Origin of the sequence: Streptomyces sp. NPDC048111 (assembly GCF_043202815.1) — a bacterium.
GTDB lineage: Bacteria > Actinomycetota > Actinomycetes > Streptomycetales > Streptomycetaceae > Streptomyces.
Window position 1 is genome coordinate 1 of sequence record NZ_JBIDBD010000044.1, and the last position, 40,636, is coordinate 40,636.

General features: G+C 73.5%; 24 protein-coding genes, 5 tRNA genes, 1 pseudogene and 1 riboswitch. Of the genes and pseudogenes, 10 read left to right on the forward strand and 20 right to left on the reverse strand.

The genetic code is table 11. The features are described 5' to 3' along the window. Positions 1-547 precede the first annotated feature (547 nt). On the reverse strand, positions 548-1,114 hold the full coding sequence (locus ACGF3I_RS33470; protein ID WP_393138778.1) for a MarR family winged helix-turn-helix transcriptional regulator: 567 nt from the start codon (positions 1,112-1,114) through the stop codon (positions 548-550). 177 nt (positions 1,115-1,291) lie between these two features. Between ACGF3I_RS33470 and ACGF3I_RS33475 the strand changes: the two genes are divergently transcribed. After that, on the forward strand, positions 1,292-2,572 hold the full coding sequence (locus ACGF3I_RS33475; RefSeq protein WP_393138822.1) for an MFS transporter: 1,281 nt from the start codon (positions 1,292-1,294) through the stop codon (positions 2,570-2,572). Here ACGF3I_RS33475 and ACGF3I_RS33480 read toward each other — a convergent pair. Beyond that, a complete protein-coding gene (locus ACGF3I_RS33480; protein WP_393138780.1) occupies positions 2,569-4,206 on the reverse strand; it encodes a SpoIIE family protein phosphatase in 1,638 nt (545 codons plus the stop codon). The genes ACGF3I_RS33475 and ACGF3I_RS33480 overlap by 4 nt on opposite strands. A 192-nt stretch (positions 4,207-4,398) precedes the next feature. Then, positions 4,399-5,757: an NAD(P)/FAD-dependent oxidoreductase gene (locus ACGF3I_RS33485; protein ID WP_393138782.1), complete on the reverse strand. Its 1,359-nt coding sequence runs from the start codon at positions 5,755-5,757 to the stop codon at positions 4,399-4,401. A 338-nt stretch (positions 5,758-6,095) separates the two neighbouring features. On the opposite strand from ACGF3I_RS33485, the gene ACGF3I_RS33490 reads away from it, so the two are divergent. Both ACGF3I_RS33490 and ACGF3I_RS33495 read left to right on the forward strand, forming a co-directional pair. Then, positions 6,096-6,920, forward strand: a complete 825-nt coding sequence (locus ACGF3I_RS33490; RefSeq protein WP_393138784.1) for a TetR/AcrR family transcriptional regulator — start codon at positions 6,096-6,098, stop codon at positions 6,918-6,920. A 232-nt stretch (positions 6,921-7,152) separates the two neighbouring features. After that, positions 7,153-9,192, forward strand: coding sequence for a sigma-70 family RNA polymerase sigma factor (locus tag ACGF3I_RS33495; protein ID WP_393138786.1), 2,040 nt, complete (start codon positions 7,153-7,155; stop codon positions 9,190-9,192). A gap of 563 nt (positions 9,193-9,755) precedes the next feature. Here ACGF3I_RS33495 and ACGF3I_RS33500 read toward each other — a convergent pair. Together ACGF3I_RS33500 and ACGF3I_RS33505 are read right to left on the reverse strand one after the other, a co-directional pair. Next, on the reverse strand, positions 9,756-12,914 hold the full coding sequence (locus ACGF3I_RS33500) for a BTAD domain-containing putative transcriptional regulator (protein WP_393138788.1): 3,159 nt from the start codon (positions 12,912-12,914) through the stop codon (positions 9,756-9,758). 714 nt (positions 12,915-13,628) lie between these two features. Beyond that, complete coding sequence (locus ACGF3I_RS33505; RefSeq protein WP_393138790.1) at positions 13,629-15,749, reverse strand: asparagine synthase-related protein; 2,121 nt, start codon at positions 15,747-15,749, stop codon at positions 13,629-13,631. Positions 15,750-16,540: 791 nt separating this feature from the next. Between ACGF3I_RS33505 and ACGF3I_RS33510 the strand changes: the two genes are divergently transcribed. From ACGF3I_RS33510 to ACGF3I_RS33525, 4 genes are all read left to right on the forward strand, one after another. Further along, complete coding sequence (locus tag ACGF3I_RS33510) at positions 16,541-17,956, forward strand: MFS transporter (RefSeq protein WP_393138792.1); 1,416 nt, start codon at positions 16,541-16,543, stop codon at positions 17,954-17,956. Between the two features lie 85 nt (positions 17,957-18,041). Next, positions 18,042-19,262, forward strand: a complete 1,221-nt coding sequence (gene lhgO, locus ACGF3I_RS33515; RefSeq protein ID WP_393138794.1) for an L-2-hydroxyglutarate oxidase — start codon at positions 18,042-18,044, stop codon at positions 19,260-19,262. 323 nt (positions 19,263-19,585) lie between these two features. Continuing rightward, entirely contained in the window at positions 19,586-20,335 is a 750-nt protein-coding gene (trmB, locus tag ACGF3I_RS33520; protein ID WP_393138825.1) for a tRNA (guanosine(46)-N7)-methyltransferase TrmB, read from the forward strand. A gap of 173 nt (positions 20,336-20,508) precedes the next feature. Then, positions 20,509-21,855, forward strand: coding sequence for a PrsW family intramembrane metalloprotease (locus ACGF3I_RS33525; RefSeq protein WP_393138827.1), 1,347 nt, complete (start codon positions 20,509-20,511; stop codon positions 21,853-21,855). A gap of 64 nt (positions 21,856-21,919) precedes the next feature. Here the strand turns inward: ACGF3I_RS33525 and ACGF3I_RS33530 are convergent, their stop codons facing one another. The 15 genes and pseudogenes from ACGF3I_RS33530 to ACGF3I_RS33600 all read right to left on the reverse strand — a co-directional run bounded on the left by ACGF3I_RS33530 (position 21,920) and on the right by ACGF3I_RS33600 (position 39,483). Next, complete coding sequence (locus ACGF3I_RS33530; protein WP_393138796.1) at positions 21,920-22,987, reverse strand: M23 family metallopeptidase; 1,068 nt, start codon at positions 22,985-22,987, stop codon at positions 21,920-21,922. A gap of 11 nt (positions 22,988-22,998) precedes the next feature. Then, positions 22,999-23,170, reverse strand: a riboswitch (cyclic di-AMP (ydaO/yuaA leader). A 270-nt stretch (positions 23,171-23,440) separates the two neighbouring features. Further along, complete coding sequence (locus ACGF3I_RS33535) at positions 23,441-24,562, reverse strand: PP2C family protein-serine/threonine phosphatase (RefSeq protein ID WP_393138798.1); 1,122 nt, start codon at positions 24,560-24,562, stop codon at positions 23,441-23,443. Positions 24,563-25,336: 774 nt separating this feature from the next. After that, positions 25,337-26,137 carry a MerR family transcriptional regulator gene (locus ACGF3I_RS33540; RefSeq protein ID WP_393138800.1) on the reverse strand — a complete coding sequence of 267 codons (801 nt, stop codon included), beginning with the start codon at positions 26,135-26,137 and terminating at the stop codon, positions 25,337-25,339. A gap of 110 nt (positions 26,138-26,247) precedes the next feature. After that, positions 26,248-26,321, reverse strand: a tRNA-Met gene (locus ACGF3I_RS33545). Positions 26,322-26,468: 147 nt separating this feature from the next. Further along, a complete protein-coding gene (locus tag ACGF3I_RS33550) occupies positions 26,469-27,743 on the reverse strand; it encodes a hypothetical protein (RefSeq protein ID WP_393138802.1) in 1,275 nt (424 codons plus the stop codon). A gap of 485 nt (positions 27,744-28,228) precedes the next feature. Next, the gene (locus ACGF3I_RS33555) at positions 28,229-28,666 is read right to left on the reverse strand and encodes an NUDIX hydrolase (protein WP_393138804.1); all 438 of its coding nucleotides are present in this window, start codon (positions 28,664-28,666) and stop codon (positions 28,229-28,231) included. Between the two features lie 22 nt (positions 28,667-28,688). After that, a complete protein-coding gene (locus ACGF3I_RS33560; RefSeq protein ID WP_393138806.1) occupies positions 28,689-29,498 on the reverse strand; it encodes a hypothetical protein in 810 nt (269 codons plus the stop codon). A 318-nt stretch (positions 29,499-29,816) separates the two neighbouring features. Next, positions 29,817-30,193, reverse strand: a pseudogene (locus ACGF3I_RS33565) (transcriptional regulator); the annotation flags it as partial. A 33-nt stretch (positions 30,194-30,226) separates the two neighbouring features. Beyond that, a complete protein-coding gene (locus ACGF3I_RS33570) occupies positions 30,227-30,517 on the reverse strand; it encodes a ribosomal protein L7/L12 (protein ID WP_393138809.1) in 291 nt (96 codons plus the stop codon). Between the two features lie 146 nt (positions 30,518-30,663). Then, positions 30,664-30,736 (reverse strand) — tRNA-Lys (locus tag ACGF3I_RS33575). A 189-nt stretch (positions 30,737-30,925) separates the two neighbouring features. Then, the gene (locus ACGF3I_RS33580; RefSeq protein WP_393138812.1) at positions 30,926-32,428 is read right to left on the reverse strand and encodes an amino acid permease; all 1,503 of its coding nucleotides are present in this window, start codon (positions 32,426-32,428) and stop codon (positions 30,926-30,928) included. A gap of 90 nt (positions 32,429-32,518) precedes the next feature. After that, positions 32,519-35,557, reverse strand: coding sequence for an FG-GAP-like repeat-containing protein (locus ACGF3I_RS33585; RefSeq protein ID WP_393138814.1), 3,039 nt, complete (start codon positions 35,555-35,557; stop codon positions 32,519-32,521). A gap of 341 nt (positions 35,558-35,898) precedes the next feature. Beyond that, positions 35,899-38,133 carry a DEAD/DEAH box helicase gene (locus ACGF3I_RS33590; RefSeq protein ID WP_393138816.1) on the reverse strand — a complete coding sequence of 745 codons (2,235 nt, stop codon included), beginning with the start codon at positions 38,131-38,133 and terminating at the stop codon, positions 35,899-35,901. Positions 38,134-38,331: 198 nt separating this feature from the next. Continuing rightward, entirely contained in the window at positions 38,332-38,880 is a 549-nt protein-coding gene (locus ACGF3I_RS33595; RefSeq protein ID WP_393138818.1) for a hypothetical protein, read from the reverse strand. 252 nt (positions 38,881-39,132) lie between these two features. Continuing rightward, complete coding sequence (locus tag ACGF3I_RS33600) at positions 39,133-39,483, reverse strand: metallopeptidase family protein (protein WP_393138820.1); 351 nt, start codon at positions 39,481-39,483, stop codon at positions 39,133-39,135. Between the two features lie 441 nt (positions 39,484-39,924). On the opposite strand from ACGF3I_RS33600, the gene ACGF3I_RS33605 reads away from it, so the two are divergent. The 3 genes from ACGF3I_RS33605 to ACGF3I_RS33615 all read left to right on the forward strand — a co-directional run bounded on the left by ACGF3I_RS33605 (position 39,925) and on the right by ACGF3I_RS33615 (position 40,210). Further along, positions 39,925-39,997, forward strand: a tRNA-Glu gene (locus ACGF3I_RS33605). A gap of 38 nt (positions 39,998-40,035) precedes the next feature. Then, positions 40,036-40,110: transfer RNA gene (locus tag ACGF3I_RS33610), tRNA-Asp, on the forward strand. A gap of 26 nt (positions 40,111-40,136) precedes the next feature. Further along, positions 40,137-40,210, forward strand: a tRNA-Phe gene (locus tag ACGF3I_RS33615). Positions 40,211-40,636 lie beyond the last annotated feature (426 nt).

A 40,636-nucleotide genomic window follows, 5' to 3' on the forward strand; every position in this document is an offset into this window, starting at 1 on the left:
TTTTGGCACGCTGTTGAGTTCTCAAGGAACGGACGCTTCCTTTGTACTCACCCTCTCGGGCTTTCCTCCGGGCGCTTCCCTTCGGTATTTCGTGTCCCGACTCTATCAGACTCTTTCGTGTCCGATTTCCTCGGTGCCTTTCAGGTTCTCCCTCTCGGGTTTCCCTTTCCGGCGGTTCCGACTCTATCAGATCCTTTCGGGCCCGATTCCCGGTCTCCCGGAGCCAAGTCGGCTTGTCTTCCCGGCTGTTGGGCCGTTCCGACTCCCGAACTCTAGCGGATTCTTCCGGTGACTCGTAATCGGGTCGGCCCGGCCCGATTCGAAATGAATTCGGCATGCCGAAAACAATCCCGGTCGGGAGATCGTGCTGAGTTGGGTGGCCGCAGAATCTGCGGCGGATGGGTCGCGCAGAACCGTATCGGCTCCGCACAACTCGAAGAACCTTACGGACCGGGCCGGGCCGTGTCAACCCCGGCCCTGGCTGCTGTCCACTGATTTTTTCGCGGGGGGCGACGGTGTGCCGCGACCCGGCCGTGGGCGGCGCCCGTCAGTCCAGGTCGGTGAGGCGGCCGCCGGCGTCAGGCTGGGCGTGCTCCACCCTGCGGAGCAGGCGGATCAGCATCTCGCCGAGGACACCGCGCTCCTGCGGGGAGAGGTCCTGGAGCAGGTCCTCCTCGAAGTCGCTGGCCATGCGCATGGCCTCGAGCCACTTCGAACGGCCCTCGTCGGTGAGCTCGACGATCACGCGCACCCGGTTGTTCTCGTCCCGGTCGCGGGTCACCAGTCCCTCGCCGGCCATCCGGTCGATGCGGTGCGTCATGGCGGCCGGGGTCAGGCCGAGGCGCTTGGCGAGTTCGCCGGGGCCGAGCCGGTAGGGCTCGCCCGCGAGGAGAAGGGTCTTGAGGACCTCCCACTCGGCGTTGCTGATGCCGAGGGCGGCGACCTGGCGGCCGTACGCCACGTTCATCCGCCGGTTGAGCCGGCCCAGGGCCGAGACGACCTTCTCCACCTGGGGGTCGAGGTCGCGGTACTCCCGCTGGTACGCGGCGATCTGCTCGTCGAGGGTCGGCTCCTGGGGTCCGTCGGGCTCGTCGGGCTCGGTGGTCTCAGCCATGTCGCGAGTATGGCACGGGGGCCGTTGGCGTCTAAGTCCTTGAGTGTGTATTGTTAAGGATCTAATTTTAGCGTTGAAGTCTTCAGACCTGAGGCCTTCGGGTTCGAGCCCTTCGGCTCCCCGGGCGCGGGCTCTTCGAACTTCCAGACCTTCAAGGTGGTGAGTGTGACCAAGGCGATGGGTGCAGCGATGCGCCGGATCCAGGCGGGGAACGCGCTGAGCGCGTTCGGACTCGGGTTCACCGTTCCGTACCTCTATGTCTATGTGGCCCAGGTGCGGGATCTGGGTGCGACCACGGCCGGCGTCGTGCTCGCCGTCTTCGCCATGGCCGCACTCGTGGTGCTGCCCTTCACCGGTCGGGTCATCGACCGGCGCGGGCCCCTGCCGGTCCTCGTCGGCGCCGCGCTGCTGGCGGCCGTCGGCGCGCTGAGCATGGGCTTCGCCTCCAGCGTGCCCGCGGCCGTGGCCTCGGCGGCGCTGCTCGGCGCGGGTACCGCGGTCATGCAGCCGGCGCTCGCGACGATGATCGTCTGGTGCTCCGGTCCCGCGACCCGTACCCGTGCCTTCGCCATGCAGTTCTTCCTGCAGAACCTCGGGCTCGGCATCGGCGGGCTCATCGGCGGCCAGATCGTCGACGAGAGCCACCCCTCCAGCTTCACCCTGCTCTTCTCCATCGAAGCGGCGATGTTCCTGGTGCTCGCCGCCGTCGCCGGCTCCGCGCGGATGCCGCGTTCGGTGACGGTGTCGGACGCGCGTCCCAAGGGTGAGCAGAGCGCCGGCGGCGGGATCCGGGCGATCCTCGGACACCGGGCGATGGTGCAGCTGTGCGTGCTCGGCTTCGTGCTGTTCTTCGCCTGCTACGGCCAGTTCGAGTCCGGCCTCGCCGCGTACGGCACGGAGGCGGCCGGGATCCAGCCGTCGACGCTCGGGATCGCACTCGCCGCCAACACGGCCGTCATCGTGGTCGCGCAGTTCCTGGTGCTGAAGTTCGTCGAGCGCAGGCGCCGCAGCCGGGTCATCGCGTCCGTCGGTCTGATCTGGGCCGTCGCGTGGATCGCGGCCGGTTACGCCGGGCTCGGCCACGGCAGCCAGGCGATGGCGACCGCCGCCTTCGTATCGACGTACGCGCTGTTCGGGCTCGGTGAGGCGATGCTGTCGCCGACCGTGGCGCCGCTGGTCGCCGACCTGGCGCCCGAGTCGATGGTGGGGCAGTACAACTCGGCGTTCGCGCTGGTCAAGCAGCTCGCGCTGGCCGTCGGGCCGGCGGTCGGCGGGCCGATGGGGGCCGCGCTGCACGGCCCGTACATCGTGACGTTCGTGCTGTTCTCGCTCGGCATCACCGTGCTCGCGCTGCGGCTCGGCAAGAGGCTCGGCCTCGCGCAGGACCATCCGGCGCTCGCGGCGAAGTCCCGCGTGGTCGCGGTGCACCTGCCGGAGCAGGCGACCGCGAGCGCCTAGGCGGGCAGCGCGAACTCGCACCACACCGCTTTGCCGCCGCCCGGTGTGCGGCGCGAACCCCAGGACGAGGCGATCGTCGCGACGATCGAGATGCCTCGTCCTGCTTCGTCTCCCGGGTCGGCGCGGCGGCGGCGCGGCAGGTGGTCGTCGCCGTCCGTCACCTCGATGATCAGGCGGCGGTCGGTGCGGCGGAGCCTCAGGCGCATCGGCGGGGTGCCGTGCTGGAGGGAGTTGGCCACCAGCTCGCTCGCCGCGAGGACGCCCAGATCGCGCAGCTCCACCGGGAAGCGCCACGAGGCGAGGACCCCCGAGGCGAACGCCCGGGCGCGCGGCGCCGCCTCGATGCCGCCCAGCAGATCGAGCGCCGCGTTGTGGAAGAGCTCGGCCGCCGGGCCGGTGCGCGCGGGATGCTGGCAGACCAGGACCGCGACGTCGTCGTCGTGCTCGGCCGTGACGCCGAGGGCGCGCAGCAGCCGGTCGCACACCACCTGCGGGGTGCCGACCGCGCCGGACAGCGCGCGCTCCAGGGCGGCCACGCCCTCGTCGATGTCCTCGCGCCGGCGTTCGACCAGGCCGTCCGTATAGAGGACGGCCGTGGCGCCGGGCGGCAGGGCGATCGTGCCGGAGGTGTGCAGCCAGCCGCCGGTGCCGAGCGGCGGGCCCGTCGGGTCCTCGGCGCGGTGGACGGTGCCGTCCTCGTGGCGTACGAGGACGGGCAGGTGGCCCGCCGACGCGTACACCAGACGGCCCTCGTTGGGGTCGTGCACCGCGTAGACGCAGGTGGCGATCTGGCTGGCGTCGATCTCGGCGGCCAGCCCGTCCAGGAGCTGGAGCACCTCGTGCGGCGGGAGGTCCAGGCGCGCGTACGCCCGCACCGCGGTGCGCAGTTGGCCCATGACGGCGGCGGCGCGCACGCCCCGGCCCATCACGTCGCCGATGACGAGCGCGGTGCGGCCGGCGCCGAGGGTGATCACGTCGTACCAGTCGCCGCCGACCGCCGCGTCCGTGCCGCCGGGCTGGTAGGTGGCGGCCACCCGCAGGTCGTCGGGCTGTTCCAGTTCCTGCGGGAGCAGCGAGCGCTGGAGGGTGACGGCCGTTTCGCGGTGGCGGCGCTCGCTGGCGCGCAGCCGCTCGGCGGCCTCGGCGTGGTCGGTGACGTCGGCGGCGAAGACGAGGACGCCGCCCTCGTCATGGCCGGGGACGGCGACCGGGGTGCAGGTCACCGTGTACGACCCGGCGCCCTGGATCCGGCGGGACTTGACCGTACGGGGCGTGCCGCTGCGCAGCACCTGGTCCATCAGCGGGAGCAGGCCGAGCTCGTCCAGCTCGGGCAGGGCCTTGGCGGCCGGGGCGCCGAGCGGGCGCGGGCCGAAGGCCGCCGCGTACGCGTCGTTGACGTACGCGACGCGGTGCTCGGGGCCGTGCAGGAGCGCGACCAGGGCGGGGAGCCGGCCCAGGACCTCGCGCACGGAGAGGTCGTCCAGGGCCGGAAGCCCGGTCGCCTCGTCCGGCCGGGGCTGCGGCCCGGACGCGCCGCGGGCCGCGGGCACGGAGCCCCGGTCGGCGCGGTCGGTCCGTGCGGCGGCGCGGCGTTGCGTGCCGGGGAGCCGGGCGCTCCAACGCGTGAAGTTCACGGTGTTCCAAGCCTCGTGTGTTGCCGCGGGTGCGGTGCTGCCGGTGCGGGGGTGCTGGGTCGCTGGGTCGCTGAATCGATGGGAGCGGTGGGATCGGCGGGGGTGCCGGATCGTGGGTCGCCGGATCACTCTGTGCAGGTGTGAGCCCACCTATGGTCACACGTCCAGTGTGACCGAGCGCACTGACAACCGTCAGTCGTCGTGCGGTGCGCGGCCCTTGGCCGGCGGGCCGCCGCCCGCGGCGATCTCGAACTCGGCCCGCGGGTGCTCCAGGGAGCCGAGCGAGACGATCTCCCGCTTGAAGAGCCCGGCGAGCGTCCACTCGGCGAGCACCCGGGCCTTGCGGTTGAAGGTGGGGACGCGGCTCAGGTGGTAGGCGCGGTGCATGAACCAGGCCGGGTAGCCCTTGAGTTTGCGGCCGTAGACGTGGGCGACGCCCTTGTGCAGGCCGAGCGAGGCGACGGAGCCGGCGTACTTGTGCCGGTACTCGGTGAGGTCACCGCCGCGGACGGCCGCCGCGACGTTCTCGGCCAGCACCCGGGCCTGGCGGACGGCGTGCTGTGCGTTGGGCGCGCACTCCTTGCCCTTCTCCGTCGCGTTCAGGTCGGGCACCGCTGCCGCGTCGCCGGCCGCCCACGCGTGCTCGGTGCCGGCGACGCGCAGCTGGGCGGTGCACTCGATGCGACCGCGCTCGTTCAGGGGCAGGTCGGTGGCGGCGAGGAGCGGGGCGGGCTTGACGCCCGCGGTCCACACGACGGTGCGGGTGGGGAAGCGGGCGCCGTCGCTGAGGACGGCGACACGGTTCTCGCAGCTGTCGAGCCGGGTCTCCAGGCGTACGTCGATGTTGCGGGCGCGCAGCTCGCGGATCGCGTACTGGCCCATGGCCTCGCCGACCTCCGGCAGGATGCGGTCGCTGGCCTCGACGAGGATCCACTTCATGTCCTCGGGGCGGATGTTGTGGTAGTACCGCGCGGTGTAGCGGGCCATGTCCTCCAGCTCGGCGAGCGCCTCCACGCCCGCGTAGCCGCCGCCGACGAAGACGAAGGTGAGGGCGGCGTCGCGGACGGCCGGGTCGCGCGTCGAGGAGGCGATGTCCATCTGCTCGATGACGTGGTTGCGCAGCCCGATGGCCTCTTCGACGGTCTTGAAGCCGATGGCGTAGTCGGCGAGGCCGGGGACCGGCAGAGTGCGGGAGACCGAACCGGGTGCGATGACGAGCTCGTCGTAGCCGATGCCGATGGCGCCGGTGCCGTCCTCGGGGGACGCCAGGGTGGTGACGGTGGCGGTGCGCCGGGCGTGGTCGATGCGCTCGGCCTCGCCGATGACGATCCGGCACTTGTCCAGGACCCGGCGCAGCGGCACCACGACATGGCGGGGCGAGATGTTTCCGGCCGCCGCCTCGGGCAGGAACGGCTGGTACGTCATATAGGGGTCCGCGGCCACCACGGTGATCTCCACCGCGCCGCCGCGCAGCTCGGCGGCGAGCCGCCGTTGCAGACGCAGCGCCGTGTACATCCCGACGTATCCGCCGCCCACCACGAGAATGCGCACAGGTTCTGTCACCTCCCCATGACGCAACGGGCCTCGGGCTTTGTCCACAGGCCCGACAAATTGTGTGACTGGAGGCCGCTCCTGGGGCGGTCGGCTCGATCTCCGCGCCGTGCGGGCAGATATGCAGGTCAGCGGCCAAGTGACACGTGATGGGCCGGGTCCGATTCGGTCAGGTTTCGGTCCTTGGTCCGATCGGGGGGCACGCCGAGCGGAAGAACCTCTTCTGAATTGAGTCCGGCTCAACTATGTTCGTATCCCGTCGGGTGTGGGTCAGGGACCGCCCCGGCTGTCAGGGGCGGGGAGTCTCCGGGGGGAGACGTCATTACCGGGGGACACACATGCACATTCAGGATTCTCATTGGCAGACCGCCGTCGTCGCCGCGTCCGAGGGGAACGGACGGGTGGGGACGGCCCCGGGCGGGGGCGGATCGCGCCCCGCACCGCTGCGGGTGGATGCCCAGCGCAACCTGGAGCACGTCCTGCGCGCGGCGCGCGAGGTCTTCGGTGAACTCGGGTACGGGGCGCCGATGGAGGACGTGGCACGCCGGGCCCGGGTCGGGGTGGGCACCGTCTACCGGCGCTTCCCCAGCAAGGACGTGCTGGTGCGCCGGATAGCCGAGGAGGAGACCTCGCGCCTCACCGACCAGGCACGCACGGCCCTCGGTCAGGAGGACGAGCCGTGGTCGGCGCTCTCCCGCTTCCTGCGCACCTCGGTGGCGTCGGGGGCGGGCCGGCTCCTGCCGCCGCAGGTGCTGCGGGTCGGGGTGGACGGTGAGGAGTCCGGCGCGTCCGCGGACGGCGTACGGGGGGAAGGGGCGCGGCCCGAGGCCGTGCGGCCCGGGGTGGACGAGGCGCGGGTGCCGCAGCAGCGGCATGTCGGCCAGGCCGATGCGGGTGCGGGCTGGGGCCGGGTGGTCGAGCAGCGGACGGCGCCCGAGCAGGAACTGGACGACGCGGGCGCGGCCGAACTGCTCGCTGTGGTGGGCCAGTTGGTGGAGCGGGCGCGGGCCGCCGGTGAGCTGCGCGGCGATGTGACCGTCGCCGATGTGCTCCTGGTGATAGCCACCGCGGCGCCTTCGCTGCCGGATGCCACCCAGCAGGCGGCGGCCTCGGCGCGGCTGCTCGACATCCTCCTGGAGGGGCTCCGCTCGCGGCCGGCGTGACGGGGCGCGGGCATCGCCGGGCCGTCAACTCACTTACGCACCGCGACGATTGAGGGGGCCGGTCCGCAAGCGCCGAGAGAGGCAGCCTTCCCCGAAAGAGTGACGGCTAGTGCTCGGGTGCGGTAAGTCTCCCCGGATGAGTGGTTGCCGGGTCTGAGGCTCGGCTCCGCTTGCGCTCTGTGGCACGCTTGCCCGGTGGTCGGGTCTGAGCGTGCTTACGGGAGCTTCCGCTATGGGCGTTGAAGAGCGGGACGAGTCGCTCCCCGGCGGCGGCGGTCCGGAACCGGGCGGCCCCGAGGGCGGCCCTCCACCGCGTCAGGTGCCCAGCCAGGGCGGCCCCGGCAAGGCCGTGCCGAACGGGCCGGTCCCCCTTCCCGGGCAGGCCGTCGGCGGTTCCGGTCACCCGGGCGGCGCGGACGCGGGCGGGCGCGACTTCGGCGGGGCCGAGTTCGGCGGGACGGTGCTGCCCGGGCCCTGGGGGCCCATGGACGGCATCGGCGACCCGGGCACCAGCGTGCCGACGCAGCGCGAGGGCGGGCTGCGCGACGGCATGGCCCTGGAGATCCCCGGGACCGGCAAGTCGGACGCCGACCTCATCCACGCCATGCGCAGCGGTGACGACAGCGCGTACGAGGAGCTGTTCCGGCGCCACTCGGAGGCCGTGCGCCGCTACGCCCGCACCTGCTGCCGCGACGCCCACACCGCCGACGACCTGACGGCGGAGGTCTTCGCGCGCACGCTCCAGGCGGTACGCGGCGGGGCCGGGCCCGAACAGGCCGTGCGGGCCTACCTGATGACGACGGTCCGCCGGGTCGCCGCGTCCTGGACCCGGACGGCCAAGCGGGAGCACCTGGTCGACGACTTCGCGGTCTTCGCCCAGCAGTCCGCGCGGTCGGCCGAGGTGGCCGACGACGACACCATCGACCTGGGCGCCGACGTGCGGGCCATGCACGAGGCCGAACAGACGCTGGCCATGCAGGCGTTCCGCTCGCTGCCCGAGCGCTGGCAGGCGGTGCTGTGGCACACCACCGTCGAGGAGGAGTCGCCGAGCGACATCGCGCCGCTGTTCGGGCTCACCGCCAACGCGACCGCCGTGCTCGCGAGCCGCGCCCGCGAAGGCCTCAAGCAGGCCTACCTCCAGGCCCACGTCTCCACCGCGCTGACCTCCGGCGGGGACTGCGCGCGCTACGCCGACCGGCTCGGCGCGTACGCGCGGGGCGGGCTGCGGATGCGGGCCGAGCGCGGGCTCAGCAAGCACCTGGAGGAGTGCGCGAAGTGCCGGGTCGCGGTCGTCGAGCTCAAGGACGTCAACGCCGGGATCCCGGCGCTGCTCCCGGTCGCGGTCATCGGCTGGTTCGCCGCCGGGTTCTCGCTCAAGGCGGCCGGAGTGGTCGCCGGGGGCGCCGCCGGTGCCGCGGGGGCCGGTGCGGCAGCCGCGGCGACGGGTGGTTCGTCCGGCGGGGCGGCGGGGGGCGCCGCCGCCGAGGGGCTCGGCGCGCCGGCCAAGGCGGGGATCGCCGCGGCGGTGGCCGTCGCGGTGGCGGCGGGTGTCGTGTTCGCGCTGACCGGCAACGACTCCGCGCCGCCGGCGCCGGACGCGAAGCCGCCCGCGGTGGCTCCGCCCGTCGTGCCGAGCAAGCCGCCGCCCCCCGCGCCCGAGCCGCCGGCGGCACCGGCGCCCCGGCCCCCCGCGCCGTCGCCCGCGCCGAAGGCTCCGGCCGCCCGGCCCAAGCCGCCCGCGCCTCCCCGGCCGACCCCGCCCCCACCTGCCCCGCCCGCCCCGCCGAAGCCGGCCCCGCCCAGGCCTACGCCTCCGCCTCCCCCGCCGCCGCCCGCGCCGACGGTGTACCAGGTGAACCGACTGGACTACGGCCTCCTCGGCGACGGCACCAAGCCCGAGGTGCGGCTCGGCGGGTCCAGCTGGATCTGGCAGCGCTCGGGCATGTCCGTCGGCGACCACCGGTACGCGCACGGGGTGACCGTGCACGGGCGCTCCTCGGTGACGATCGACCTCAACCGGCAGTGCCGTACGTACGACGCGTACGCCGGGGTGGACGATCTGATGGAGGGGCTCGGGGCGGTGCGGTTCTCCGTGTACGGGGACGGGGTGCGGCTCTGGAGTTCGCCCGTGCTGCGGGGTGGGGACGGGGCGGTGCCGGTCCATGCGGACATCTCTGGGCGGCGCACGATCCGGCTCGTCGTCGAGCCCGCCGGGGCGTTCGGTGCGGCGGCCCTCGCGGACTGGGCCCAATCCGCCATCAGCTGCCGCTGACAGCCCCTTCGGCCCCCAACCCCCTTGGGGCGCGGGGGCATCCCTTCGGCCCCGAGCAGCTCCCAACCCCTTAGGGGCGCGGGGGCATCCCTTCGGCCCCGAGCAGCCTCCAGCTCCTTAGCCGCGCGGGGGCCATCTCCTCGCACCCGGGCAGCCCCCAACCCCCTAGGGGCGCGGGGAACTGCGCGCCCAGCCACGCACGGCCCGCAGCCGACTGCGTAGACCAGCCCCCCAGGGGCGCGGGGAACTGCGCGAACGGGCCCCGCGGTCCGCAGACGAGGTGGCCGGCACCGGAGTGGCGCGCTTCCGCGTGTGCGTGGATCGGTGCGGGCCGCGGTGGGCTGGGCGCGCAGTTCCCCGCGCCCCTGCAGGTGAACCAGCACCCAACATCCCCAGCTCGCCCCTGCAAGGGCACGCTTCCGCACCTGCGTGGATCCGTGCGGGCCGTCGTGGGCTGGGCGCGCAGTTCCCCGCGCCCCTAGTAGGTGACCCAGTGCCGGGACCCCCAGCCGGCGCCCCTAATAGGTGACCCAGCGCCCAATACCCTCAGCTCGCCCCAGCGGTCAGGGGGTCAGGAGGGGGAGGAGGAGGGTGGGGGTCAGGGGGGTGCCTTCGGACAGGGCCTGGGTGTAGGCGGGGGCGGGGAGGGCGGCCCGCGCACGGGACGTGATGGAGCGTTCGATGGCCAGCTCCGGCACCGACCGCGGAACCTGCTCCCGCCACGCCGAAGCCGCAGCCAGCACCCGTAGCGCGTCCGCATGGCGGCCGAGGTCCCCGAGGAACTGCGCCGCCCGCTCGGCGAGATGGGCCAGGACCAGTTCGGTGCACTGGGATCCCGCGGCGGTGCGCAGCGCGTCCGCCATACTGCGCAGTCCCGCCGACGGGCCGGACTCGACGGCCTCGATGCGGGCGCCGAGCGCCGCGAGGAGCGCCGCGAAGTGCGGGGGCGGCGAGACGGACGCGGCGGCGTCGATGGCCTGCGCGTGCAGGTCGCGGGCCAGCTCGGGGTCGCCCCGGTCGAGCGCGATGGTGGCGAGCAGCGAGCGGACGTACGGCATGGCGTCGGCCACCCGGTGCCGCTCGGCGTCCTCGGCGGCCTGCTTCAGGAACTGCTCGGCGGAGTCCAAGTCGCCCTCGCGGTAGGCGAGTTCACCGACCCGCGCGGTGAGGAACGGCGCCTCCTGGTCGGCGCCGACCTCACGGGCCAGTTCGAGCGCCTCCTCGTAGGCGGCCCGGGCCGGCTCGGTCAGGCCGCGCATCATCGCGGCCTCGGCGGCGGCGCCCGCCACCTGCGCGCGCATCCAGCGGTCCCCCACCTCGCGCCCGAGTTCGCGCAGCTCGGCGAGGTCCTCGTCGACGCCCTCGAACCCGCCGGGCATGTCGATGCTCATGTGGGTGCGGAACATCAGGGACACCGCGGTCGCCCACTTGTCGCCGTAGCGACGGCAGTTGGTGACGACCGCGTCGATGGACTCGCGCACCATGGCCGGGGAGTCGGTGAGGAACGTGGTGAACGGCCAGAGCAGACCGGGGAAGCGGGCCGCCTCCGGACCGCCGCTCTCGAAGGCCCGGCGCACCTGGACCAGGCGCTCGTTGGCGGCCGGGTCCTCGAGCGCGTCCGTGGCGTCGGCGAGCAGGAAGAAGCGGAGCAGGTCCAGGTGGAGGCGGGGCCAGTACAGCGGGTCGCCGGGGTCGGCCGGCGGCTCGCCGAGTTCGGCGACGGCCCGGGCCCAGGCGGCCCCCTCGGTCCGGTAGTTGCGCAGCCACCAGAACCAGCCCATGGCGATGACGAGTTCGGTGGCGGTCGCGACGTCGGCGGACGGGGCCATGGTGCGGCGCAGGACCGCGCGGATGTTGTCGAGCTCGGTCTCCAGGCGAGCGATCCAGGGCAGCTGCTCGTGCGAGCGGATGAGGGGTTCGGCCCGCAGGACCAGCGCGCGGTAGTACGCGGTGTGGGCGGCGGCGGCCTCGCGCAGCGCGTCGGGGGTATCGGCGGCCCGCTCGGCGGCGTACTCGTGGATCGTCTCCAGCATGCGGTAGCGCATACCACTGCCGTCGGTCGCGGGGACCGCGATGACCAGGGACTTCTCGACGAGGGCGGCGAGTTCGTCGGCGTCGCCGCACACCGCCTGGGCCGCGGTGAGGTCCCAGCCCCCGGCGAAGACGGAGGCCCGGCGCAGCACCGTGCGCTCGGGCTCGTCCAGCAGGTCCCAGGACCAGTCGACGACGGCCCGCAGCGTCTGCTGGCGCGGCAGTGCGGTGCGGCTGCCGCTGGTGAGGAGGCGGAAGCGGTCGTCCAGGCGGTCGGCGATCTGACGCGGGGTGAGCAACCGCAGGCGGGCGGCGGCTAGTTCGATGGCCAGGGGCAGGCCGTCGAGGCGGCGGCAGATCTCGAAGACGGCCCCGGGGTCGGCGTCCGCGTCGAAGTCGGGGCGTACGGCGCGGGCACGCTCGGCGAACAGGCGGTGGGCCGGCAGGGGCGGCAGCGGCTCGACCGGGCGGACCGCCTCGCCCGGCACGCCGAGCGGCTCGCGGCTGGTGGCCAGGATGCGCAGCCGCGGGCAGCGGGTGAGCAGGGCCTCGGCGAGGTGGGCCGCGGCGTCGATGACGTGCTCGCAGTTGTCGAGGACGAGCAGGGGGGCGGGGCGGCGGGACAGGTCGTCGACGAGGCGGGTGACGGGGTCGTCGTGGCCCGGCTGGGCCTCGCGCGCCAGCAGGGCCGTCTCGCGCAGGCCGAGCGCGGAGACGACGGCGCCGGGAACGGCCTCGGGCTCGTCCAGCGGGGCGAGTTCCACCAGCCAGGCGTCGAGCGGCGCGGCGGTCGCGGCCTGCTCCGCGAGGCGGGTCTTGCCGGTGCCGCCGGGGCCGGTGAGGGTGACCAGCCGCGAGCGGCTCAAGTCGCCCTGGATGGCGGCCAGTTCGGGCTCACGCCCGACGAAGGAGGTGAGGCGGGGGCGGAGGTTGCCGCGGCGGGGGGCGTCGGTCGGCGCCGGCGGTGCGGCGGGCTCGTCCTTCAACAACTCGGCGTGCAGGGCCGCCAGTTCGGGGCCGGGATCGGTGCCGAGCTCGTCGGCCAGGGTGCGGCGGGCCTTCTCGTGGGCGGCGAGCGCGTCGGCCCGGCGGCCCTCGTCGCGCAGGGTGCGGATCAGCTGGGCGTGCAGCGTCTCGTCGTACGGGTGGGAGGCGAGGAGTTCGGTGAGCTCGGGCAGCAGTCCGTTCGTGGCGCCGCGCCGCAGGTCCGCCTCGATGCGGTCGCGACGGGCGGCCAGGCGCTGGGCCTCGGGGCGTACGGCCGCGTCGCGCTCGGGCAGGTCGGCGAGGGCGGGGCCGCGCCACAGGGCGAGCGCGGAGCGCAGGGTGTCGGCGGCGGCCTCGGGGTCGCCCGCGGCGAGCTGGGCCGCGCCGTGGGCCGCGCGGTCCTCGAACACGTACAGGTCGATGGCTTCGCGCGGGGCGGTCAGGCGGTAGCCGGCCGGGCCGGACTCCACGGCCTCCCTGCCGAGGGCCCGGCGCAGTCGTCCGACCAGGGCCTGGAGGGCGGCGGGGGCGTCCTGGGGCGGGTCGGCCGCCCATACGTCGTCGATGAGCGTGGGGACGGTTACGGGGTGGGGGGTGCGCAGGGCCAGGGCGGTCAGCAGGGTTCGGACCCTGGGGCCGCCCAAGGGCAGGGGGGTGCCGTTGTCGTCGTGCGCCTCCGTGGCGCCCAGGATCAGGTACCGCACGGGTCCATTGTGCGGGGCGCGCCGACCCGGGGTGACCTCCCGGAGGGCGCGGGCAGCCGGCGCGGCCAGGCTTCCCCCCTGCCGCTCGCGCAGTTCCCCGCGCCCCCAACCCCGTTTTCCCCCGCGGACCGTGCGTGCCTGGTCGCGCAGTTCCCCGCGCCCCTAACCCCCGTTCGTCCTCGGACCGTGCGTGGCTGGTCGCGCAGTTCCCCGCGCCCCCAACCCCCTCTCACCTGCAGACCGTGCGTGGCTGGTCGCGCAGTTCCCCGCGCCCCTGAGCGGGTCGGACTTGCCGGCGCCGTCAGCCACCGCCCCCCAGGGGCGCGAGGAACTGCGCGAGACGCGAGCACGGCCCGCACACGAACGAAGGGTTAGGGGCGCGGGGAACTGCGCAAACCCCGGGCGCTCCCCAACACCCCAGGGGCGCGAGGAACTGCGCGAGAAGCGACCGCGGTCCGCAGGCGAAGGCGGGGTCAGGGGCGCCGGGGACGAACGCAGCACGGGCGGCCCCCCAGCCCCCTGGGGGCGCGAGGAACTGCGCGAGACGCGGCCACGGTCCGCGGACGAACGAGGGGTCAGGGGCGCGGGGAACTGCGCAAACCCCGGGCGCCCCCCAGCACCCCAGGGGCGCGGGGAACTGCGCGACCAGCCGAGCACGGTCCGCACACGAACCAGGGGCCGGGGCCGGAGGGGAGGGCTCTGGGCGGGCCCGGGTCAGGGGTGGAGGGTGGGGCGGCGAGGGGGGGTTACACCAGCCGCCACCGCGCGCCGCCGCGGAGCCGCGGACCCCGTCCAGCAAGTCCCCCGCCGAGCCAACAACCTCCGCAACCACAGCTCCGTAGAGATCAGATCGGCGAGCCCGTCCAGCGGCAGGGCCTCACCGGCCGCCGCCGCCCGTACCGCCTTGCGTACCGTGCGGGCCTCTATCAGGCCCGCGTCCGCGAGCAGCGGGGCTTCGAAGAGGGAGACCAGTGGGTCCGCCGAGCGGCGCAGGCCCGCGCGGGCCGCCGACGCCGAGGGGGCGTGGGAGGGCGCGCCCCAGCCGGGCGGCAGATCGCGCACCCCGGACGCGGACAGGACCGTCCGCAGGATCGAGGCGCGGGCGCCGGGCTGGACGCGCAGGGATTCGGGCAGCGCCCGGCAGGCCCGTACGACCTGGTTGTCCAGGAACGGGGCGTGCAGGCGCTGGCTGCGCACCTCCGCGGCCTGCTCCAGGATGCGGTGGTCCGCCGCGTACCGGGCGAGCGCGGCCGAGGCGCGGGCCTCGCCGGGCCGCAGCGAGGGGGCCGGGCGGGTGGCCGAGGCCATCAGGCGGACCGAGACCTCGGCCAGCGCCTCGCCGGTCAGCCAGCGCGCCGCGGGCCCGGGCCGGGTCCACGACAGGGCGGCGAGGGAGATGGACAGGGGTCCGGCCGCGTCGTCGAAGCGGAACTCGCGCAGCGCGTCGGCCGCCGACTCGATGCCGGCGCGGTAGGGCGTACGGGCGAGGCGGCGGGCGGCCCGGTAGACGGTGAGCGGGACGAAGAGGGAGTGCGCCGAGGGGCCGCCCGCCTTGGCGAGCGCGGTGGCCGGACGGAGCAGATGGCGTCGCTGACGGTCCATCAACAGATCGGCCAGCCGCGCCGGATGGGCGTCGAGGACCTGGCGCGCACCGCTGCCGGTGAAGTGGTCGGCGCTGCCCGCGAGCAGGCGCCGGCGGTGGCGGGGGGCGTCGATCAGGGACGGCCCCGGCTCGTCGGTGAGGGGGCCCTCCAGGTCCGCGTAGGGCAGGGACTCCTCGTCGCCGGTCACCACCACGTGGTGCAGGCGCGGGTTGGCGGCCATCGCGCCGGCCCGTTCCAGTTCGGCCTGGCGGCCGGCGCCCGGCACGGCGAGGTCGTTGAAGGTGACGGCGAGCAGACGCTCGCCCGCACCGGTGCCGTGGCCCAGTACGGTGCCGGGCACGCCCGGCAGGCCGGCCGCGAGCAGGGCGAGGGTGGCGGAGGCGGGGCCGCCGGAGAGGTCGGCCCCTATGCCGGGTGCCGGGCCGCCGCGGGCCGCGCGCCGCTCGGCGGGGCCCATGCCGGGGACGGGGCCGGGGTCGGGCGGCAGGGTCTCGGGGGCGTGCCGGGGGGCGGTGAGCCGGGCCCGCACCGCGGACACCAGCGCGTCGCGTACGCCCTCCACGGCCGCGGCGGGGGCGAGTTGGGGCGCGGCGACGGCGAGGGAGGCGACCGGTTCGTATCCGGTGATCGCACGCGAGCCCTCCCGCAGGACCAGGGCGTGCCCCGGCGGGATGCGCCGCACGCCCACGTAGGGGGTGGAGTCGCCGAGGGCCTCGGGCACGTCGGGGCAGGCGAGGAGGGCGGCGAGGTGGCCGATGTCGAGCTGGGCCTCGATGAGGTCGGCGAGCGGAAGGGCCGCCGTGCCGTAGGCGGTGCCGCCCGCCCAGGGGGTGTGGAAGACGGGCCGCGCGCCCGCGAGGTCACCAACCACCGTGATCCGTCTGCCCACTTGGGCGACGGCGGTGTAGCTTCCGGGCCAGGCCGAGAGGTGGCGCAGCGCGCCTCCGCGGGCGGCGAACAGACCGACGCGCAGCTCCTCGTCGGTGGCGGCGCAGCAGCCGAGGACCGCGAGGCGGGTGTCGGCGCCGACGCTGACCGTACGGATCTCGTCGGGCCGCCAGTCGCCGACCGCCCACAGCGGATCCGGGTCGCCCCACAGGAGCTGGGCGCCGACGGGGTGCACGGTGCGGCCCTCGTCGGGCTCACCGACGGCGCCGGCCGAGCCGCCCGCGGCAGGAGTGCCCGCGCGGAAGCTTGCGGCGACGCTGCTCCACCCCACCAACCATCGCATCGCGCCTCCACAGGCTGTGGACAACTCGTGGACAACCCCGGACCGGCCCGTACCGGCACCCGACGGGACGCGCCCGACAGGGACACCGCAGGGACGTTCCGTACAGGCCGAAGGAGGCCGGGCACCATGCTGCCACGACAACGCCGCCCCGGAGGGGCTACGGGTAGCGGGCGCAAAAAGTGAATTCGCTCCGGGGGGTGGCCGATTGGCGTCGGCGGCCGGACGTACGGGACGGGTCGGCCGCGAACGGGAACGCGCTGACGAACCGTCTGCGGAGGGGCGATATTCGGCCATTCTCGGGTGGCCGACCGGTCGCCACACGCGTCTCGGGCGACCCTCAACGCACGGTCCGGGAGGCGCTGTTCGCCTCCCGGACCGGTCCGCCGCCCGCGGGGATTGAGGCGGCGGTGTCCCCCAGCCCACTGGATCCATGCAGCGGGCCGACCCACGCATCACACATGGAAGCGCTCCCCCGGGAGGCCGACGAGAGCGCACGGCCGGGCGCACGGCCACACGGCGGGAGCGCGGCGGCGGCCACCGCCCCGGCACCCCCGGCGCAACGGCCCCGCGCCCCGGCCGCCGCCCCGCCCGTCGGCAACCGGCCGTACGGAAAACAATCTCGCCATACGGAACACCGCCCCTTAACGGTCGGGATGCGGCGAACTACGCTGTGTTTACTGCTGTTCCTCACGGGTGGCATATTCCCGGGGGCTCGGCCACGTGCTTTTGCGGCCGACGAACCGGACACCAGGCCGTCCGGGGGGAACGCCGTCTGTGTCGAGGGGTGGCGCATGTCCAGGGAGCAACGCGGGCCGAACGAGAAGCTCGGCACCGTTCTCGCCCTCGCGGGAATCAGCAATGCCGGCCTCGCGCGGCGGGTCAACGACCTCGGTGCGCAACGGGGCCTGACCCTTCGCTACGACAAGACCTCCGTGGCCCGGTGGGTCTCCAAGGGCATGGTGCCGCAGGGCGCCGCGCCCCATCTCATAGCGGCCGCGATCGGCGCCAAGCTGGGCCGGCCGGTGCCGCTGCACGAAATCGGCCTCGCGGACGCGGACCCGGCCCCCGAGGTCGGCCTCGCCTTCCCGCGCGACGTCTCGGAGGCCGTGCGCTCGGCCACCGACCTCTACCGCCTCGACCTGGCCGGGCGGCGGGCCGGCGGCGGCATCTGGCAGTCCCTCGCGGGCTCCTTCGCCGTCAGCGCGTACGCCACGCCCGCCTCCCGCTGGCTCATCACGCCGGCCGACTCCTCGGTGGCCCGCAGCATCGAGCTGACCGACCTCCCGCCGCTGAAGGTCGGCCACAGCGACGTGGCCAAACTGCGCGAGGCCGCCGAGGACGCCCGCCGCTGGGACTCCAAGTACGGCGGCGGCGACTGGCGTTCGTCCATGGTTCCCGAGTGCTTACGGGTCGACGCGGCCCCGCTGCTGCTCGGCTCCTACAGCGACGAGGTGGGGCGCGCCCTGTTCGGCGCCACCGCCGAGCTGACCCGGCTCGCCGGCTGGATGGCCTTCGACACCGGCCAGCAGGAGGCCGCCCAGCGCTACTACATCCAGGCGCTGCGCCTCGCCCGCGCCGCGGCCGACGTGCCGCTCGGCGGGTACGTCCTCGCCTCGATGTCGCTCCAGGCCACCTACCGCGGCTTCGCCGACGAGGGGGTCGACCTCGCGCAGGCCGCCGTCGAGCGCAACCGCGGGCTCGCCACCGCCCGCACCATGTCCTTCTTCCGCCTCGTGGAGGCCCGCGCCCACGCCAAGGCCGGCGACGGGCACCCCGCCGAGGCCGCGCTCAAGGCCGCCGAGTCCTGGCTGGAGCGCTCGCGCGAGGGCGACTGCGATCCCTCCTGGCTCGGCTTCTACTCCTACGACCGGTTCGCCGCGGACGCCGCCGAGTGCTACCGCGACCTGAAGGCGCCCCGCCAGGTGCGCCGCTTCACCGAGCAGGCGCTCTCGCGGCCCACCGAGGAGTACGTCCGCTCGCACGGGCTGCGGCTCGTGGTCAGCGCCGTCGCCGAGCTGGAATCGGGCAACCTGGACGCGGCGTGCGCTGCCGGCACCCGGGCCGTCGAGGTCGCGGGCCGCATCTCCTCGGCCCGCACCACCGAGTACGTCCGCGACCTGCTGCACCGCCTGGAGCCGTACGGGGACGAGCCGCGCGTCGCGGAGCTGCGCGAACGGGCGAGGCCGCTGCTCGTGACCCCGGCCTAGCGCGCTCCTGCGGGCGTGTACCGGGATTGTCAGTGGGCCGGTGCAGTATGGGGTGAGGGGGTCCGGGGCCGTCCTCCGGGAAGACATGACCGGGGTGGGAGGTGTGTGGGTGACGACGTACGACTGCGACGTGCTGGTGGTCGGCGGCGGGATCGTGGGTCTGTCGACGGCGTACGCCCTCGGCCGGGCCGCGCCCGGGACGCGGGTGGTGGTCCTGGAGAAGGAGAGCGGCCCCGCCCGGCACCAGACGGGCCGCAACAGCGGGGTCGTCCACAGCGGCATCTACTACCGGCCCGGCTCCCTCAAGGCGCGTTTCGCGGTGCGGGGCGCGGCCGAGATGATCGAGTTCTGCGCGCGGCACGGCATCCCGCACGAGGTCACCGGCAAGCTGATCGTGGCCACCGAGCGCGCCGAGCTCCCGCGGCTGCACGCCCTGGTCCAGCGCGGGCGCGAGAACGGCATCCCGGTGCGCGAGCTCGGCCCGGCCCAGATCGAGGCGTACGAGCCCGAGGTGCGCGGGCTCGCGGCGATCCACGTCGGCACCACGGGCGTGTGCGACTACGGGGCGGTGACCGCCCGCCTGGCGGCGCTGTCCGGCGCGGACGTGCGCTACGGCGCGGAGGTCGTCCGCATCGACCGGCGCCCCGAGCGCGGGGTCGCGGTGCGCACGGCGGACGGTACGGTGCTGCGCGCCCGGGCCCTGGTCAACTGCGCGGGGCTGCACTGCGACCGGGTGGCGCGGCTCGCGGGCGACGACCCCGGGGTGCGGATCGTGCCGTTCCGCGGTGAGTACTACGAGCTGGCCCGGCCCGGCCTGGTGAAGGGCCTGGTCTACCCGGTGCCGGACCCGGCGTTCCCCTTCCTCGGCGTCCACCTCACCCGGGGGGTCGACGGCTCGGTCCACGTCGGGCCGAACGCGGTGCCCGCCGCGGCCCGCGAGGGCTACGACTGGGGCACGGTGCGCCCGCGCGAGCTGGCGGGCACGCTCGCGTGGCCCGGCACCTGGCGGATAGCGGGACGGCACTGGCGCTACGGCGCGGGCGAGCTGCACCGCTCCTGGTCGAAGCGGGCGTTCACCGAGGCGGTGCGGCGGCTGCTGCCGGAGGTGCGGGAGTCCGATCTCCGTCCCGCTCCGGCGGGAGTGCGGGCGCAGGCCGTGCTGCGGGACGGGGTGCTGGTGGACGACTTCCTCATCCGTGCGGCGCCGCGCACGATCCATGTGCTGAACGCGCCCAGCCCCGCGGCGACGGCGGCGCTGCCCATCGGCCGAGAAATCGCCCGCCGAACCCTCCAGACCCTGCCCTAGCCCATCCCACCCGGCACGGCTCGCCGCGCCCCTGAACCCCGCTCCCGCCTGCGGACCGCGGCCGCTTCTCGCGCAGTTCCCCGCGCCCCTGGCGGGCCGAGGGGTGACGGCGCCGACAAGCCCGACCCGCTCAGGGGCGCGAGGAACTGCGCGACCAGCCACGCACGGCCCGCGGGCGAAAACGGGATTGGGGGCGCGGGGAACTGCGCGAGCGGCCAGCCACAGCCGGAGGGCGGGGCCGGGTCAGGGGGGCGTCGTAGACTTGGGGCATTGTGTCTGAGCAGCCCCGCACCCCAGAACCCGCAGCCCGGCCCACCGAAAAGGTGCTGCCCAGGGACAAGGCCCCCCGATTCCCCGGCGGCCCCGCCGCCGACCCGGCGGGCTCGCACCACGAACGCCGCATCCGCAGCTTCCAGCCCCGCCGCAGCCGCGTCACCACCGGCCAGGGCGAGTACCTGGAACGCCTGTGGCCGGTGTGGGGCTTCGACATCGACGGGCTGCGCAAGATCGACCTGGCCGAGATGTTCGACGGCCTCCCCGTCGTCCTGGAGATCGGCTTCGGCATGGGCGAGGCCACCGCACAGATGGCCGCGGACGACCCCGGCACCGGCATCCTCGCGGTCGACGTGCACACCCCCGGCCAGGGCAACCTCCTCGGGCTCGCCGAACGCGGCGGCATGAGCAACGTCCGGGTGGCCAACGGCGACGCGATCATCCTGCTGCGCGAGATGCTGGAGCCCGAGGTCCTGGACGGGCTCCGCGTGTACTTCCCGGACCCGTGGCCCAAGGCGCGCCACCACAAGCGCCGCCTGATCCAGCCCGAGTTCCTCACGCTGGCCGCGACGCGCATGAAGCCCGGCGCCGTCCTGCACTGCGCGACGGACTGGGCGGACTACGCCGAGCAGATGCTGGAAGTACTCGAAGCGCACCCCGACTTCGAGAACACCGTGGACGGCGGCGGCTACGCGCCCCGGCCCGCGTTCCGGCCGCTCACCCGGTTCGAGGGCCAGGGCCTGGACAAGGGCCACGTGGTCCAGGACCTGCTGTTCCGGCGGGTCGGCCGCAGCGGGTAGTGCGGGTGGTACAGGCACCGTCGCGCATTGTCGGTGACCCTCGTTAGGGTCGTCAGGTGTCCTTCGAGTCGCTTCCGCACCGCCCGCACCCCGGGCAGGCGCCCCAGCAGGCCGGGCCGGGTCTTCCGTCCCGGCCCGTCCCGGCGTACGCGGACGAGCCCCGCTTCGACGCCATGCCGCCGGACCGGGCGACCTGGCGCTACCGCCCGCGCCGCGGCTTCTGGCGTACCAAGGCGTTCCGGGCCGGCGCGCTGATCACCCTGCTCGCCCTGTGCGGCCTGGTCATCCTCGCGCTCGTACGCGAACAGACCGGCACCGAGGGGTTCTTGGTGGGCCTCGGGCTCGCGGTGCTCCCGGTGCCGCTGCTCGGCGCCGCGTTCCGCTGGCTCGACCGGGTCGATCCGGGGCCCTGGCGCAACCTCTTCTTCGCGCTGGCCTGGGGCGCGTGCGCCGCCGCCCTGGTCGCCATCATCGCCAACTCGTTCGCGACGCGCTGGATAGCCACCGCCACCGCCGACCCGTCGTCGGCCGATCACCTGGGCGCGAGCGTGATAGCCCCGATCGTCGAGGAGAGCGCGAAGGCGGCGGCCGTGCTGCTGCTGTTCCTGTTCCGCAGACGGGACTTCAAGGGCATCGTGGACGGAGTCGTCCTCGCCGGCATCACCGCGACCGGCTTCGCCTTCACCGAGAACATCCTCTACCTGGGCAACGCGTTCGGCGAGGACCAGGCGAGCCACAGCGGCGGCCTCGCCTCGACCACCGCGGCCACCTTCTTCGTACGGGTCGTCATGTCCCCGTTCGCGCACCCGCTGTTCACCGTGATGACCGGCATAGGCTTCGGCTTCGCCGCGCTCGCCCCGCCCGGCAGGAAGCTGCGCCGGGTCGTGCTCCCGCTGGTCGGCCTGGTGTGCGCGATGGGCATGCACGCCCTGTGGAACAGCTCAACGCTGTTCGGGGCGTACGGCTTCTACATCGTGTACGGCGGGTTCATGGTGCCGGTGTTCGGGCTGCTCACCTGGCTCGCCATCTGGAGCCGGCAGCGCGAGCTGCGGACGGTCGCCGCCGAGCTGCCCGCGTACGCGGCGGCCGGCTGGCTGGGCCCGGCCGAGCCGTTCGCGCTGTCCTCGATGCGGGCCCGCGCGACGGCCCGCGACTTCGCGCGACACCGCTTCGGCGGAAAGGCCGCGGCGCGGGCGGTCGCCGAGTACGAGGCGTTCGCGACGGCGCTCGCCTTCCTGCGGCACGGGGCGTACCGCAGCCCGGGAGCCACCGGGCCCGGCCCGGACTTCGCGGCCCGCGAGCAGGAGCTGCTCCACCATCTGTGGGAGCGCAAGCCCGTCGCAGCCCCGGCGCTGCTGTACGCGGCCGGGGCCACGGGCCGCATGTGGCCACCCCCGCACCCGGGCCCGCCGCACCCCTACACCCAGCACGCCCAGTACGCCCCGCACCAGCACCCGCACCCGCATCCGCACCCCGCACCGTACGGCCGGCCCGGCCCGTACAACCCGTACCTCGGCTGAACCGGCCCCCGGCGGGGTCAGCGGCACCGGGGAACGGCGCCGGGTGCCCGCGTCCGCACCGGTCTCAGGGGTTCAGACCCTTGGACTGGAGCCAGGCCATCGGGTCCACCCCCGTACCGGACGGCACATGCACCTCCAGGTGCAGATGTGGCCCGGTCACATTCCCCGTCGCCCCCACCCGCCCGATGACGTCCCCCGTCCCCACCCGCTGCCCCACACTCACCGCGAGCGACGACTGATGGCAGTACCAGAGCTCGCTCCCGTCATCGAGCTGGATGACCGTGCGGTACCCGTACGCCCCCGCCCACCCGGCCGACTTGACGGTCCCGGCGTGGATCGCCTTCAGCGGTGTCCCGGTCGGCGCGGCGAAGTCGAGACCGGTGTGGTGGCCGGAGGACCACATCGAGCCGGCCTCGCCGAACGTCGAGGTGAGCGTGTACGAGCCGACCGGCAGCGAGTAGCTCGCCGCGAGCTTGGCGAGGCGCTCCTCCTCCGCCTTCTTGGCCGCAGCGGCCTCGGCCGCCTCCGCCGCCTTCTTCTCGGCAGCCGCCTTGGCCTCGGCGGCGCCCTGCCGGGCCTTGGCCTCCTCGGCCGCCCGCTGCGCCGCCGCCTGCTGGGCCGCCGCCTTCGCTTCGGCGGCGGCACCGGCCTTCTGCTGCTCGGCCTGCTGCAGGATGCGCGCGCGCAGCGCCTCCCCCGCGTCGGTGGCACCCTGCTCGGCGTCACCACCGGACAGCCCCATCGCGGTGAGCGGCGCGGCAGCGGCCTCGGGGGCGTGGCCGCCGGACGCATCGTGCGCGTCGTGCGCGACGAGCGCGCCGACGCCGGGCAGCGACCCGAGGTCGGGCAGGTTCTCGCTGATGGCGTCCGGCAGGGATATGGAGACCGGCGGCTTGGGCTGCGCGGTGGCCATGCCGCCCGCGCCCACCGCCGCGATGACGCCCACCCCGAGCACGGTGGAACTGCGGGCGAGCCCGCCGCGCTGTCTCGCCACTCTGTGCCGGCCGCGGACGGGGCGCACCGATTCCTCGGTCGGGTCCCACTCCTCCCAGCTCTCGTGCTCGCCGGGCGCGTCCCCGTACAGGGAGACAGGAGGGAGGGGGGTGTCGAGAGCAGGCTCGTTGGACGCCACGGGAGGGCGCTCCTTTCCTTCCTTCTCGCCTGCCGGGTTAGCGGGTGGGGCCTCCTGGCCCGCAAGGCCAAGGGGGAGGGTTCGGAGCAGGAAGGTCTCCTACGGGCGCCCATGACGGACGTCCGATTCACCCTGGTTTGGTGGGTCCCCGGTTCCCCGAAGGGGATTCGGCGCAGGCGCGCGGTGCCGCCTTGGCGGCGGCTGGGACGACCGCGCTGCGTTATCGAACGTTAATAGACACCTGCCGTGGATTCCAAGCCGTTCCCACTGATCGTTAACGGTTCCGGCCAGGACGTAGCACTCACCTCCGGGGCAATTCGGGCGAGTTGACGCCCCCTTGGGCGCGACCCCGAGGCCTGCCACTTCTGACGGTGTGTCAATTGTTATGCGCAGGGAGACCCTTCGGACACCCACCGTGACGGTCCCGGCGGCCGTCCGCGCAGGGACGGCCCCTCACTTCACGATCCTGACCGTCCGCCGCCGGTCGGGCTGGCGCTCCGTCGGCCGGGCCACCGCGAGCAGCGCCATGTCGTCGCTCGAACCGCCGCCCGTGTAGCGGCGTACGTCGTCCACGAGCGCGTCCAGGACCTCGTCCGGGCCGGGGAAGATCGCGCCGCGCAGCCGGGCGGCCGGGTCGTAGAAGACACCCGCACGGTCGCGCGCCTCGGACAGGCCGTCGGTGTAGAGCAGCAGCGTCGACCCGGGCGGGAACGGGCACTCGTCCGCCCGGTCCGGCCACACCCCGAGGTCGGCCATGCCCAGCGGCAACGCGGGCTCGCTCGGCACGAGCGCGTCGAGCGAACCGTCCGGGTGCAGCAGGAACGGCTCGGGGTGGCCCCGGTTCACCAGGCGCATGGTGCCCTCGCCGCGGGGGATCTCGGCGAGCAGCGCCGTGGTGAAGCCCTCGACCGCGTCCAGCCGGTCGCGCCGGGTGCCCTCGCGGGCCAGCGCCCGCTCCAGCCGCCCGGTCACCGCCTCCAGGGACGACTCCTGCTCGGCGGCCTCCCGGAACGCGCCGATCACCACGGCCACCGCCTCCACCGCCTGAAGCCCCTTGCCGCGTACGTCACCGACGATGAGCCGGACGCCGTACGGGGTGTCCTGCACCGCGAACAGGTCGCCCCCGATGAACGCGTCCGCCTGCGCCGCCTCGTACCGCGCGGCCACGTGCAGACCGCCGATGCGGGAGGCGGGCGTGGGCAGCACGGCGCGCTGCGCGGTCTCCGCGATGACCCGCGCCGAGGCGAGCTGCTCGCCGCTGCGGCGCAGGATGCGGTTGATGACGAGGGCGAGCGCGCCCACCGTCAGCACGGTGAACAGCTCGCTCGCGCCTTCGCCGAGGTTGGGGAGGTCGTGTATGAACCAGAGCGCCACGACGGCGCTCACCGAGCCGAGCCCGACGGCGGCGGTGCCGCGCTCCGAGTAGAACGGGGCCGCGGCGACCGGGGCGCCCGCGAACAGGGCGGCGGCGGTCAGCTCGGGCGGGCTCAGGGCGTCGAAGGCGAAGCCCACGAGGACGAGCAGTACGGGTAGCGCCCGTACCAGGCGCCTCTCGCCCTCTGCTCGCTGCCGCACCCATCCAGCCTGGCCCCTCCCGGCCCCAGAGGCGACTCGGCACGTCCAAGCAGGTGGTCCCGGCCGGGGGGGCTGGGGTTATGGCGGGCTGGACGGGGTGAGCCCGGCCCGGGGGCCGGTGCCCGTGCGCCCAGGGCGATTCGCCGGCCGGACGGGGTGGCCCGGCCCGGGGCCGGGGAGCGGCTCGGCCCGGGTCCCGGGAGGCGGCCCGGCCCCGGTCCCGGGAGGCGGCTCGGCCCGCCCGGTCGGTGACCCCGGGAGGCGCGGCTCGGCCCGCCCGGTCGTCAATGGCGGCGGCAGCGATGGGGTCCCGGGCGTCCCCGGCTACAGCTTCCCCGGGGGTGGTGGTGGTTCGCGGCGCGTTCGGGGACGCAGGGCAGCTCGACCCAGCCGCCCCGGTTCAGCCGGCACCCATGGCCGGGGGACGCGGACTCGACCACCGGGGCACCCGCGGCCGGCAGTCCCGGCGCCGCCTCCCGGCACCCGCCGAGCCCGACCCCGACCCCGAGCCCGAGCACGCAGAGGGCCAGCCCCGGCCCCGTCCACCGCCGCCCCGCGCTACCCCGAACCCGAACCCGCACCCGCACCCGAACCCGCGTCCCCAGGACCCACACACGCCCGCACGCCCGCAAGACCCGCAGAACCCACACGAGCCCGCGCACCCGCAGAACCCGCAGAACCCACACGAGCCCGCGCACCGGGAGAACCCGCAGGACCCGCAGAACCAACAGGCCTCCCGCCCGCACCACCCACTCACTCATAGTGAGCGCGAGACTACCCCTCGCGAACAGGCCCGCCCTCCGCCCCCTCCCCACCACCCCCCTCCGCGAGGTGACGCTCCGCGTACACGGTCAGGGCGTCCCGCACGAAGGGGGCGGTGCCCTCGCCGTGCCGGTCGTAATGGGCGCCGAAGCGCGGGTCGTCCACGTACATCTGCCCGATCCCGACGACGTACGACCTGCTGACGCTCGTCGTGGTGGACAGCCACGCCACATGGCGCCGCGCGATGTCCTGCGCCACCTCGCCGTCGGGGGCGGCGCCGGACTGCCGTGCGCGGCCCCAGTCCCGGGCGATGTCCTCGTGCTGCTTCAGGAACCCGTCGCGCTGCTGCGCGGTGAGCGAGCGCCACCAGCGGTCGCCCTTCTCGTAGGCATCCCGCCCCCAGCGCCGGCTCACCTCCTCCTCGTACCGCGTGTGGTCGAAGCCGTCGAACACTTCCTCGGCCATGAGCTCCTCTCCCCTCTCGGTCTTGTGCAGGGTGGTCCGCACGGAGGCGATCTGCCGCGCGATGCGCTCGCGCTCCTGCTCCAGCAGGCGCAGATGGGTCCGCAGGGCGGCCGCCGGATCGCGTTCGCCCTCCAGGAGCTCGCCGATCACGGGCAGCGAGAGCCCCAGCTCCCGCAGCAGCAGGATCCGCTGGAGGCGGACCAGGGCGTCCTGGTCGTAGTAGCGGTATCCGTTGCTTCCGATGCGGCTCGGGGCGAGCAGGCCGAGGTTCCCGTAGTGCCTCAGGGTGCGGCTCGTCGTCCCGGCCTTCCTGGCGATCTCCTGGATCGACCACTCCTTGCCGTTCACAGCGAGCACGCTAGATCTTGACGTTGCGTAAAGGTCAAGGCGCGGCGGAGGGCCGGAGGGAACGCGAAGAGGCCCGGCACTTGAAACAAGTGCCGGGCCTCTTCGTTCAGTAGCGGGGACAGGATTTGAACCTGCGACCTCTGGGTTATGAGCCCAGCGAGCTACCGAGCTGCTCCACCCCGCGTCGGTAAACACAACTGTACGCCATGCGCGGGGGTGCTCCGAACCATTTACCGGTGGGCGACGGTCCACCGCGAGACCGAGGCCTCAACGCCCTTGCGGGGCCCGGCAGTTGACGCCGGACCCCGCGAGGAGGAGCAGATGGGGACGATCACATGGCCGAGCCGCGGCGGCGGCGGGCGCCGAGCAGGGCGACCGCGGCACCGATCGCGACCAGGGCGCCGGCGATGCCCGCGTAGAGGCCGGTGCGGGAATCGGCGCCGGTGTGGGCGAGGCTGCCGGTGGCCGAGGTGGTGGTGAGGTTGGCGTTGCCGGCCGTGACGGGCACGGCGGCGGCGGCCGTCACGGGCTTGGCGGAGGGCGTGCCGGTCGGCGTGCCGGTGGGCTTGGCGGACGGCTTGCCGGCCGGGACGGTCGCCTCGTCCTTGGTGCGCATGCCGAACTGCAGCTTGGCCGTCTCGAACGGGTAGGTGTTGCCCGAGGCGAGGCCGACACGGGCCTCGACCGTGACCGGGGTGAGCTTCTTGATCGCGGGCTGCTGGGCCACGCTGATGCGCAGCGGCAGGGTGTGCACGCCGGAGGCGGCGCCGAAGCCCTTCGGGATGACCGGCAGCCGGACGCCGTTGTCGGTGAGCTTCAGCTCCTGCCAGCGGCCGTCGATCAGGGCCTGCGCGAAGAAGGTGTTGTGCACCTTGGCGTCGTCGAACGAGAGCTGGAGCTGGGTGGTGAGCGGGCCGGCGAAGACCCCGTCGCCGGTGGCCTGGTACTTCAGCTCCAGGTGCTGGCGCTCGCCCGGGCGGTCCATGGAGGAGTCCGCGGTCTTCACGAACCAGGTCTTGAGGTGGCCCGCCTTGATCTGCGGGTCGGCCTTGAAGGTGTGCGAGGCCTGGTGGTTCGCCGCGACCTCACCGCTGATGCTGGTGGCCGTGAGCTTGAAGTCGCCGTCGTTGGTGGGGTATCCGGCGCCGAGGCCGATGGTGACCTTCCAGCTGAGCTTGCCGTTCGCCGGGACGTCGAAGCCGGCGCTCGCGTCCTTGGCCGACGGGTAGAACACGCCCTGCCAGCCGCCGTCCTGGTGCCCCACGAAGGACTTCGTGGCCGGCGCGTCCACGGCCTCGACCTTGAAGGTGACGTCGTCGTTCTGCAGCGGGCTCGCGCCGACCGCGTCGCCGAGCATCCAGGGGTGGAAGGCCTGCGCCGTCGCCGTGGGGTTGTGCACCGTCAGCTCGAACGTCTCGGCGGCCCCGCCCCGGGTCAGCGGGCCGTTGGGCGCCGGGGTCCCCATCTCCAGGACCAGCGGGCGACCGCTGTCGTCGGACGGGGCAGCCTGCGCGGACATCGGCATCAGGACGGTACCGGCGACGGCGGCGACGACAACGGCGGTGGCGGCGGGACGGAAGAGGTGGTGGGCGGTGCGAGCGGACATGGTGGACTCCCCCCAAGGAATCACAAGGGCGTTCTGCGTGAGGCAGGCGGCGAGAAGGACAGAGCAGAGCGATGCGGGAAAGGTGCTGAGAGCGGCCCGTCGCGGCAGAGCGCCGCTGCGGCCGGGTGGTGCGTGATGCGGAAGAACCGGTACTGCGAGATGTCGCCGCTTCGCCGGTTTCCTGCTTCCCCCCGGGCCGCTGCGATGCCCTTATCCTCCGCCAGGACCTGACCCGGAACGATCATCGGACTGTCACGGCCACGCAACAGCGAATCCTGCCCGGAGCGGCCTTCCGGTGACGGGGAAGGGGTTGCCAGGTGGCGCGGTCCGGGGCAGGTCCCCGCCGTGGCGAGAGCGCCCCTCGATCTGTTCTGACGCTGAGGAACGGCGTTCGGTGAAAGGCGCACCGCGATGCGTGAGCGAGGTTCGGTAACGGCGGGACTGGGAGCAGTCCCCTGCCGGTGTGCTCGAAGGAGGCTACGGATTCAGCCCGTGGCACGATCTGCAAGCAAAAGGGCGAGCGGCCCAGCAGGCAGAAGGAAGCGGCCTTCCACAGCAGCTCGGATGGCGTCCGGCATGGGCCACCACGACAGCTTGAAGTCCTCTTCTGTCGGGGTGAGCTGTTGAGGACCCAGGGTCAGCCCGTGGGCCTCGTAGAGGTGAATACGGGCTGTCGAGTCCAGAGTGATGGCGCACGACCCGAGAGGGCGCCAGTGGTCCGCAGTGATGCCGGCTTCCTCGCGCAGCTCGCGCCGCGCGCACGCCTCCGGGGTCTCGCCGTCCTCCCGGCGCCCGCCCGGCAAGAACAGGTACTCACCGCCGTGGCGCGGGAAGTCAGCTGCCAGGACGGCCACTTGGCCGTCCTCGTCCCGCGCCACGACCACGGAGGCGTCGCGGGCCGGGCGGGTGCGTTCGTCGCTCATGCCCGGCGAGCGTAGTGGGGTCCTAGAGCCAAGTCGCTGTCAATGCACGGTGGTTCGCCCAAGCCCGTGCAGCAGTGATCAGGGCACCCCGGTGCGGGAGTGGATCGGCTTTCTCTCGGCTCTCCCACACAGCGAGCAGCGCGTGCGCAAAGGTGCTCACCGCATCCGTCGACGCGTTCCCGTACACCGGCACTCGGCGAGCAAGGGCCTCGGCCTGCTCCGGGGTGTGGCCGGCGTGGATGAGGCGCGGCACGGTGAATGCGGTGTCGGCCCAGTCGGGGCCGGGGCAGGCGAGGGCCCAGTCGACGATTCGGAATCCGTCGGGGGTGGCCAGCATGTTGAGCGGCGACATGTCGGTGTGCACAAGGGTCTGGCCGTCGAGGTCGTGTGCTCTGCCGTCCGGGATGAGTGCGCCCCACCGCACTGGGAGCGGCTTCTTACCGACGTCTCCGGGCCAGGCCGCCGCCGACATGACGTCGAGCGCGTCGATCAGTGGCGCGAGGTCAGTAGACCCGGGAGCGAGATCTGGGTGACGTCCGGGCACATACTCGTACCCCATGAGCAGCCACCCGCCTGCCTCGGCCTGCCACAGCAGCCGAGGGGCGAGGGGCGCACGCTCGGTCACGCGTGCTTCGGTCCGGTACACCCATGCCGAGACGTCATCAGCGCGGGTGCCCTTGACGAACACGGGCCCCGAGGCGGTATGCAGGGTGCAGGCCAGGTGTGACATCACGCCTTTGTCGGCGCTCTCGGCCACCTCGACTGTGCCTGAGTGCGCCTCGACCGCGCGCCGTGCTGCGGGCGGAAGCTCCTGCCATGGCGTGCGATCCACCCGCGTCTCTCCTCGTACGGAACAGAAGCCGACCCCCGGCTCGGCCACAGCGTGGCACAGGTCGGGGGCCGGCACAGCGGGCTGTCAGACCAGCCGAGCAGCGTTGTGCTTGGGGCTGTTGTGGCAGTTCGCATGGCACTGCGAGCAGTCGGCGATGTCCAGGTCGGGCCAGAAGTCCATGTCGACCACGAACCCGGCCGAGGCGATGGCATCCACCGTGCGGGCGCGCAGCGCCTTGCCGCCTCCGTGCTCCTCCCTGTCGAGGAAGCCCGGCTGGTGGTGGACGAACTTCCCGAGCATTCGCTCGCAGCAGTCCTGATACGCCTTGGTGTGCAGCAGGAAGCAGGCAACCGCGTAGATCGCGTACGCCTCTTCGCGCTCGTGCCCGGCGGAGACCTCGGCCAGGGCGCGGGCCTCGCGCAGCAGCTCGCGCAGGATGGAGCTGGCGGACACCTGCCACTGATTCTCGGCCGGACTGCTGGTGTACGGACGGCCGATCAGGTCGTTGGGGTGAACGTGCAGCTCGGACGCAATCAGGTTGAGCAGGCCGACGCGATCGAGCTCGATGAGCCCGCGTTCTTGGACACCCAGCCCTGCGTCTTACCGAGCGCAGTGGCGAGGTCAGCCTGCGGCATCCCCAGCCGGAGCCTGGCACGACGGACGCGCCGGCCGATCTCCTCGGCTTCCTCCAACATCACAACCCCCAAGCAGTCGCGGGCCTGCTGTGCTCACGCGCTCGGCGCTCGTGGCACGGCGAGCTGTCGAGGCGGGCCTTCTCTGCTCTCGGCGTCTGCCCCGGCGGCGAGCAGCACGGCCACCGCCGCGTCGGCCGTCTCGCGGGGCACGTCGCCGAAGATCGTCGCCGGCAGGCGGCGAGTGAGCTCCTTGCCGCGCCACAGGCTGAGTCCGGTCAGCAGGCGCAGCGCCCGCAAGACATCCGGCACGCGCGGCCCCGTGGCGGTGAGCACGACTGAGTACGGGGGCTCGTCACAGATCAGCTCGAAGTACCCGGCTTCCATCGCCCTCCCTGTCGTGGTGACACCACAACCCCTCGCCGACCATGATCACTTTCGCTTGGGCCAGCAGCGGGCCAGCAATCGATCCTGCAACGCGAATCGGCCCCCGACCCGTACATGGAGTCACAGGTCAGGGGCCGATCGAGCGGTAGGCCATGTCGGACTCGAACCGACAACCAACGGATTAAAAGTCCGCTGCTCTGCCAATTGAGCTAATGGCCCTTGGCGAGTCACCCCCGAGCATAGCCGGACGTCGCCCGGCAGCCGATCGGGTATCGGTTGTCGGGCCCGTCGCGGGTCGGGCCAAGGGCCCCGGCGCCCGTGCGGACCGGGGCAGAGCAGGGCGATTCGGGCCGGGCGGGGCCGTTCGCGGGCCGGCCCCGGACCCCACTCCCCCGGCTTCCCCGAACCTCACTCCCCCGACTCCCCCGCCCCCCGCAGAAACCACCGCCGCGCCGACGCCACCCACCACACCGTCGCGAAGCCCAGGACCGCCAGGACCGCGATCGGGGCGTAGTTGAAGGTCTCCCAGGTCACCGGGGAGACCTGCGGCAGCATGAACAGGACAGTGATGACCGCCACCCAGGCCACCGCCACGACGCCGATCGGGCGCGACCAGCGGCCCAGGTGCCAGGGGCCCCGCGCGAAGGCGTCGCCGCGGAACAGGCGCAGCAGGGTCGGGATCACGTAGGCGATGTAGAGGCCGATCACCGCGATCGAGGTCACGGCCGCGTACGCCGTGACGTTGATGAGGTAGGGCAGGCCGAGGACGAGCGCCGCGCCGGCGGCGAGCCAGACCGCCGCAACCGGGGTGCGGGTGCGCGGGCTCACGGTGTGCCACAGGCGGGAGAACGGCAGGGCCCCGTCCCGCGAAAAGGCGTAGATCATACGGGAGTTGGCGGTCACGGAGGCCATGCCGCAGAAGAGCTGGGCGCCGATCACGACCAGCAGCAGGAGCTTGCCGCCGGTCGCGCCGAGGGAGTCCAGGAGGATCTGGGCGGGGGGCGCGCCGGTGTCCGAGTTGAGCTGGGCGTCGTAGGAGCCGATCGCGTACGTGAAGCCGAGCAGGAGGACGAAGCCGGCGATCCAGGACGTCCAGATCGAGCGGACGATGCCGCGCGGGCCGGCCGTCGAGGCGTCGTGGGTCTCCTCGGTCATGTGCGCGGAGGCGTCGTATCCGGTGAACGTGTACTGGGCCATCAGGAGGCCGATCAGCACGACGTACGCGCTGTTGGTGAAGCCGGTCCCGTTCACGAAGTCGGTGAGGACGAACGAGGTCGAGCGGTGGTGGTCGGGCACCAGCGCGAGGGCCGCCACGATCGCCGCCACCCCGAGCACGTGCCACCACACGCTCACGCTGTTGAGGAGGGCGACGATGCGCACGCCGAAGGTGTTCAGGAGGCCGTGCAGCAGCAGGATCGCCGCGAACAGCAGGATCGTGCGGGCCGGGGTGACATGGAGGCCGAACTGGAGGTTCAGGTACGCCCCGAGGAACGACGCCGCGCCGAAGTCCACACCGGCCGTCACCGCGATCTGGCCCAGCACGTTGAACCAGCCCGTGAACCAGGCCCAGGCGGCGGCGCTGCGCGGCGGGGCCAGGCGGTGCGCCCAGAAGTAGAGGCCGGCCGACGTCGGGTAGGCCGAGCAGATCTCGGCCATCGCAAGACCGACGACCAGGGTCATCAGACCGACGCCCACCCAGCCCCAGGTGATGAGGGCGGGGCCGCCGGTCTTCATGCCGTACGCGTACATCGTCATGCAGCCCGAGAGCACCGAGATGATCGTGAACGAGACGGCGTAGTTGGAGAACGCGGACATGCGGCGCGCCAGGACCTGCTTGTAGCCGAGCTGCGCCAGGCGTTCCTCGTCCGACCCCGGTCTTCCCCCGCTGGTGGTGCCGACGTCATGTGTCATGCCCCCGGTGATGCCCGCACCGGGAGCACGACATGCCATCAGTCGGCGTCGGATGCGTCGGCCCCGCGGACGGCGGGCCCAACTCGCCTGCTAATACAGGGACTTGTACGCATTCCAGCCGCCGCCGAGCTGCTTGCGCTCGCCGAACGCGCCGTTGCCCGCACCCGGGTAGAGCCACAGCATCCCGCTCTCCTCGCGGGCCAGCAGATCGGTCCTGCCGTCGCCGTCGAGGTCGCCCGCGCCCACCAGGGCGTCGAAGCCGCCCCAGCCGGCGCCGAGCCGGATCCGGTCGCCGAAGCCGCCCCGGCCGTTGCCGGGGTACGTCCACAGCACGCCGGACGCGTCGCGCGCCAGCACGTCGCCCCTGCCGTCCCCGGTCAGGTCGCCCGCGCCCACCACCAGGAGCCCGCCCCAGCCCCAGCCGGCCTTGACGGGGGCCTTGAAGCCCAGGGCGCCGTTGTCGGCGTAGACGTACAGGTCGCCCCCGGACGTGCGGGCCACCAGATCGGCGCGGCCGTCGCCGTCGACATCGCCCGGCGAGACCAGGGAGTCGTACGCGTTCCAGCCGCGACCCAGGCTCTTGTACGGCGTCGACGGCGTCAGCGGGGCCCCGCAGCCGGGCGTGTACACCCGCAGCTCGCCCTCGGCCGTCCGCACCAGGACGTCGTTGCAGCGGTCGCCGTTCACGTCCCGGTACGGGATCGCGGCGGTGAGCGCGTTCGCGCCCGTCCAGCCCTCGCCGCTGCGCGTGACGCCGGCGAGGCCGGGGCCGGTGCGCAGGTCGAAGCGGCCGGAGGGGGTCAGCGCGAGGATGTCGGCGCGGCCGTCGGGGCCGCCCGTCCCGACGTAGTCCCGCGCCACGGGCAGACCGCCGGTGAGGCCGACCGTCCCGGTCCGGGTCAGGGCCTCGCCCTGGCCGTCGGCCGGGGTCACGGTCAGCGTCCAGGCGTAGGAGCCGTTGACGGCGTACCGGCCGCCGTCCGCCTTGCCGTCCCACTCGGGCCGCACCAGGCCGCGGGCCTCACCGCCGCTGAGGGTGCGCACGGTCGCGCCCGTCCCGTCCTTCAGCGTGAGCTGCCAGGACGCCGCGGGCTTGTTGAGCCACCAACGCGGCTTCCAGGAGCCGGAGTTGACGTCGACACGGCCGGGCGCGTCCGTGTCGAGGACACCGAGCGCGGAAGTCGGGACGCCGGTCGGCACGATGTGCACGGCGTCCTCGGCGTCGGTGTAGGCGACCGGGCCGCCGAACCGGTCCACGGCCCAGCCCTTGCCGGGCTCGCCCCGCTTGGGCGTACCGAGCACCCGCGTGCCCGAGGCGCCGCGCACGTCGGTGACGCTGAGCACACCGCCCTGCTGCCAGGCCACGTACCCGTCACCGAGCCGGGCGCTCTGGTGCGCGGGCAGCGCGGTGCTGCGCCGGGTGGCGGTGTCGTACACCCCGGAGGCCGAACTCCCGCACTCCCAGAGGAGGTTGGTGCCGTTGGCCTGGAGGGAGGTGAGGTCGCAGTCGCTCACCTTGGCGGTGGCGAGGGTCTTGCCGGTGCGGACGTCGACGGCTTCGGCGGAGCCGGTCGTGGTTTCGGCCCAGAGGGTGGAGCCGGCCAGGGCGTACGCCGGCCTGGCGAGCTCCGTGTCGGGCCTGCCCGTGTAGACCGGCTGCGATGTGTCGAGGTCGACGACCGTGATGGGCCAAGGCTGTCCCGTGAGCCGGACGACCCCGTACCGGCCGGATGCCTCGAACGGCGAGTCGGGCTGCTGGTAGGCCTTGATCGGGATCAATGTCGCAGACCGCAGCGGCTCCCCCTCCGCGAGGACGCCCACAACCGTTCCGTTCCTACCCTCGAAGGCGAGCCTGCCGTCGCCCGTGGCCTGAAGGGCTGCGCACTCCACCGTGTCGCAGTGGCTGAAGAAGTCGGAGCCGGCCCCCAGGTCCACTGGCTGACCGGCCTTGACCGGTCCACTGACCGCCAGGTCGATGCCTCGCAGCCGCGAGCCGTTCCACAGCCTCTGTTCGGCGGTGGTCAGTCGTCCCTGTGCGAGGGAGAGCCCGTTGACCGCCGTGCGGAGCTGCGGGGCCGGGGCGGTGTCCCGCACGGTGAGCGCTCCGTCACCGGCCTGCCGCACCTCGACCACGCGGCGGCCGGCGGGGGCGTCGTTCCGCGCGATCAACATGCCGCCATCCGGCGTGAACGCCGGTTCCCCGACCTCGACCTGGTCGAAGACCAGCCGTTCAGGGCCGCCGGTCAACGGCATCGCGAAAAGACCCGTGTCATCCGCAGCGACGGTCGCGGAGAATAGCAGGCTGTCTCCCACCACACCCATCAACACCGCATCGGACCGGGCCACCTTCACCTCATTGACCGGCTTGGTCAGATCGGCCGCGGCGTCCCATATCTGAACGACGTCATCCTCCTGGTGTGACCACGAGGCGAACCTACTGCCGCTCATCGGAGTGTTGCTGACGAACGGGACTCCGGTCGGCCGGGCCCTGCCCGAGCGGTCGACCCAGAACGTGGCCCGCGTATCACCACCGGCCTGGGGCCCCTCCGTAAGGACAAGCACCCCCTGCCCGTTCTTGGCGTCGGCCATACTCAAGGAGCCGATGGCGTCGGCGGGGAGGCCGGTCACCGCACGGTCCTGAACACGGCCGTCCTCCCAGGTCAGCAGGTGCAGCGCGGAGCGGCCCGCGTACGTCAGTACGGCATCACCGAACCCGGCGACGAACGCTTGCCCCTGAGGGAGCGTGATGGTTCGCTCCGTGCCGTCCGCCATATTCCGCTGGACGACCTTCCGCGCAGCGGCGTCCCGGAACACGATCGTGTCCCCTCCCGTCGCTTCCGCCGTCCGCAGGCCGTCCGGGACGGGCACCGGCCGAACGGAACCATCGGCGTACGAGGTCCAGTTGTAGCCGTCCCACGCTCTTCCCCAGAGATAACCCGTCGCACCGCCGCCGACCAGGACACCCGCGTTGGGGTCGGGCTCGGTGACGGCCGGGATCGTCAGCTCTCCCGGTGCGGCGCCGACATACGCCGCTCCCGGCGCCGGGGCGGCGTACGCCACCCCCGCCGTCAGCGGCAGGAGCCCCGCCCCGATCCCCGCGGCCATGACGACCGCTATTGCGCTCCGCATCCCCACATGACGTCTCAAACCCGGTTCCTCCCCAGCGGCCCCTCGGGGCCCCGCCCTCATCGGCGCACGGGGGAGCACGGCACCCGGAAGCGGTGCCTGCTCAGTGTGAAGCGGAAGCCCCCCGGCCTGCCCCCGTGCGCAAAGTTCGCGCCGACTGTAACAGTCGCTCCGCGGGAAGCCGCGGGCGCATTCGAACCTGTTCAACTGCCGCCGCGGCCGTACACCTCCCGGAACGCCAACAGGGCCCGCACCACACCGATCCGGTGTCGTACGGGCCCTGCCGAGCCGTCAGGCAGAAGCCGTCAGGCAGAGGCCTACGCGGTGGCCGTCAGGAAGCAGGCTCAGCCGTTGCGCTTCCAGCGGGGCTTGTCGTCGCGGCGGCCGAAGGAACCGGTGTTGGTGCCGGTGCCGCGGTGGTCGTCACGGCGGCCCTGGGGGCGGTCGTGGCCGGAGCGGAAGCCGCCGCCGGAGGGACGGTCGTCACGACGGTCACGGTTGAACGGACGGTCGCTGCCACCGCGGTTGAAGCCGCCCGAGGGACGGTCGTCACGACGGTCACGGCCGAAGCCGCGCTCGCCACCGCGGTCGTCACGGTTGAAGCCACCGGAGGGACGGTCGTCGCGGCGGAAGCCACCACGGTCGCCACCGCGGTCGTCACGGTTGAAGCCACCCGAGGGGCGGTCGTCGCGACGGAACCCACCGGACGGACGGTCGTCACGGCGGAACCCACCGGAGGGACGGTCGTCGCGGCGGAAGCCACCACGGTCGCCACCGCGGTCGTCACGGTTGAAGCCACCCGAGGGACGGTCGTCACGACGGAACCCGCCCGAGGGACGGTCGTCACGGCGGAACCCACCGGACGGACGGTCGTCGCGGCGGAACCCACCGGAGGGACGGTCGTCGCGGCGGAAGCCACCACGGTCGCCACCACGGTTGTCGCGGCTGTCACGGTTGTCGCGGCGCTCGAAGTTGCCACGGTCGTCACGGCGCTGGAAGCCGCGGTCCTCGCGGGGCTCCTGGACCGGCACGGCAGCGGCAGCGGCGGCAGCCGCGACCTCGGCCTCGGCCTCGGCGGCGATCTCGGCGACCGCGGCCTCCGGGTCCTCGCCGCGCTCGCGGGCGGCGCGGGCCACCAGGCGGTCGGCCTCCTCGCGGAGCTCACCGGCCCGACGGGTCAGGCGCTCCAGCTCCTTGGTGAGGTCGGCGACCTCGCGCTCGGCCTGCTTGGCCGAGTTGTTCGCGGAGTCGGCCTGGACCTCGGTCAGCGAACGGGCGCCGGTGATCTCGGCGACCTCCGGGTCGAACGCGCCGGCGCTCTGGATGAGGTGGCGCGAGGCGTCGACGCCCGCGTCCTCCATCAGCCGGAAGATCTGGCGGCGCTGGTGCGGCAGCGAGAGCGAGACGACGACACCGGACTTGCCGGCACGGGCGGTACGGCCCGAGCGGTGCAGGTAGTCCTTGTGGTCGCCGGCCGGGTCCACGTTGAGGACCAGGTCGATGCCGTCGACGTGGATGCCGCGGGCGGCGACGTCGGTGGCGACCAGGGCGTTGACGTAGCCCTTCTTGAAGTCCTCAAGGACGCGGGTGCGGGCGCCCTGCGTCATGCCGCCGTGCAGCGCGTCGGCCTTCACGCCCGACTCGCACAGCTGCTCGGCGATGCGGTCCGCGCCCAGCTGGGTACGGACGAAGATGATGGTGCGGCCCTTGCGGGCGGCGATGGCGGCGGTGACCGGCGCCTTGTCCTTCGGCTTCACGACGAGGACGTGGTGCGTCATCGTCGAGACGTTGCCCTGCGCGCTGTCGACCTCGTGCGTGACGGGGTTCGTCAGGTAGCGCTTGACCAGGGTGGAGATCTCGTTCTCCATCGTGGCGGAGAAGAGCATCCGCTGGCCGCCGCCGGGGATCTGGTCGAGCAGCTCGGTGACCTCGGGCAGGAAGCCCAGGTCGGACATCTGGTCGGCCTCGTCGAGGACGGCGACCTGGACGTTGGCGAGCGAGCAGGCGCCGCGGTTGATGAGGTCGCGCAGACGGCCCGGGGTGGCGACGAGGACGTCGACGCCGCGCTCCAGGGCGTAGATCTGGTTGCTCATCGAGGTGCCGCCGCAGACGACCTTCATCTTCAGGCCGAGCACGTCGCCGTACGGCTGGAGGGCGTCCGCGACCTGCATCGCGAGCTCACGCGTCGGCGTGAGGATGATCGCGCGGGGCTTCTTCTTCTCGGTGTGCCCGCCGGCCAGGGTGGCCAGGGTGGGCAGACCGAAGGAGAGGGTCTTGCCGGAGCCGGTGCGGCCACGGCCGAGGATGTCCTTGCCGGCCAGGGCGTCCGGGATGGTCGCGGCCTGGATCGGGAAGGGGGTGGTCACACCGTTCTGCGCGAGCTTGCGCACGACGCCCTCGGGCAGACCGAGGTCCGCGAAGGTGACGGTGGGCTCGGTGTTCTCGTCCGCCTCGGACTCGACGACCTCGATGACCTCGGAAGCCGCTACGGCCTCGACGACGTCGTTCTCACGGGTCTCGATGGAGTCGTTGTTCTCGTTCTCGGGCAGGACGGAGTGATCAGTGCTGGAAATGGACATGCGAAATGCGAAACCTTCCGGAGTCTCGGCACGCGCCCGTCAACTCCGTGAATTCGCAATTCGACCGCCTCAATGCGGTCAGCCACGGCTAGGGGGAGTACGCGCCACACGGCGCTCTTCTGTGTCGGCGCCGGGCAATGGGATCAAACGATCTACTACCATACGCACCCCCACCCCCCTAAGGCAAATCGCTTCCCCCTAAACCGGTCCGACCTGCGGAGATGCGGTGGGCTCCTGATCGATCGGCGCCTGATTGCGACGCAGCGCGCTGGTGTGCGTATCGGCTCCGGGAGTGGTCGACGGGGAGGCCGGGGGCGGCGGGGTCGGGGACGCCGGCGGCGGGGGCGGCGAGACGGGCGGCGGCACCGGCACCGACTGGCTGGCCGACGGCGCCGGGTGCGAGGGGCCGCCGGGCGTCGGCTTGGCCGGACCGGGCCCGCCCGGCTTGGGGTGGGCACCGGCCGAGGGCGCGGCGCTGCCGGACGCACCCGGCGACCCGCCGGCGCTCGGCGTCCCGGACGCGCCGCCCGGTGCCTTCGGGTCCCGCTTGCCGGTCCGCTCCCGGCCCTCGCCCGGGCCGCCCTTGCCCTCGTCGGATGTGGCCGTCCCACCGTGCTGCCCCGCGGACACCGAGGGCTTCGGCCTGCCCGCGTCCTCACTCACGCTCATGCAGCCCGCCGACGCCGCGAGCACCACGACGGTCACGGCCAGCTCGGCCAGGCGGGCGGGGGTGGTCAACTGGCGCACGGGGGCACCTCCGGGGACGGGAAGCGGCGGGGTCACCGGTTCCAACTCCCGGCCCCCCACCGGGGACACGCCCGGGCCGCACCCGGCTTGCGCCCGACATCCGTCCGAGCGCGATCAAGGCGGGGGCTGCGCGCGCCCGCCGAGCAGAGCCGCCGGCCCCGGGAGCTCGGTACCCCTCCGCCCGCCTTCGCCCCCGCCCGGCACCCCTACACCTCCGGCTCCGTCTCTGCGAAGGCGTACGGACCGGTTCGCTCAGCCGTAGCCGAGGGCGTGGAGGCGTTCGTCGTCGATGCCGAAGTGGTGGGCGATCTCGTGAACCACCGTCACTTCCGTCTCGGCGACCACCTCTTCACGCGTCCCGCACATCCGCAGCGTGGGCCCCCGGTAGATGGTGATCCGGTCGGGCAGCACCCCGGCGTACCACTCGCCGCGGTCGGTGAGCGGGGTTCCCTCGTAGAGGCCGAGCAGCTCGGGGTCGTCGGGGGCCGGCTCGTCCTCGACGAACACCGCGACGTTGTCCATCAGGCGGGTCAGCTCGGGCGGGATCCGGTCGAGCGCCTCGCCGACCAGTTCCTCGAACTCCTCGCGCGTCATCTCCAGCACCCGGCCATTGTGGGTCACGCACCGGCATACGGGCACGACCGCGCTCGGCCTCGCCGCCCACCGCCCGGGGGCGGGCCCGCCGCGGCCCTGCGGGGGTCGCGCCACGGGCCGCCTCCGGACCCGGGGCGAGATGCCCCTGGGCGGCCCGGGCCTCACCAGGGCAGAGGCGGGCCGTCACCTTTCCGGCCCGGGGTGCCCCGGGGGCGAAGGTCCGGCCGCTGCCTCCGTGGCCCCGGGTGCACCGGGCGGACCTGGCGGGGCCGGGGCAGGCGCCCCATTCCCGACCCCGGGCGGCCCCGGGCAGGCCTGGTCGCCGCCGTCTCCCGGGCCTCGGGCGAGCCCGGGCGGACCTCGCGGGAAACCGTTTTGGCGATACCTCCCCGCATCCCATATGCTTCTCACGTCCCCGACGCGCTGCGAAGCGCCCAGGCGGGCCAATTAGCCCTCATCGTCTAGTGGCCCAGGACGCCGCCCTTTCAAGGCGGTAGCACGGGTTCGAATCCCGTTGGGGGCACGCACAATCCTGTGCGAGACTTGTTCTCGCGCAAGCTTGGTCCTGTGGAGCAGTTTGGAGTGCTCGCCACCCTGTCAAGGTGGAGGCCGCGGGTTCAAATCCCGTCAGGACCGCTGTAGTTCACTTCGGTGAGCTACGTGGCTGGGTAGCTCAGTTGGTACGAGCGATCGCCTGAAAAGCGATAGGTCGCCGGTTCGACCCCGGCCCCAGCCACCCCGGAAAGCCCCGCCCACTCGGCGGGGCTTTCGTCATTCCCGGGCCCTCAGCCTCCCTGGCACTGGCACCGGACGCGGCTGCCCGCAGCCCCCGGAGCACCCTGGCGCTGACCGGTCTTCGGGGGCCGGGGCCCGCACCCTGCTTTTCGTCCTCGCCCGGTACGTGGCTGATCGCGCAGTTCCCCGCGCCCCTGGCGGTGCTGGGGGCACCCGGGGTGTGCGCAGTTCCCCGCGCCCCTCAACCCCTCGGCCGTCTGCGGACCGCGGTCGCTTCTCGCGCAGTTCCCCGCGCCCCCAACCCCCGGTCAGCTGCGGACCGTGGTCGCTACTCGCGCAGTTCCCCGCGCCCCTAACCGCACCGGTGCCGGCCAGCATGCGCATCCTCAGCCCGTCCGGCGTTTGAGGACGAGCGCCGTTCAGGCGC

Bases quoted from the DNA above. Each gene is read 5' to 3' on its own strand.
- ACGF3I_RS33470 (WP_393138778.1), bottom strand. From the start codon at position 1,114: ATGGCTGAGACCACCGAGCCCGACGAGCCCGACGGACCCCAGGAGCCG.
- ACGF3I_RS33475 (WP_393138822.1), top strand. From the start codon at position 1,292: ATGGGTGCAGCGATGCGCCGGATCCAGGCGGGGAACGCGCTGAGCGCG.
- ACGF3I_RS33490 (WP_393138784.1), top strand. From the start codon at position 6,096: ATGCACATTCAGGATTCTCATTGGCAGACCGCCGTCGTCGCCGCGTCC.
- ACGF3I_RS33495 (WP_393138786.1), top strand. From the start codon at position 7,153: ATGGGCGTTGAAGAGCGGGACGAGTCGCTCCCCGGCGGCGGCGGTCCG.
- ACGF3I_RS33505 (WP_393138790.1), bottom strand. From the start codon at position 15,749: ATGCGATGGTTGGTGGGGTGGAGCAGCGTCGCCGCAAGCTTCCGCGCG.
- ACGF3I_RS33510 (WP_393138792.1), top strand. From the start codon at position 16,541: ATGTCCAGGGAGCAACGCGGGCCGAACGAGAAGCTCGGCACCGTTCTC.
- lhgO (WP_393138794.1), top strand. From the start codon at position 18,042: ATGACCGGGGTGGGAGGTGTGTGGGTGACGACGTACGACTGCGACGTG.
- ACGF3I_RS33525 (WP_393138827.1), top strand. From the start codon at position 20,509: ATGCCGCCGGACCGGGCGACCTGGCGCTACCGCCCGCGCCGCGGCTTC.
- ACGF3I_RS33550 (WP_393138802.1), bottom strand. From the start codon at position 27,743: ATGTCCGCTCGCACCGCCCACCACCTCTTCCGTCCCGCCGCCACCGCC.
- ACGF3I_RS33555 (WP_393138804.1), bottom strand. From the start codon at position 28,666: ATGAGCGACGAACGCACCCGCCCGGCCCGCGACGCCTCCGTGGTCGTG.
- ACGF3I_RS33570 (WP_393138809.1), bottom strand. From the start codon at position 30,517: ATGGAAGCCGGGTACTTCGAGCTGATCTGTGACGAGCCCCCGTACTCA.
- ACGF3I_RS33580 (WP_393138812.1), bottom strand. From the start codon at position 32,428: ATGACACATGACGTCGGCACCACCAGCGGGGGAAGACCGGGGTCGGAC.
- ACGF3I_RS33585 (WP_393138814.1), bottom strand. From the start codon at position 35,557: ATGCGGAGCGCAATAGCGGTCGTCATGGCCGCGGGGATCGGGGCGGGG.
- ACGF3I_RS33590 (WP_393138816.1), bottom strand. From the start codon at position 38,133: ATGTCCATTTCCAGCACTGATCACTCCGTCCTGCCCGAGAACGAGAAC.